Here is a 52551-nt window from a genome sequence, read left to right as displayed (position 1 = left end):
GACATGAAAACCGATGACCTGATCGGCCTGCTGGCCGCCGACACCACGCCGGTGCCGCGCCGCGTGGGCGAACGGCGCATGGCCCTGGCCCTGGGCAGCGGCGTGCTGCTGGCGCTGGCCTGGGTGGTGGTCCATCATGGCCTGCGGAGCGACCTGGCCCAGGTGGCCCTCACGGTGCCTTTTGTGCTCAAGCTGGCCATGCCGCTGGCGGTGGCCGCGCTGGGGGCGGTGGCGGTGTTCCGGCTGGCCCATCCCGGGTTGCGGCTGGGCTTGCTGCGCTGGGGGCTGGCGGCGCCCGTGCTGCTGCTGTGGCTGTGGGCGGCGCTGGTGTGGTGGCAGGCCGAGCCCGTCCAGCGCGCGCCGATGTTGTGGGGCGATACCTGGCGTGTGTGCTCGGTCAACGTGGCCTTGACGTCCTTGCCGGTCGCGGTGGCGGTGTTCTGGTTCCTGCGCGGGCTGGCGCCCACCCGGCCGGTGTGGGCGGGGGCGGCGGCGGGCTGGCTGGCGGGTGGCGTGGGTGCCGCCGCCTATGCCCTGCACTGCCCGGAGTCGGACGCGCCTTTCCTGGCCGTCTGGTACGTCTTGGGCATGCTGGTGCCCACGGCGCTGGGGGCGCTGGCCGGGCGCCGCCTGCTGCGGTGGTGAAGGCCGCGCAGCGGGTGGTGATGATCCACCCGCAGGCCCCGCCCAAGCCGGCCCATGGCGCGCCCTGCAACGGCTGTGGCCTGTGTTGCCTCAGCGAGCCCTGCCCGCTGGGCGTGGTCTTGTCGGGCCGGCGCCGGGGCGCCTGCGAGGTCTTGCGCTGGAGCGAGGCCGACGCGGCCTACCGATGTGGCGCCCTGACCGAACCCCAGGCCGTGCTGCGCCCCGGCTGGCGCTGGGCCGCGCCGCTGCTGCGCCGGCTGGCCCCGCGCTGGATCGCGGCCGGCGTGGGTTGTGACGCCCATCTGGAAACCACGCCCTACGTTTGAACCGGCGCGCCGCGCCGCAGCAGCGCGTAGCCGGCGCCGGCCACCCCCAGCAGCAAGGCCGGGAACCCCAGCGTGGGCGACCACTGCAGCGCCGCGCTGCCCAGGGCCGGCGCCAGCACGCCGCCCAGGGTGTAGGACATCACCAGCACGGCCGTGCTGTTGACCAGGGTGATGCCACTTTCGCGCGAGCCGATGTCGATCATCACCAGGGTGTAGAGGCAGCCGCCGGCGCCGCCCCAGACAAAGGCCACCGGCGCGGCCAGCCACGGCGTGCCGGCCACGAAGGGAATGACCAGGGTGGCCAGCAGCGTGAGCCCGGCGCACACCCGCATGAGCCGGCGCCGGCTCTGGGCTGCGTTGCCCCAGCGTTGGCGCGGGTGGCGGCCCATGCGGTCGGCCAGTTCGCCGGCCGGCAGCATCATCAGCGCACTGCCCAGGCCGCTGGCCGACACCAGCAGCGCGGCCGCGGTGGCGCCCAGGCCCAGGGCCAGACCGTAGAGCGGCAGCATGGCGGTCAGGCCACTTTCAAAAAAGCCGCCGATGAAACCGATGCCCATCACCATCGGGTGGGCCAGCAGGGCGTGCCAGACGCCGCCCAGGCCCACGCGGGCGTCGGCCGCGTCGGTGGCGGGGGGCAGCGCAGGGATCAGCAGGCTCCAGCCCAGGCCCAAGGCCATGAAGCCCATGGCCCACCACAGCGCGGCTTCGCTCTGCGCGCCCACCCAGGCCAGCAGGGCCGGTCCAATGACGAAGGTGGTGCCGACCATGGTCTCGAACAGGCCGACGTTGCGTCCGCGCTGGCGCGCGCTGGAGAACTCGGCCACGATGGCCTCGGCCAGCACCCAGCGCAACCCGCCGGCCATGCCCGCCACCAGGTAGAGCACGAACCACAGGCCGGCGTTCGGGCTCAGCAGGAAGCCGGTGGAGGTCAGCACCGGGATCAGGGCTGACAGCCACAGCGTGGGCCGGCGCCCCAGCCGGCGGGTCAGCGCCGAGGCCATGGGGGTCATGAGGAAGATGCCCAGCCAGCTGGTGGCTGCGAACAGCCCGGCGGTGGCGGTGGCCATGCCGCCGTCTTTCAGGCGCAGCAGCAGCAGGGGCGACAGCATGAACACGCCGACCAGCTCGCAGAAGGTGGCGCCAAAAATCGCCACCAGGCCCCGCCCCGCGTGGGCCGGTGGGGGGCCGGCGTGGTGGTGGGTGGGCAGCGGGTGTTCGCTCACGCGCGCGCCTCCAGCAGTGCCCGCGCCACCTCGGCGAAGCCCTGGCCACGCTCGCCCGCCGCCACATAACGGGGCAGGTGCTGCAGTTGCGGAACGAAGCGCGCGATGTTGGCCACGCCCACGCTGTGGGGGAAATGGGCGAACATCAGCTGGTCGTTGGTTGAATCGCCCACGTAGGCCCAGCGGTCCAGCTCGTCGTCCAGCCCGCGCCCGGTGGTCTCGCGCAGGATCCAGCGCGCGCCTTCGAGCTTGTTGTGCCCGCCCAGCCAGCCGTTGACGTGGATGCTGCTCACCGTGGCGTTCAGGCCCTCGGCGCGCATCAGGGCCACCACCTGCTGGATGGCCACTTCGGGCAGGTGGGTGAATTCGCTGTGGTCGATGGCGATGTCGGTCTCGCGGCCGGGGCTGTCGGTGGCGCGGTGGGCGCCGGGCACCTCGTGTTCGATGCGGGCCAGCACCCGCTGCAGGCGGGCGAAGTGGGCCTCGCGTGTGACGGTGTCCTGTTGGTACAGGCGTCCCCCACCCGGCAGCAGCGCGACCGCGCCGTTCTCGGCCACGATGGCGTTCACCGGCCAGGGCACCGCGCCCTGCACGAAGGGCAGGCTCCAGCCCACCGGCCGGCCGGTGATGGCATAGACCGCGAGGCCGGCGCGCCGCAGATCGGCCAGGGCCTGGAGGGCCGCCGGCTCGATGGCGCCGTCGCGGGTCAGCGTGTCGTCGATGTCGGTGAACACACCGCGGATGTGGGCGCGTTCGGCGGCGGGCCAGTCGGTCAGGGCAAACATGGGGCGCCAGCATAGCCGAGGCGATTTTGCAATTTGTCACAAAGTGATTTTTTCACTATGCTGCGGTCTCTTTCATCAACTGGAGGGTTGGACCATGAACAAGCAAGCCATCGCGTGGCTGAAGGCGGCCGTGGTGTATTTCGTGATCGGGGTCAGCCTGGGCATCTACATGGGCGCATCGCACGACCACACGCTCAAACCGGTGCACGCCCACATCAACCTGCTGGGCTGGGCGTCCATGGCCCTGATCGGCTTTTATGTGCTGCACTTCGGCGACCGGCTCAATGCCCGGCTCGAGCGCATCCAGTTCTGGCTGCACCAGGTGGGCGCGGTGATCCTGCTGATCACCCTCACGCTGGTGATGCTGGGCAACACCGCCATCGAGCCGGTCCTGGGCATCACGTCCATCGTGGTCGGGGTCTCGGTCCTGCTGTTCGCCGTCAACGTCTGGCGCAGTCTGCGCTAAAATCCGGCCTCCTCCGAGGAGCGTTGCAGCGCGGCCGATCTGGCGCCGTGTGAGGCTCGGGGTTCAGATTCGCAACGACGCTCATCCACTTCCTGTGTGGTGAGCGCTTTTCTCTCCCCCGGCAAGTGGTTCTCAAACTCGTTTTGGAGCACACCACATGAACGCACGCATCCACCCCGTCAACACCGACTGTGTCATCACCGACATCGGTCTGGCCGACTGGGGCCGCAAGGAAATCCGCATCGCCGAAACCGAGATGCCCGGCCTGATGGCCATCCGCGAGGAGTTCGCTGCCAAGCAGCCCCTCAAGGGCGCGCGCATCACCGGTTCGCTGCACATGACCATCCAGACGGCGGTGCTGATCGAGACCCTGCAAGCCCTGGGCGCACAGGTTCGCTGGGCTTCCTGCAACATCTTCTCGACCCAGGACCACGCCGCCGCCGCCATCGCCGCCGCCGGCACGCCGGTGTTCGCCGTCAAGGGCGAAACCCTGGTCGATTACTGGGACTACACGCACCGCATCTTCGACTTCGGCGCCAAGGGCACCGAGGGCGAAGGCCCGAACATGATCCTGGACGACGGCGGCGACGCCACGCTGCTGATGCACCTGGGCAAGCTGGCCGAGAAGGACCTGTCCGTGCTGGCCAACCCCGGCAGCGAGGAAGAGACCATCCTGTTCGCTGCCATCAAGGCCAAGCTGGCCCAGGACAGCACCTGGTACAGCCGCAAGAGTGCGCAGATCATCGGCGTGACCGAAGAGACCACCACCGGCGTGCACCGCCTGAAGGAAATGTCGGCCAAGGGCACGCTGATGTTTCGCGCCATCAACGTCAACGACTCGGTCACCAAGAGCAAGTTCGACAACCTCTACGGCTGCCGCGAGTCGCTGGTGGACGGCATCAAGCGCGCCACCGACGTCATGATCGCCGGCAAGGTGGCCGTGGTGGCGGGTTATGGCGACGTGGGCAAGGGCTCGGCCCAGGCCCTGCGCGCCCTGAGTGCCCAGGTGTGGGTGACCGAGATCGACCCCATCAACGCCCTGCAGGCGGCAATGGAGGGCTACAAGGTCGTGACCATGGAATGGGCCGCCGACAAGGCCGACATCTTCGTCACCACCACCGGCAACCGTGATGTCATCACCTTCGAGCACATGGCTGCCATGAAGGACCAGGCCATCGTCTGCAACATCGGCCATTTCGACAACGAGATCCAGGTCGCCAAGCTCGAAGAGAAATGCCAGTGGGAAGAGGTCAAGCCCCAGGTCGACCACGTGATCTTCCCGGACGGCAAGCGCATCATCCTGCTGGCCAAGGGCCGCCTGGTGAACCTGGGCTGCGGCACCGGCCACCCCAGCTTCGTGATGTCGTCGAGCTTCGCCAACCAGACCATCGCCCAGATCGAGCTGTTCTGCCACCCCGAAGGCTACGACGTGGGCAAGGTCTACGTGCTGCCCAAGCACCTGGACGAAAAGGTCGCGCGCCTGCACCTGAAGAAGGTCGGCGCCATGCTGACCGAGCTGAGCGACGAGCAGGCCGCGTACATTGGCGTGCCCAAGCAGGGCCCGTACAAGCCGGACACGTATCGGTATTGACACACCCCCCGCGCCGCCTTTGGCGTCACCCCCCAGGGAGCGGCGCTGGCGGACCGGCGGAGCCGGATCCGCGGCGCCCTGGGGTCTGCCTGTGGCACTCCACCATGCGTGCTGATCAACTCCTCGTCGAACGTGGCCTGGCCGCTTCGCGCTCGCAGGCCCAGCGGCTGATCGCCACGGGCGTGCGCTGGCGCCTGGGCGCGGGCGACTGGAAAACCGTGGCCAAGAACGGCGACGAGTTGCGCGAGACGGTGGAGCTGCAGCTGGTGGACAACGCCGAGTCGCGTTATGTCTCGCGCGGCGGCCTCAAGCTTGAAGGCGCCTTGCGCGCCGCCGCGCTCGACGTGCAGGGCTGGACCTGCCTGGACGTGGGCCAGTCCACCGGTGGCTTCACCGACTGCCTGCTGCAGCAAGGTGCGGCCCAGGTCACCGGTGTGGACGTGGGCCACGGCCAGCTGCACCCGTCGCTGCGGGCCGATGCCCGCGTGCGCTGCATCGAAAAGTGCAACGCACGCGAGCTGTCGCCCACGGTCGTGGGCGAGGGCTTCGACCTGGTGGTGGGCGACCTGTCCTTCATCTCGCTGACCCTGGTCCTGCCTGCGCTGGTGCCGTTGCTGCGCCCGGGTGGTGTGTTGCTGATGCTGGTCAAGCCACAGTTCGAATTGCAGCCGCAGCAGATCGGCAAGGGCGGCATCGTGCGCGATGTGGCGCTGTACGCGCTGGTCGAGCAACGCCTGCGCGAGGCCTGCGCCGCGCTGCACTTGCGGCTGCGCGGCTGGTACGACAGCCCCATCGCCGGTGGCGACGGCAACCGCGAATTTTTTGTCTTTGCAGAAAAATACAAGGAGGCTTGAATGGCCCTGCCCATCAGTCTTGAATTCTTTCCCCCCAAAACGCCCGAGGGCGCCGAGAAGCTGCGCGGCGTGCGCCAGCAGCTCTACGCGCTCAAGCCCGAGTTCTGCTCGGTCACCTACGGTGCCGGTGGCTCCACCCAGGACGGCACCTTCAACACGGTGCGCGACATCCTGGCCGAAGGCGTGGATGCGGCCTCTCACTTTTCGTGCATAGGCGCCACCCGCGACACCGTGCGCACGCAGCTGGCACAACTCAAGGCCATGGGCGTCCAGCGCATTGTCGCCCTGCGCGGCGACTTGCCCAGCGGCTACGGCCTGGGTGGCGAGTTCCACTACGCCAGCGATCTGGTGGCCTTCATGCGCACCGAAACGGGCGACGACTTCCACATCGAGGTGGCGGCCTACCCGGAAGTGCACCCCCAGGCCAAGTCGCCCGAGGCCGATCTGCTGGCCTTGGTGGCCAAGGCCCGCGCCGGCGCCGATTCGGCCATCACCCAGTATTTCTACAACAGCGATGCCTACTTCCGTTTCGTGGACGAAGCGCGCCGCCTGGGCGTGGACATCCCGGTTGTGCCCGGCATCATGCCCATCACCAGCTCCACGCAGCTGATGCGGTTTTCCGACGCCTGCGGCGCCGAGATCCCGCGCTGGATACGGTTGCGGCTGCAGGCCTTCGGCGACGACACGGCGTCCATCAAGGCCTTTGGCCTGGACGTGGTGAGCGAGCTGTGCGACCAGCTGCGCCGAGGCGGCGTGCCGGCCATCCACTTCTACACCATGAACCAGAGCGCCGCCACGCTGGAGATCGCGCGCCGGCTGGCGCTGGTGTAAGCGGAGCCCGCCATGTGGACGCGCATGTCACTCGCCCTGCTGCTGGCCCTGGTGGCATTGCAGCCGGCGGCTGGCGCGGAGCGGGCGCCGGACGCGGCGCGTGACATGCCCCTGCCGATGTGGCAGGACGGGCTGGACCGACTGGTGGGCGTGCCGGCCGCGCCCCTGGTGCTGGAGCAGGGGCAGGCCTCCTGGTACGCCAACCGTTTCCATGGGCGGCTGACCGCCAGCGGCGAGCGCTACGACAAGAACGCGCTGACGGCGGCGCACAAGACCCTGCCTTTCGGCACCGAGGTGCTGGTGCGCAGCCTGCAGACCGGGCGCGAGGTGCTGGTGCGCATCATCGACCGCGGCCCGCACCTCAAGAGCCGCATCATCGACCTCAGCCACGCGGCGGCCGAGGCCCTGGGCATACGGCAGCACGGTGTCTCGGAAGTGCAACTGATCGAGCCCTGAACCGCGTGCGCGTTTGATCCAGATCAAGCCCGTGCCGCGGCGGCCGGACGGCCTTGATCTGGGTCAAATGGCGGCCGCCGGGCGCGGCCTGTAATGGTGACCGGGGATCTTCCCGACATCGCTACCAACAGGGTACGGACACCATCATGAACAAGATGCTTATCGCTGCGGCCGCCTGTGCCGCCACCGTTTCGGGCGCCGCCATGGCGCAGGACTTCAAGGCCGGCGACTTGCTGGTGCGCGCACGCGCCGTGCACCTCAACAGCGCCAACACCGACAGCACCGGCCTGGGCCTGACGGTCAACAACAAGACCTTGCCCGAGGTCGACTTCACCTACTTCTTCAACAAGAACGTCGCGGCCGAGCTGATCCTCACCGTGCCGCAGAAGCACACCGTCTACTCCAACGGCGCAGCCATCGGCACGCTCAAGCACCTGCCGCCCACGCTGACCGTGCAGTACCACTTCGACGCCACCGGTTTCAAGCCCTACGTGGGCGCCGGCCTGAACTACACCCGCTTCAGCTCGGTCAACGTGCTGGGCGGCGCGGCCGATGTCAAGCGCAACAGCTTCGGCTTCGCCCTGCAGGCCGGCGTGGACATTCCCGTGGCCAAGGACATGTACCTGAACATCGATGTCAAGAAGGTCTATATCAAGACCGACGTGAGCGCTGGCGGCGTCAAAGCGGGGACTTTCAAGGTTGACCCCGTGCTGTTCGGCGTGGGCCTGGGCTGGAAGTTCTGAGAGCCTTCCCGCCTGCCCTGCAAAAGGCCGACCCGTCCGCGGGTCGGCCTTTTGTTTTTCAGCCGCCGTGTTCGACGGTCCAGCCTGCGCCCACTTTGCCCTTGAGGTGCGACAGCACCAGCGGCAGGGCCTCGCGCAGCTGGGCGGCGAGCGTGAAGGGCGGGTTGATGATGTGCATGCCGCTGGCCCGCATCTGGGTGGCCGGGCGGGCGCCCGTTTTCACCGGGGTGCCGTCGGGTGTGTGGCCCACCGCCAGCTCGGCCTGCACCCAGGCGCGCTGGTGCTGGGTGCTCAGGGTCTTGAGCTTTTTGGCCATGGCGTGGGCCTCGGGCCGCGCGATCACCGGGTACCAGATGGCGTAGGTGCCGGTGGGGAAGCGCTTGAGCGCGTCCAGCACGCAGGCCACCACCTCGTCGTAGTCGGTCTTGAGCTCGTAGCTGGGGTCCATCAGCACCAGGCCGCGGCGGCTGGGCGGGGGCAGCAGCGATTTCAGGCTCTCGAAGCTGTTCTTGCGCAAGACCTCGACCTGTTTGCCGGCGCCCAGGCCTTCGACGTTGCGGGTCAGCAGCCGACCGTCGGTCGGATGGACCTCGAAGAGCTTGAGCTTGTCCTGCGGGCGCAGCAGCGCGTGGGCGATCCAGGGCGAGCCCGGGTAGTGCTTGAAGGCGCCACCGTCGTTGAAGCGGCCCACCATCTCCAGGTAGTCGCGCAGGGTTTCGGGCAGCTGCGCCGGATCGGTGCCGGCCAGGGCCGCGCGCAGCTTGAGCACACCGCCCGAGGCCTCGCCCGAGGTTTGGGCCTGGTCCTGGTCGAGCCGGTACAGGCCGGCGCCGGCGTGGGTGTCCACCACGGTCAGCGCGGTGTCCTTCTGGGCCAGGTACTTCAGCGTGGCGACCAGCACCATGTGTTTGAGCACATCGGCGTGGTTGCCGGCGTGGAAGGCGTGTCGGTAACTGAACATGGGGGGGATGGTAACCGCCTGCCCCGCGCCGTGGGACATGGGCTGTGGCCGGAGCCGATTTGCAACTGGCCTGCCAATTTCATATAATGGCGGGCTTCGCAGCGATTTTTGGGCCCCGCGGCGAAGTTCTGTGCACGGTGCGAGCCGTGCGCGCACTCCCACCTAAGAGGTTTCCTTCAGAGAAACACCGACCGTGGAAAAGGGCCTGCCAAACCAAAACTCTGTCATCCCATGAAAACGTTCAGCGCCAAACCCGCTGACGTGGTGCACGAGTGGTTTGTGATTGACGCCACCGATAAGGTGCTCGGTCGGGTCGCCAGCGAAGTGGCCCTCCGTCTGCGCGGCAAACACAAAGCCATTTACACGCCCCACGTCGATACCGGTGATTTCATCGTCATCGTCAACGCCGCCAAGATCAAAGTCACGGGCACCAAGTCCCTGGACAAGATTTACTACCGCCACTCGGGCTTCCCCGGCGGCATCTACGGCACCAACTTCCGCGACATGCAGGCCAAGCACCCCGGCCGCGCGCTGGAAAAGGCCGTCAAGGGCATGCTGCCCAAGGGCCCGCTGGGCTACGCCATGATCAAGAAACTCAAGGTGTACGGTGGTGCTGAGCATCCCCACACCGCCCAGCAGCCCAAGCCGCTGGAAATCTAAAGGAGCCTTGAGATGATTGGTGAATGGAACAATGGCACCGGCCGTCGCAAATCCAGCGTCGCCCGCGTGTTTCTGAAAAAAGGCTCCGGCAAGATCACGGTCAACGGCAAGGACATCGAATCGTTCTTCGGCCGCCAGACCTCGATCATGATCGCCAAGCAGCCGCTGCTGCTGACCAACCACGCCGAGACCTTCGACGTGATGGTCAACGTGCACGGTGGCGGCGAATCCGGCCAGGCCGGTGCGGTGCGTCATGGCATCACCCGCGCCCTGATCGACTACGACGCAACGCTCAAGCCGTCGCTGTCGCAAGCCGGCTTCGTGACCCGCGACGCCCGCGAAGTGGAACGTAAAAAGGTCGGTCTGCGTTCCGCACGCCGCGCCAAGCAGTTCAGCAAGCGCTGATCCTGTTCGCGTCCCACGCGAAACCGCCCGCAAGCAGCCGCTTCGGGCGGTTTTTGCTTTTCTGGCCGTGTGTGGCCAGTCTGACGGACAATCGGCGTCCCTATGCGCTTTCGCCTGCTCCGACGACGACTCACCATCAGTGCCCCACGCATGGCCGTGCGCAGCGCCTTGCCCTGGCCGCTGCGCTGGCTGGCGGGCGCGGTGGTGCTGGGTTTTTCGGCCGCGCTGGCGCTGTGGGCCTTCGAGTTCGGCAAAGACATTGCCGGTCTCGACCAGGGCTCGCGCGAACAGCTGCAGAGCCTGCGCGTCGAGCACCAGCGGCTCACGGCCGAGCTGGCGGCGCTCAAATCGGTGGCACACACCGCCGACAGCCTGCTGGTCGCCGAGCGCGCCACCCAGGAGCAGCTCAAGGAGCAGCTCAAGCTGCTCGAGGTCGACAACCGCCAGCTGCGGGGCGACCTGGCCTTCTTCGAGCAGTTGATCCCCGCCGGCGATGACGTGGGCGTGGCGGTCCGTGGCCTGCGCGCCCAGCGCCTCACCGAGACCCAGCTGGAATGGCAGCTGCTGCTCATGCAGGCCCAGCGCAACCCGCCCGAGGTCAAGGGTGAGCTGGAGGTCACCGTCGCCGGCAGTCTGGCGGGGCGCCCCTGGAGTGCCAATGTGCCTGTGCAGGCGGTGGTGTTGCGCCAGCACCTGCGGCTGGAAGGCCGGCTCGACGTGCCGCCGCAGGCCGTGCTAAAAACCGTGTCGGTCCGGCTGCTGCAGGGCGGGGTGGTCAAGGCCACCCACACCCAGCGCCTGTGAGACCCCATCCGCCACCCCAGGAGCCCCATCCATGTTCGGCAAGAAAAAACAACCGCCTATCAAAAGCCTGATCGCCCACGGCACCGAGATCCACGGCGACGTGCGGTTTGCCGATGGCATGCGGGTGGACGGGGCCGTGCATGGCCACCTGCTGGCCCACTCGGAGGCGCCGACCCTGCTGGTGATCAGCGAGGCGGCCAAGGTGGTGGGCGAGGTGCGGGCCGGCCATGTGATCATCAACGGCGAGGTGCACGGGCCGGTCTGTGCCACCGAACTGCTGGAGCTGCAGCCCAAGGCCCGCATCCAGGGCGACGTCAGCTACCGGGCCCTGGAGATGCACCAGGGCGCCACCATCGCCGGCCAGCTGCTGCCCCTGGGCGAGGGGGCGCTGGACAAACCCACACTGAAGCTGGCGGCAATTGGCGGCTGAACCCATTCCCGAGCGATTTGGTTTACCATTCCCGACAGTTTCACTTTCCCGCCAAGGACACCCATGAGCGCAGTTGCCGACAACATCCAGACCGACATGCCCGCGCCGCTGATCTTCACCGACAGCGCCGCCGCCAAGGTGGCCGATCTGGTGGCCGAAGAGGGCAATCCCGAGCTGAAACTCCGCGTCTTCGTGCAAGGTGGTGGTTGCTCGGGCTTCCAGTACGGCTTCACCTTTGACGAAGTCGTCAACGAGGACGACACCACCATGACCAAGAACGGTGTCACCCTGCTGATCGATGCCATGAGCTACCAGTACCTGACCGGTGCGGAGATCGACTACAAGGAAGACCTTGAAGGCGCGCAGTTCGTGATCAAGAACCCCAACGCCTCGACCACCTGCGGTTGTGGCTCCAGCTTCAGCGTCTGAACGCACTCACGCTGGGTAGATCGCACCCAGCAGGCGGGGGCCCAGCGCACCCGTGACCTCGGGCAGGTTGCCCGGTGCCCCTTTGAGCAATTGCCAGGCCAGCCAGGCGAAGGCCGTGGCCTCCACCTGATCCACCGGCCAGCCCAGTGCGGCGGTGCTGGCGCAGCTAGTCTGGGGCAGGCCGTTCTGGATGCCCGCCATCAACACCCGATTGAAGGCCCCGCCGCCGCACACCAGCACCCGGCTGGGCGCGTGTGGCCGCAGCGCGTCGGTCACGCTGTGCACCGTCAGTTGCGCCAGCGTGGCCTGCACGTCCTGCGGCGCGAGGCCGGGGTGGGCCGCCAGGCGGGTGTCCAGCCAGGCGGCGTGGAACAGATCGCGCCCGGTGCTCTTGATGCCCTGCCGGGCGAAATAGGGCTCGGCCAGCAGGTCGCCCAACAAGGCGTCCGACGCTTGTCCGCCCGCGCCCCAGTCGCCGCCGCTGTCATAGGCCTGGCCGGTGTGCTGGTGGCACCAATGATCGAGCAGCACATTGCCCGGGCCGGTGTCGAAGCCGGTGACGCGGCCGTCGGCGTGCAGCAGGCTCACGTTGGCGATGCCGCCGATGTTGACCACCGCCACCGTCTGCCCGGGCTGCGCGAACAGCGCACGGTGAAAGGCCGGCACCAGGGGCGCGCCCTGGCCACCTGCGGCCACGTCGCGGCTGCGGAAGTCGGCGACCACGCAGATGCCGGTGCGTTCGGCCAGCAGGGCGGGCTGGTTGAGCTGCACGCTGTAGCCACAGGGGCCGCCGGCGGGCGGGGTGGGCAGGTGGCGCACGGTCTGGCCATGGGCGCCGATGGCGTGTACGGCCTGCCGGCCAACGCCCGAAGACCGCAGCAGTGCTTCAACGACCTCGGCATAGAGCAATGCCAGGTGCTGGCCGGCCACGGCGGCGCGGTGCAGTTCGTTGGGGCCGGACCGGTTGAGCGCCAGCAGTTCGGCGCGCAAGGCCGCTGGCATGGCGCGGCTGCTGGCGCAGACCACGCGCGGCGCGCTGCCCGAGAAATCGGCCAGCACGCCGTCCACCCCGTCCAGCGAGGTGCCCGACATCAGGCCGATGTGGTAGGCGGGCATGCCGGGCGACGCCGGAGGGCTTACTGGGCGCTGGCCTGGGTCAGGGTGGCGGCCGAATCGAGTTGGCCGCGCATGGACTGGGCCAGGCGTTCAAAGGCTGGGCGGGACGCCAGCGACACGGGTATGGTCTCGCCGTTGCGCGCGATGGTCAGCGGATCGATGTGCTGGCCCTTGTCGCGGAACTCGAAATGCAGGTGCGGGCCGGTGGAGGCGCCGGTGGAGCCGACGGCCCCGATGAACTCGCCCTGCTCGACCTTCTGGCCCTTGCGCACGTCGATGCGGCTCAGGTGGGCGTAGGCCGTGGTCTGGTTGTTGCGGTGCTGGACGATGATGAAGTTGCCGTAGCCGTTCTGCCAGCCGGCGAACTGCACCACGCCGTCGCCGACCACCCGCACGGCGGTGCCGGTGGGAGCGGCGAAGTCCACGCCCAGGTGGGCGCGCTGGCCGCCGTGGATGGGATGGAAACGCATGCCGTAGCCGCTGCTCACGCGCGAGAACTCCAGTGGCGAGCTCAGGTAAGTGCGCCGCTGGCTCTGGCCGTCGAAGCCGTAGTAGCCGCCCTTCTGGCCGGGCTCCTGAAACCACAGGGTCTGCAGGCGCTTGCCGTCGTTGACGAATTCGGCGCTCAGGATGCGGCCGCTGCGCATGACCTCGCCATCGGCTTCCAGCGTTTCGTAGACGATGCTGAAGCGGTCGCCCTTGCGCAGGTCGCGGCGGAAATCGATGTCGGACGAAAAGATGTCGGCAAGCTGCGTGGCCACTGCGTCGGGCAGACGTACCGCATCGGTGGCGGCGAACAGCGAGCTTTCCACGGTGCCGCTGGCGAGCTGGGCCGAGGCCTTCAGCTCGGCTTCCTCGATCCGGGCGGCAAATCCGTCGCCCTGGCGCTCCAGCACCAGGCGCTGGAAGCTGCGGGCATCGGGCTTGCCGAGCCAGCGCGCGCTCAGGCGGACGATCTCGTTGCGGTCGGTGGTCTCCACCGACACCAGCTTGCCTGGGCGGCCGCTGAAGAGTTCGCGGGCGCGCGGGTCGCTGCGCAGAAAGGCGGCCGCGGCGCTGTCGTTCACGCCCAGTCGTTGCAACAGGCTCTGGGCGTTGTCGTCGCGCCGGGTCACGTCGCTGCGGAAAAGGACAAAAGGCACGCTGGCGTCGCCGCCGCCTTGGGGCGCGCGCAGAGCGGGTTCCACGGCTTCAAGGACGGAGCGCACCGGCAGATCGGCTGCGTCAGGGGCCAGGGGGGCCACGCCAAAGGCGGTGACACCCGTGCCCAGCAGCAGCGCGCCAATGGTGCCCATCACCCGCTTGGGGTGGCGGCGCAGCGCTTCGGCGGCGGTGTGCAGGAAATCAAGATTCAAAACAGGGGTCCTGGTGTGCGGGACAGCCGGGGCGGTCGGGTCATGCCGGGTTGGACAAGTCAGTGCCAACTAAAATCGCGGCCACAAACCGAAAAGTATAGCCCGTTCACCTTCATTTGCGATCCGTAATACCCCCATGAACGACTCCCTGGCCCGCCCTGATTCTGATAAAAATGCCAGCGCCCAGGCGGCCTGGCCGGTGACCGATCGCGTGCGCGAGGCCCTGGCCGTCAGTTTGCGCGGCTGCGACGAGCTGATCCCCGAGGCCGACTGGCTCAAAAAGCTGGCCAAGTCCGAGGCCACCGGCGTGCCGCTGCGCATCAAGCTGGGCCTGGACCCGACCGCGCCCGACATCCACATCGGCCACACGGTGGTGCTCAACAAGATGCGCCAGCTGCAGAACCTGGGCCACCAGGTGATCTTCCTCATCGGCGACTTCACCAGCCTGATCGGCGACCCGTCCGGGCGCAACAGCACCCGCCCACCGCTGACGCCGGAGCAGATCAAGGCCAACGCCGAAACCTATTACAAACAGGCCAGCCTGGTGCTGGACCCCGAGAAGACCGAGATCCGCTACAACAGCGAGTGGAGCCTGCCGCTGGGCAGCATGGGCATGATCCAGCTGGCCGCCAAGTACACGGTGGCGCGCATGATGGAGCGCAACGACTTCCACCAGCGCTTCAGCGCCGGCACACCCATCAGCGTGCACGAGTTTCTCTACCCGCTGATGCAGGGCTACGACTCCGTGGCCTTGAAGAGCGACCTGGAGCTGGGGGGCACCGACCAGAAGTTCAACCTGCTCATGGGCCGCCACCTGCAGGCCGAATACGGGCAGGAGCCGCAGTGCATCCTGACCATGCCGCTGCTGGAAGGCCTGGACGGCGTGGACAAGATGTCCAAGTCCAAGAACAACTACATCGGCATCACCGAGGACGCCAACACCATGTTCGCCAAGGTGCTGAGCATTTCGGACACGCTGATGTGGCGCTGGTACACCCTGTTGTCCTTCAAGTCACTGGCCGAGATCGAGGCGCTGCAGCGCGAGATCGCCGGCGGGCGCAACCCCAAGGACGCCAAGGTGGCGCTGGCGAAGGAAATCACCACCCGCTTCCACAACGCGGCGGCGGCCGATGCGGCCGAGCAGGATTTCATCAACCGCAGCAAGGGCGGTGTGCCGGACGACATCCCCGAGGTGTCGCTGTCGGGCGCTCCCATGGGCATCGCCTCGCTGCTGAAGTCGGCCGGGCTGGCCCCATCGACCAGCGAGGCCAACCGCCTGATCGACGGCGGCGGCGTGCGGGTGGACTCCAGCGTGGTCAGCGACAAGGGGCTCAAGCTGGACGCCGGCACCTACGTGGTGCAGGTGGGCAAGCGCAAGTTCGCCAAGGTCACGCTGGGCTGACGTCCAGGTAGCGCTCGACCAGCCCGACCCAGTAGGCGGCCCCCACCGGCAGCAGCGTGTCGTTGAAGTCGTAGTGCGGGTTGTGCACGCTGCACCCGCCCTCCGAGTCCGTACCGTTGCCGATGAACAGGTAGCAGCCCGGCACGCGCTCCAGCATGAAGGCGAAGTCCTCGCTGGCCATGATGGGCGGCCCCATCCGCACCCGCTCGGGATCGCTGAACAATTTCCGCGCCACGCCGTGGGCAAAGCGGGTTTCGGCCGGTGTGTTCACCAGCACCGGGTAGCCGCGCCGGTAGTCCACCTCGGCCGTCAGGCCGAAGCTCTCGGCCTGGGCGCGGGCCAGTTCATGGATGCGCCGCTCCACCGTGTCGCGCGTCTGGCGGTCCAGCGTGCGCACGGTCAGTTGCAGCTCCGCCGAATCGGGGATCACGTTGGAGGCGCTGCCCGAGCGCAGCACGCCCACCGAGATCACCGCCGCCTGCAGCGGGTCCACGTTGCGCGCCACCACCGTCTGCAGCGCCATGACCAGGCTGGCGGCGGCCACGGTCGGGTCGGCGGCCAGCTGGGGCATGGCGCCGTGGCCGCCACGCCCCTGCAGCGTGATGTGCACCGTGTCGCCCGAGGCCATCTGGGCGCCCTCGCGGAATACCAGTTGGCCCGCCGGCAGCCCCGGCATGTTGTGCATTGCGAAGACGGCGTCGCAGGGATAGCGTTCGAACAGGCCGTCGGCCATCATGCGCGAGGCGCCGTTGAGCCCTTCCTCGGCCGGCTGGAAGATCAGGTTGAGCGTGCCGTCGAAACGCGCGTGCTTCGCGAGGTATTCGGCCGCGAACAGCAGCATGGTGGTGTGGCCGTCGTGGCCGCAGGCGTGCATCACGCCGGGGCGGGTGCTCTTGTGGGGGCGTTCGGCCAGCTCGGTCAGGGCCAGGGCGTCCATTTCGGCCCGGATGCCCAGCCGGCGCGGGTCGTCGCCTCGCCGCAGCTGCCCGACCAGGCCGGTGCCGCCGATGCCGCGCTCGACCTCGTAGCCCCAGCGCAGCAGACGCTCGGCGACCAGGTCGCTGGTCAGGTACTCCTCGAAGCCCATCTCGGGCTGGCGGTGGATCTCGCGGCGGATGCCGCTGTAGGTGGGGGCGTGGGTCTGGGCCCAGCGCTGCACGGCGATCGATGCTTCCATGGGCTTACTGGGGCTGCAGGTTCACGCGCTTGGCCAGGGCCTGGAAGCGCAACGCCTCGGCGTCGAACTGGCGGGCCGAGGTCTCCAGCGTCTGCGGCTTGGCCGGCCGCGAGCCGGTGCCCGCCAGGGCCTGCTGGATCTCGGACTGGTTCAGCACCGTGGCCAGGGCCTGGTGCAGGCAGGCGAGCGTGGCGGCGGGCGTTTCCTTGCGCACCATGAGACCGGCCCAGGTGCTGTATTCAAAGCCCTTGAGCAGCTTGCCTTCACCGAAGGCCGGGACATCGGGCGCCAGGGCGTCCCGCTGAGGCGCGACCCAGCCCATGATCTTCAGCCGACCCTGCTCGGCCATGCCGCGGTACATGGTGCCCCAGGGCAGCATGACGAAATCCAGGACGCCACCGCCCAGGTCCTGCAGCAGCGGGGCGCCGCCCTTGTAGGGCACGTGCGTCAGAGGCGCGCGGGTCTGCTCGGCCAGGTCCTCGCCGGCGAAGTGGTAGAGCGAGCCGTAGCCGACACTGCCGTAGGTCAGCGGCTTGTTGCCCGGTGTGCGGGCCAGTGCGATCAGTTCGTCGACGTTCTGTGCCGGCAGGTCGCGGCGGGCCAGCAGCACCAGGGGGTTGTAGGTCACGGGGTTCAGCACGCGGAACTGGTCGTGCCGCAGCTTGATGGCGGCGTTGGCCAGCGGCGCGAGGATGACCTCGTTGGGCGAGCCGAGGAAAACCGTGTGGCCGTCGGCGGGGGCCGACAGCACCTTGTTGGCGGCGATGGAGCCGCTGGCGCCGGACAGGTTCTCGACCAGCACCGGCTGGTTGAGCTGGCGCGACAGCGCCGGGTGGAGGGTGCGCGCGATCACGTCCGACAGGCCGCCGGCCGGGTAGGGCACGACCAGGGTGACGGGCTTGGACACGCAGGCGTCGCTTGCATGCGCCTGGATGGCGCAGAAGGCGGCGAGTGCCAGCGACGCGATGGATCTGAGGCTGGATGGTTGTGGCATCGGGGAACTCCTTGGATGGGACGGCGGCGCCGATGGTAGGCTTGGAGTCCGAGGACGGACAATGTCTGATTCAGCCATTCGATGTGCCATTCCAGACAGGTGTGACGATGGTGATGTTCGATCTGTGCTTGCCCGAGGACGGGCTTCCGGGCGCCCTGTGGAGTGCCGTTGACGTGTTGCGCGAACTCAACGCACTGGACCGCGTGCGCAGGCCGCGCCACGCCGAGGCCGTGGTGGGCTGGCGCCTGCTGGACGGCGCGGGCCGGCTGTCCCGGCAGCACGCGGCGACCTGCGCCAGTGACGCGGAGCGGCGGTTCGCGCGCCTGCGCCGGGCTTCGGTGCGCGTGCTGCTGTTGCCGCCGCTGCGGATGGTGTCCATCCACCAGTTGAACCGGGTGGCGCAGCGGGAGGCGGTCCTGGTGGAGCGGCTGCGACAGGGTCATGCCGAGGGCGTGCTGGTGGGGGCTTGCGGCACGGGGCAGTGGCTGCTGGCGCAGGCCGGCTTGCTGTCGCGGGCCCCCTTGCCGTGGCTGTACCGCTCAGGGTTTGCCGAGCGCTTTCCCGGGGTGGGGGTCGAAACGGAAGAGGCGATGGCGGCTTCGCACCGGGTGGTGGCCGTTGCGACCCCATCCCTGCTGCATGCCCTGGTGCTCCGACTCGCGGCCATGGCGGGGCTGGCCGACCTGGCGCAGGCTGCGGCCGAAAAGATGCTGCTCAACCCTGAGCGCCAGGCGCTCTCGGCGGCCATGACGGCGCAGGAGGTGATGGGGCAATCGCGCGACGTGCCCCTGTTCCGCGCCCAATCCTGGATCGCCGCCAACGCGAGCCGGCCCTTCGTGCTCGCGCAGGCCGCGCAGGCCGCCGCGGTCAGTGAACGCACCCTGACCCGGTTGTTCCGCCAGCACCTGGGTGTGACGCCGGGCCAGCACATCCAGGACTTGCGGGTGCAACGCGCCCGCATGTGGCTGGAAGGGACCTGGCGCTCGGTGGACGAGATCGCGCACGACTGCGGCTATGGCGACACCAGCGCGTTCTGCCGCATGTTCGCGCGCGCCACCGGCCTGAGCCCGCAACGCTACCGCGAGCAGCACACCTTTCGCGGGCCTCGGGCCCGCTGGCGGCTGGGCGACGCCGGAGGCTAGCGCGCCCCGGCCTTCTCCAGCATCGCCGCCATGGTGGTGTAGCCACGGGTCTTGGCCAGCACCAGCGGTGTCTGCCCATGCCGGTCCGCCAGCTGCAGGTTGGCCTTGGCGTCGATCAGGGCCTTCAGGGTGGCCTGGTGGCGAGCGCCGCCATCGCCGAGCACGATGGCCTCGATCACCGCGGTCCAGTTCAGGTTGTTCACGTGGTCCAGCGGCGCGCCGGCCGCGATCAGCTGCCTGACCACGCCGTCGTGTCCCAGGTGGGCCGCGGCGATCAGGGCCGTGCCGTCGTAGCGGCTGGTGACCTGTTTCGCGCTGGCGCCCAGCGACAGCAGCACCCGCAGCGTGTCCTCGTCGTCGGCCACCGAGGCGATGGTGACGGTGTCGTAGCGGTCGCGCTCCAGCAGGTTGAGGTCGGCGCCCGCCGCCGCCAGCAGGCGGATGGCCTCGCGCTGGCGCGCGAAGGTGGCCACGTGCAGCGGCGTGCGGCCATAGGGGTCGCGGGCGTTGAGGTCGGCCTTGCCGGCGATGAGCTGTTTGATGGCGCCGAGATCGCCCTTGTGCGCCGCCGCGTGCAAGCCCTGGTAGGCCGCCGCCTCGGCGGCGCTGGGCGCCACCTGGGCCTGGGCCGGCAGCGCGGCGCTCAACACGAGCGCGGTGGCGACCAGCAGCGCTTTCACTTCAGCAGATCCGCAACCTTGGCGATGCCGGCCACGGCGCACTGCTCGTCCAGGTGGCCGCCGGGCGCGCCACCCACGCCCACGGCGCCGATGACTTCGTTGCCCACGCGCACCGGCACGCCGCCGCCCAGGATCAGGAAGCCGGGGATGTCCACCAGGGTCTGGGCGCCTGGGTTCTTCTGCACGTTTTCCAGCATGGCGCTGGTGTTGGCCCGGGCCGAGGCCGAGGTGAAGGCCTTGCCCTGTGCGGCACCCACGGTGTGTGGGCCGGCGTTGTCGGCGCGCTGCAGGGCGCGCAGGGTGCCGGCGCGGTCCACCACGGCGGCGCTCACGTTGTAGTTGTTGGCGGCGCATGCGGCCACGGTGGCGGCGGCGATCTGGTTGGCCAGCTCCAGCGACATGTTCTTTTCGACGCGCACGGCCTGGGCGCTGGCGGCGGTGGCGATCAGGCTCAGGGCGAGGGCGGATGCTTGGGCGAAGGCTTTCATGGGTTCTCCTGGTGGGGGTTGGCGGTGCGTTTCACCGTGGGAGAACTGTAAAAATTCGCGGTTCCCGCGGCCATTCGGGCGGCTACGCGTGGCGCTCCGTAGAACTACGGAGTGCTGTTTTCGACCAGGGCGGCGTAGCGTCGGATCAGCTGCGCCAGCGACTCCGCCTCGAGCTTGGCGAACAGGTTGGCGCGGTGGGTTTCCACCGTGCGTGGCGACAGGGTCAGCGCGCGGCCGATCTCCTTGTTGGTCAGGCCCTCGATGATCAGGCCCAGCACCTCGCGCTCGCGCTCGGAGAGCTGGGCGTAGCGCTCGCGCGCGGCGCGGTCGGCCTGGTGGCGCTGGCGTGACTTCACGTGCTGGCGCACCGCGTTCTGCAGGGCCTCGATCAGCAGTTCGTCGTTGACCGGTTTCTCCAGGAATTCGGCCGCGCCGGCCTTGAAGGCGCGCCGGCACATCTCCACCGTGCCGTGGCCGGTGAGCATGATGATGGGCTGGTCCACGCCCTGCGCCCGCAGCGTGTCGAGCACGCTCAGGCCGCTGATGCCGGGCATGCGCACGTCCAGCACGATGGCGCCTATGCCCTGGCGGTCGAACTGCTCGACAAAGGCCAGCGGGTCGGCCCAGGTCAGCACCCGCAGACCCACGGTGCCGATCAGCAGCGCCAGGCTGCCGCGCACGGCTTCGTCGTCGTCGATCAGGTGGATCAGGGGTGACAGGGTGGGGCTCATGGCGTGGGCGGCTTGGCCAGCGGCAACAACAAGGTGAACTCGGCGCCCCGGGGCGCGACATTGGCCGCGCTCAGGCTGCCGCCAAGGCCGGCGGCCAAGGTTTCGCACAGGCTCAGGCCCAGTCCCAGGCCTTCGGGGCGGGTGCTGAAGAAGGGCTGGAACAGGCGCGGCAACACCTCGGGGGCGATGCCCGGCCCGCTGTCGCGGACCCGCAGAACGCCCTGGCCACCGTCGGTGCCCAGGTGCAGCCAAACGCGGCGTTCCCCCTGTGGCACCTGCTCCAGCGCGTGCAGGGCGTTCATCAGCAGGTTGTGCACGATCTGCTCCAGCGCCACCGGATCGGCCAGCACCTGGGGGGCGTCGCCGGCCTCGGTGGTGGCCAGCACCTGGCGGCGCGCCAGCTCGGGCTCCAGCAGGTGCAGGGCACTGCGCACGGCGTGCTCCAGCGAGGTGGGCAACACGGCGCCCGGCGCGTTGGGCCGTTCGACCACCCGCCGCATGCGTCCCACCACCTCGGTGGCACGGCGGGCCTGCTGGACCGCCTGGTCCATGGCCTGTTGCGCCAGCGTCAGGTCGGGCGGGTCTTCGTGCAGCAGCCGGCCGGCGGCCTGGGTGTTGGCCAGCACGGCGGTCAGCGGCTGATTGAGTTCGTGGGCCACCCCGGCGGCGAGTTCACCCAGGGTGTTCAGGCGCGCCACCTGACCCAGGCGCAGCAGTTCCTCGGCGCGCCGGCGTTCGGTGGTCTGGTGTTGCCAGGCCAGCCAGGCCCACACGGCGCCCGCCATCAGGGCGGCCCAGCCCGCCATGGCCAGCCAGGGCAGTTCGTCCCAGCCGACCTGGCGCTGCGCGACCACGTTGAAGGGCTGGCTGCCGCTGGCCAGGGCTTTCTCGAAACCAAAACGCCAGCCGCCCGTGCCGGGGTGCCCGGGCTGGACCACATAGGTCTGCCCGGCGTGTTGCAGCGTCACCCGCACCGGGCTGTGCGCTGGTTTCATGGGCCACTCTTCCCAGGGCACGGTCTGCTGGAGGTCGATCTGCAGCGCGTAGGCGGCGCTGCCGGCGGCGATGACCAGCTCGTAGCGGGCCTGCGGGAGGTCCAGGCCGGTGAGCGCGGCGCGCTTGAGCCGCCGCGATTCGGCCTCGGCCCGCTGCAGGTCGGCGCGTGGCCAGATCTCGCCTGGGCTGCGGCGCTGGGCCTTGAGGATCTGGGGGTAGACCGAGGGCAGGCGCTGTTCGGGCCGCTCGGCGTCGCTGGCCGGTTGCAGCAGGGCCAGGGTGGCCAGCACGGCGTCGTGTTGCACCACCCGCTGGCTCAGCAGGCGGTGCACGATGCGGGCGTCGGTCTCGAAGGCCTCGCGCTGCTGGGTCAGCTCCGACCGGGCCAGCGCCCACGCGCCCAGCGCGGCGCACAGGGCCCCGATCAACCAGGGCGCCAGGGCAGGAGGGCGGGGCTTTCGCATGCCGCCATTGTGCCCGGTGGGACAATACGGCCATGTCCTGGACCCTGCTGCACAAGCTCACGCCGCGCCACCTGCTGATGGCCTCGGTGGCGGTGGCCCTGGTCACCATCACGCTCAAGACCCTGGCCTGGTACGTCACCGACTCGGTGGGCCTGCTTTCGGATGCGATGGAGTCCCTGGTCAATTTGGCCAGTGCCGTCTTCGGGCTGGTGATGGTGACCATCGCCGCCCGCCCGGCCGACGACGACCACCCCTATGGCCACCACAAGGCGGAGTATTTTTCGTCCGGCTTCGAAGGCATCCTCATCATCGCCGCGGCTCTCGGCATCGTCTGGACCGCCGCGCTGCGCCTGGTCGATCCCCAGCCGCTGGCGCAGGTGGGCTGGGGCCTGGCGCTGTCGGTGGCCAGTTCGGCCCTGAACGGCCTGATGGCCTGGGCGATGTTCGGCGCCGCTCGCGCCCACCGTTCCATCGCGCTGGAGGCCGATGCCAAGCACCTGGTCACCGACGTCTGGACCTCGGCCGGCGTGGTGGTGGGCATCGCGATGGTGCAGCTCACCGGCTGGTTGTGGCTGGACGCGGTGGTCGCCATCGGCGTGGCGCTCAACATCCTCAAGGAGGGCGTGCACCTGATCTGGCGCTCGTCGCAGGGCCTGATGGACGAGGCGGTGGAGCCCGAGGTGCTGGAGGCCATCCACCAGACGCTGGCGGGCTTCGCCGATGCGCGCGGCGACGCCCACGCCATCATCCGCTTCGACCACCTGAACACCCGCAAGGCCGGGCAGCGCCGCTTCGTCGACCTGCACATGCACATGCCCGCGGCCTGGTCGCTGGGCCGCGCAGCCGCCGTGCGGGCCAGCGTGGAGCAGGCCCTGATGAGCGCCGTGCCCGGCCTGCGCGCCACCATACAGCTGCTGCCCACCGACGTGGAAGCCCACTTTGACGACGAAAAGGACCTGATTTGATTGCCGTGTTGCAGCGGGTCAGCGAAGCCCGCGTGGTGGTCGACGGTGCCACCGTCGGCGAGATCGGTCCTGGCCTGCTGGTGCTGGTGTGCGCCGAGCCCGCCGACACGGAGGCCGTGGCCGACAAGCTGCTGGCCAAGATCCTGAAGCTGCGCATCTTCAGCGACGAGGCCGGCAAGATGAACAAGAGCGTGGTGGACGTGGGCGGCGGGCTGCTGCTGGTGAGCCAGTTCACCCTGGCCGCCGACACCACCGGCGGCAACCGCCCCAGCTTCACCGCCGCCGCGCCGCCCGCGCTGGGCGAGCGCCTGTACGACCATGTGGTGGCCCAGGCGCGGTTGGCTCACCCCGTGGTGCAGACGGGCCGTTTCGCGGCCGACATGAAGGTGCACCTGGTCAACGACGGGCCCATCACCATCCCCTTGCGCATGAGCGCCTGAGCGGCGACTTATCGGGCGTAGGGATCGGGCTGTCCCAGCCCGGCCAGGATTTCGGTCTCGCGCGCTTCCATCTCGTTGGCGTCGGCTTCGCTGGTTTCGTGGTCCCAGCCCTGGGCGTGCAGGGTGCCGTGCACCAGCAGGTGGGCGTAGTGTTCGGCCAGGGGCTTGCCCAGCTCGGCGGCCTCGCGCGCGATCACCGGCGCGCACAGCACCAGGTCGGCCATCACCACGGGCTCCTGGGCGTAGTCGAAGGTCAGCACGTTGGTGGGGTAGTCCTTCTGGCGGTAGTCGCGGTTGAGCGCCTGGCCTTCCTCGGCATCGACGATGCGCACGGTGATCTCGGCGTCGGCATCGAGGGCGTGGCGTATCCAGCGCGCCACCCGGTGGCGGGGCAGGGCGGCGCGGTGCTGCGCCGCCTCGGGGAAACGGGCGAATTGCAGCGAAAGGGCGAGTCCGGGCAGTTTCATGGTGTCAGAGCCTGTTCATGATCTCAGGCGCTGCGGCGTTTGCGGGCGGGCAGCGCCTCGGCGTGGGCGTCGACCGAGGTCTGCCGGGCCTCGTAGGCATCAACGATGCGGGCCACCAGCGGGTGGCGCACCACGTCGGCGCTGGTCAGGCGGTTGATGGCGATGCCCTGCACCCGCTTGAGCACCCGTTCGGCGTCGATCAGGCCGCTGAGCTGGGTGCGCGGCAGGTCGATCTGGCTGACGTCGCCCGTCACCACCGCCTTGGCGCCAAAGCCGATGCGGGTGAGGAACATCTTCATCTGCTCGACCGTGGTGTTCTGCGCCTCGTCGAGGATGACAAAGGCGTGGTTGAGCGTGCGCCCGCGCATGAAGGCCAGCGGCGCGATCTCGATCTGCTGGCGCTCGAAGGCCTTCTGCACCTTGTCGTAGCCCATCAGGTCGTAGAGCGCGTCGTAGAGCGGACGCAGGTAGGGGTCGACCTTCTGCGTCAGGTCGCCGGGCAGGAAGCCCAGACGCTCGCCGGCCTCCACCGCCGGGCGCGTGAGCACGATGCGCTGCACCGCGCTGCGCTCCAGCGCGTCCACCGCGCAGGCCACGGCCAGGTACGTCTTGCCGGTGCCCGCCGGGCCGATGCCGAAGGTGATGTCGTGGGTGGCCATGTTCTCCAGGTAGCGCGCCTGGTTGGGCGTGCGCCCGCGCACCTCGCCGCGCCGGGTCTGCATGGCCAGGGCCTCGTCGCCCGGCTCGGGCAGCGCGGTGTCGCCGCTGAGCATGAGCTGCACCTGTTCGGCCGGAATCGGCCGGCGCGCCATCTCGTACAGCGCCTGCAGGGCTTCCAGCGCCTGGGTCGCCTTGGCCTTGGGGCCTTCGATGCGGAATTGCTCGAAGCGGTGGGCGATCTTCACCTGGCAGGCCGCCTCGATGGTGCGGATGTGGGCGTCCATCGGCCCACACAGGTGGCCCATGCGGGTGTTGTCGGGCGGCGAGAAGGTGTGTCTGAGAATCAAACCGATAATCCGGTGAAGGTTGGCCCGATGGACGGGGCAAGAGGAATTCCCCAATGATAGGCAAGTTGACCGGCACCCTGCTGGAGAAGAACCCGCCGCAGCTCCTGATCGACTGCCATGGCGTCGGCTACGAGGTGGACGTGCCCATGAGCACCTTCTACAACCTGCCCGGCGTGGGCGAAAAAGTGGCCCTGCTGACCCACTTTGTGGTGCGCGAGGACGCGCAGATCCTCTACGGCTTCGGCACCGCGCCCGAGCGCGAGGCCTTTCGCCAGCTGATCAAGATCAGCGGCGTGGGCCCGCGCACCGCCCTGAGCGTGCTCAGTGGCATGGGCGTGAGCGACCTGGCCCAGGCCATCACCGCCCAGGAGGCGGGCCGCCTCGTCAAGGTGCCCGGCATCGGCAAGAAAACCGCCGAACGCCTGCTGCTCGAACTCAAGGGCAAGCTCGGTGCCGACATCGGCGTGCCCAGCGGCGGCGTGGTGCGCGGTGAATCCCACGGCGACATCCTGCAGGCCCTGGTGGCCCTGGGCTACAGCGACAAGGAAGCGGCCCTGGCGCTCAAGGCGCTGCCCGAGGATGTGGGGGTGAGCGACGGCATCAAGCTGGCGTTGAAATCGCTCGCAAAATAAGCCATGGCCATCCAGACCGACGACTTCGCCCCCGCGCCCCGCGTGGTGTCCGCCGCGCCCATCTCGCCCAAGGAAGAGGCGATCGAGCGTGCCCTGCGGCCCAAGCTGCTGGACGAGTACGTGGGCCAGCAGAAGGTGCGCGAGCAGCTCGAAATCTTCATCGGCGCGGCCAAGAAGCGCGCCGAGGCGCTGGACCACGTGTTGCTGTTCGGCCCGCCCGGCCTGGGCAAGACCACGCTGAGCCACATCATCGCGCAGGAGCTGGGCGTGAACCTGCGTCAGACCAGCGGGCCGGTTCTGGAAAAGCCCAAGGACCTGGCGGCGCTGCTGACCAACCTCGAGCCCAACGACGTCCTGTTCATCGACGAGATCCACCGCCTCTCGCCCGTGGTGGAGGAAATCCTCTACCCGGCCCTGGAGGACTACCAGATCGACATCATGATCGGCGAGGGCCCGGCCGCGCGCAGCATCAAGCTGGACCTGCAGCCCTTCACCCTGGTCGGCGCCACCACCCGCGCCGGCATGCTGACCAACCCGCTGCGTGACCGCTTCGGCATCGTTGCCCGGCTGGAGTTCTACACCCCCGAGGAGCTGGCACGCATCGTCAAGCGCAGCGCCGGCCTGTTGGGCGCGCCGATGGACGACGCCGGCGGCTTCGAGATCGCGCGCCGCTCGCGTGGCACGCCGCGCATCGCCAACCGCTTGCTGCGCCGCGTGCGCGACTACGCCGACGTCAAGGGCACGGGCCGCATCACCAACGACATCGCCCAGCGCGCGCTGGCCATGCTCGACGTCGACCCGCAGGGCTTCGACCTCATGGACCGCAAGCTGCTGGAGGCCGTGGTGCACCGCTTCGACGGCGGGCCGGTGGGCCTGGACAACATCGCGGCCAGCATCGGTGAGGAGCGCGACACCATCGAGGACGTGATCGAGCCCTACCTGATCCAGCAGGGTTTCCTGCAGCGCACGCCGCGCGGGCGCATCGCCACCCTGGCCGCCTACCGCCACCTGGGTGTGGCGCCACCGGCCGCCGAGGGCGCGCTGTTCAACGACGGCCTCTGAACGCCGGGTGGCCGTCCCCGGCGGCGTGCCAGAATTTCGCATGCCCACCGCCACCGTGTCCGAGTCGCCGACCACCGCGCTCTACCGCGCGGCGCTGGGGCCGCTCAACACCGACCACCACCTGCGGGCCTTCGCCGATTTCGACGACACCGGGGTCGCCGGTCCGCGTTGGAACGGGGCCGCCGCCCTGTTGACGCTGAACTGGCTGGTCTACCGCCGTTTGTGGCGCCTGGCGGGCGCCTACGTGCTGGTGCTGGTGGGCGCCTGCGCGCTGCTGTGGGCCCTGGGCTGGGGCCGCTGGCCGCCGGGGGTGTGGGCCGGCTTGTTGGGCACGGTGGTGGTGCTGGCCTCCGTCGTGCCGGGGCTGTGGGCCGAGGCCTGGTTGCACGGCCAGGTGCGCCAGGCCATGATCGCCGCGGTGCGCGACGCCCCTTCGTTGCCGGACGCTTGCGAGGCCTTGCGGCGGCGGGCGCCATCGATGGCGCGTTTTGGCGCCCTGGCCTTGCTCAACTTCTTGCTGGGCGCAGCGGCGTTCAGTCTTCACGCGGGCTGGCCGACCGGTCCCCAGGGCGCCGCACCACCCAGCGCCGTGGCGGCCGCGTCCACGCCGGCCATGTCCGAACCGGCGCCTGCGGTGCTGCCAGTGAAGCTGGCCGAGTCGAGCGCACCCAACCCGCCACCAACTGCCGCCGTGGTGCCGCCGCCGGTGCGCGCACCGGAGCGCATGGCCGTGTCCGCCCCTCAGCCTTTATCCGTGCCTGCGCCCGCAGAGGCGGTGCAGGTGCCGCCAGCGCCAGGCGCCTACGCCGTCAACGTCGGGTTGTTTGCCGACGCCGGCAACGCCGAGCGCCTGCACGCGCGCCTGAACGCGGCCGGCCTGCCGGCCTACCTGCAGACGCTGGAAACCGCGCAGGGCACGCGCACCCGGGTGCGGGTGGGGCCCATGGCCAGCCGAGCCCAGGCGGACCGCATGGCCGAGCGCATCCGGTCCATGGGACTGGAGGCCCGCGTGTTCAAGGCGGATTGACGGTCGTCAGGTCAGCGCGCCGCGCGCATCCACGCGGATCAGGCGCTCCACCGTGCCGTGTTGCAGGCCGCCGCGCACGCCCACCAGCCAGTCGTGCAGGTTGACCGTCGGGTCGCAGTGGCCGGGGATCAGCCAGACCGTGTCGTCCAGCGCGGGCAGCGTGCCACCCGGCGTCGCGGCGCGCAGCACGCCGTGTTCGTCGCCGCCATTGCCGAACACGAGGCCTGGTGGCGACCACACCGTGGGCAGCCCACTCTCGATCGCATGGGTCTTGTGGCCGGCATCGCAGATGGCGCGGTCGGCGCTGCGGCTCATGACCTGCGATTTGACGAAGAGGGCATGTTCGAAGGGCGTCTGGCCCGGCGGGAGTTGGTTGGCCGCGTAGTCGGCGTCCATGAACAGGTAGGAGCCGGCCTGCAGTTCGCCCCAGAGACCGCTGGCCGCCTCCAGTTCGAAGGTGCCGGTGCCGGCCCCTGTGACCAGCAGCGGACCGAAGCCTTGCGCCAGCAGCGCGTCCCGTGTGCGCCGAACGGCGTCACAGGCCAGCGCCAGGGCGGCCTCGCGCTCGGCCGGGGCGCGCCGGTGCTGCGCGCCCCCGTGGTAGGCCTGCAGGCCGGCCAGATGCAGGGCCGGGTGACGGGCGATGTCGCGTGCCAGCGCCACCGCGGCGTCACCGGGGGGCAGGCCGCAGCGCGCCTGGCCGACGTCGATCTCGATGAACACGTCGATGCTGCCGGCGGGTGCGCCGGCCAGTGCCTGCGCCAGCCCCGACACGCCCTCGGCGCTGTCCACCGCGATGGCGAGCCGGCCGCCGGCCTGGGCCAGGCGCTGGGCCAGCGCGGCCACCCGCGCCAGCTTGGGCCGCGCGGTCACCTCGTTGCTGATGTAGATGTTGTCCACCCCGCCGGCCGCCAGGGCTTCGGCCTCGGCGGTCTTCTGCACACACACGCCCACCGCGCCGTGGGCCATCTGCAGCCGGGCGAGTTCGGCGCTCTTGTGCATCTTCGCGTGGGGCCGCAGGCGCAGGCCACGCTCGCGCGCGAAACCGGCCAAACGCGCCAGGTTGCGCTCCATGGCGTCAAGGTCCAGCACCAGGGCGGGGGTGTCGATGGCGGCGATGCGGTCGCCGGGCCGGGCGAGCGGGTTCATGTGGTGGATTCGTCCAGCGGCGCGTTGGCGTCGGTCAACAGGTGGCCGCTGTCGGCCCAGCCCACCAGGGTCAGGCCCTCGGGGGTCCACAGCAGGCGGTTGATGGCGGCGTTGTCCAGCGCCCAGGTGCGTGGCGCCTGGATGTCCTGGCCGGTGGCCAGGCGGTACAACACGTCGAGCACGCCGCCGTGGGCCACCATCACCACCTGCTCGCCGGGGTGGCGGGCGGCCAGTTCGTTCACGGTGCGGGCGATGCGCTCGCGCAGCGTGAGCAGGTTTTCGCCGCCCGTGGGGGCGAACTCCGGCACGCGCTTGCGCCAGGCCAGGGCCTGTTCGGGCCAGCCGGTCTCGATCTCGGCCCAGGTCTTGCCCTCGAAATCGCCAAAGTGCCGCTCGCGCAGGCCGGCGTGCGTGGACACCGTGTGGCCCAGTGCCTCCGCGATCGCCTGCGCGGTCTGGTGGGCACGGCTCAGGTCACTGCTGTAGACGGCGGCGATGGGCTCGTCGCGCAGCGCCTCGGCGGCGCGCCGGGCCTGCCACCGGCCACGTTCGTTGAGCGGCACGTCGATGTGGCCCTGGATGCGGGTGTCGCGGTTCCAGGCGGTTTCGCCGTGGCGCAGGGCAAGGATGCGGGTCAGTTGCACGGAGCTTGAGGAATGGGCGCCAGGGCGCGGTACCGAATTCAACCACAGCGCATGTGACCGTTGTGGGGGGTGGCGAGGGTAAAAATGGGTTTGTGGTCCCATGATTCCTCCCTAGAATCAAAAGTCAACAACCATGGAGCCAGGCGTTCGCATGAATACCGTACAACAAGATGTCGACGAGCGGACCAAGCTCACGAGTTCCAACAAATTCGAGATGCTGTTGTTCCGCCTCGGTGGCGACGCCAGCGGCGAGCGCTCCGAGCTGTTCGGCATCAACGTCTTCAAGATCCGCGAGATCGTGGCCATGCCGCCGGTCACGGCCATGGCGGGCGCGCCCCAGCATGTGATGGGCGTGGTCAACCTGCGCGGCCAGATCATCCCGGTGATCGACCTGCCGGCGGTGACCGGCTGCATCCCCAAGACCGGCCACAACATCATGCTGGTGACCGAGTACGCGCGCAGCACGCAGGCCTTTGCCGTCGAGGGCGTGGAGGAGATCGTGCGCCTGGACTGGAAGCAGGTGCTCAGCGCCGAGAACAGCGCCGCCGGCGGCATGGTCACCAGCATCGCGCGGCTGGATGACGACGTGAACGGCCAGCGCCTGGTGCAGGTGCTGGACGTCGAGTCCATCCTGCGCATGGTCATGCCCACCCACGACGGCGAGATGACGCCCGACAACGTCGGGCCGCAGGTGAAGCTCAAGCCCGGCACCATGATCGTGGCAGCCGACGATTCCTTCGTGGCGCGGGCCATGATCGAGCAGGGCCTGCAGGCCATGAACCTGCCCTACGTGATGTGCAAGACCGGGCAGGAGGCCTGGGAAAAGCTGCAATCCATCAACGCCGAATGTGTGGCCCAGGGCCGCGACATCCACGACAAGGTGGCCCTGGTGCTGACCGACCTGGAGATGCCCGAGATGGACGGTTTCACGCTCACCCGCATGATCAAGCAGGACCCCAAGATGCGGGCCCTGCCGGTGGTGATCCATTCCTCGCTGTCGGGCGCCACCAACGAGGACCACGTGCGCACCGTGGGGGCGGACGCCTACGTGCCCAAGTTCGTGGCCGAGGACCTGGCCGGCACCCTGCGCCGGGTGCTGGGAGAGTATGGGCAGACGGTCTGAGCGCGGATCCGGCAAACCAGGAAGTCCCCATGCTTGGTGAGAAGGACTGGCAGGCGTTCGACGTGTCGGGGTTCATGCGCCTGGGGCAGGTGTTGGATGCCGAGCAGGTCGAGGCCCTGAAGCAGCGCGCGGACGACCTGGCGCTGGGGGCCGTGCGCAACCCGGCGGTGCAGCTGCAGCGCGACACCGGCGGTGTCTACGAGGAGTTGCCCCAGGCGCAGGCGCAAGACGATGGCGCGACGCTGCGCTACCGCAAGGTCCAGGGCCTGGAGGCCGACGAGCTGTTCCGGCCGCTGGTCCAGCATCCCCTGTTCCGCGAGGTGTGCGCGCGCCTGTACGGGCCCCATGCGGGGGTGTCTTTGTTCCGCGCCATGATCATGAACAAGCCTGCCGAACAGGGGACGGTGCTGCCCTGGCACCAGGATGGCGGTGATGTCTGGGCGCTGGACCGGGACCCGCTGGTGACGATCTGGGTGGCGCTGGACCCGGCCACGGTCGCCAACGGCTGCGTGGAAGTGATCCCGGGCAGCCACCGGCTGGGCCTGCTGCGGACCTATGGCAGCACGGTGTTGCCGGACGATGTGGCGCGGCATTGCCCGGAGTCCCAGGCCTTGCCGCTGGAAGTCGAGCCCGGGCACGCGCTGCTGTTGCACAACTGGTTGATCCACCGCTCCGGGGTCAACCCGTCGACCACGTCGCGCCGCGCCTTCACCGCCTGCTACATGGATGCGCGCACCCAGAGCACATTGACCGGCGATGGTTTCCCCCTCGTCTTCGGCCAGGCGCCGCCGGTCCATCCCCATCTGCGCCAGTTGCGCGACGACTGCGCCATCCTGCGCGCCTCCATCGCGGAGGCCACGGCCTATGCCCAGGGCCTGGAGGCGCAGCTGCGGCGGTCGGATGGGTGGCTGGCGCCGCTGCGCTGGCTGTCGCGCCGCCTGGGGCGGGGCTAGGGCCTGTTCACCCCTTTCCCTTCGGGTTGCGGCCACAAAGGCCATGCGCCGCGTTGCGAAGCCTTGCCGGGGAGATGCCCCGGTGGCGTTTCGCGCCTCGCGCATGGCCTTTTTGACTCGCAACGCATCTTGGGAAAATAGTGTGAACAGGCCCTAGAAGCCCAGCCAACGCCGGATGCGGCCGCCCGTTTCGAGGCTGTGCGCGTAGGCGCTGGCCTGCTCCGCCGTGTTGCGCCAATGGGCCAGCTGGCGGGCCATGTCGCGGGTGATCCAGCCGTTGGCCTCGTCGCCCCGGGTCCTGAGCATCAGGGCCCGTGCCAGGTCCTGCAGCACACGCCCACCGTCCGCGGGTGGGGTGACCGGGCCATCGCCGATGTGGGCCAGGAAACGCGCCAGCCGTTGTTCACGCTCCTGCGCCAGTGTGCGCCACCGCGCTTGCTGCTGGCGCAGCCGGGCCCGGAGGGTGTCTGCCTGCGCCAGCAGGCCGGCGACCCGGTCCGCCAACTGGGGCGCCGTGCCAATGTCCAGGGGCAGCAGGTGCTCCGTCAGGTCGGCGTGCAACAGGGCGCCTTGCAGTTTGGCCAGGGTGTAGGGCCCGGTGGGCAGACCCAGGCAGGGCACGGCCCCGGACAGTCCAAACACCAGCGGGTGGTAGCGGGTGCTGACCACGGCATCCATCTGCCGGGTGAACCAGGCGGTTTCGGCCGCGGGCATGACGTCGAAGACCTCCATGCTGGCACCATGCTGCATGCGGGCCAGCAGATGTTCACCGAACATCCGGTCGCCGTTGTCGTGGCCGCCACGCATGTGCCGCTCGTGCGAAATGAAGGCGAACCGCGCGCGGTGCCGGCTCACCACCGCGTCCAGTTGCGCGGCCAGGGCATCGACCAGGACGGTGTCCGTGCCGGCGCTGAGGGGGTGCATGGTGAGCCCAATGCGCGGGCCCGGCGATGGGTGGTCCACCCATGCCCTGGCGGCCGCCGGGCCTGGGGCGCCGGGGAGGAACATCGCGTCGTCGAATTGGTAGTCCAACTGGCTGGGCGGCAGGCCCCAGTCGATGGCCAACGCGACGGAGAAGGCCTCCCGCAGGCCGACCCAGCAGGCGCCTGCCAGCAGCTCGTGGACCAGCGGTGCGTCCGCATCGTCGATGGCGGGGCCGAGGGTCTGGCCCCAGATGAGCACGGGGATCTGGTGGGCGCGGGCCATGCGGACCAGTGCGAGCCGTTCCAGCACCAGGTGGGGCCAGCTGCTGCTCAGGTTGCCGCCGCCCGAGATGAGCAGCAGGTCGGACCCTTGAACCGCGCGCAGGGCGGGGGGCAGGGTGCCGACCTCGCCGGCCATGGCTTGCCCAACCCAGCCATCCATGCGGTCGAGTTCCTGCGCCCGGTGCGCCGGGGTGCCCAGGAAACCGAGGCCTGCCACCGCCGGGACGCCATAGATGCGGGTGCTGTAAGACGGATCGCCGGAGACCAGGGTCACGCCTGCGCCGGGCAGCAGGCGGTCGAGCAGGTCCAGGTTGGCCTGGAGCATGGCTTCGTCACCGACGTGGTAGGTGCCGTGGCCTCCGATGTCTCCAACAACAAGGATCTGGCGAGGAGGCAACATGAGGGCCCACGAGAGGTGAAGGGTGTCGCGAGAGGGCGTCCGTCCCGAGGACCCACCGGCATGTCCCGCGTCGGCGAGAATGGGCCTGGTTCAGACCGTGAGCACGTTCTGAGCCGCTTCGCGGGCTTTCCGTGCGCCCGTTGATCCATCCCACCGCTTGAACATGTCCGAACGCCGCCAGTTTGCAACTTTTTTTACAATCGTAGCGCGAAATTACGTGGCGTACGCTCGGACCTTGTGCCAATCGGTGGCCCAGTGCCATCCCGAGGCTCGCATCGTGGTGGGCATCAGCGACGAGATCGACGACGCCACGCGCCAGGCCCTGGGGGCGTGGGAGGTGGTGGGGCTGGAGCAGCTGGACATTCCCGACCTGGCGTCCTTCACCTACCGCTATGGCGTCATGGAGCTGTCCACCGCCATCAAGCCCTTCCTGTTCCGCTGGATTTTTCGACACACCGATGCCGAGCAGGTGGTGTACCTGGACCCCGACATCCTGATGCTGGCCCCCATGACACGGGTCTTCGAATGTCTGGACGCGGGTTCGACGGCGGTGCTGACGCCACACCTGACCGCCCGCATCGACGATGGTGGCCAGCCCGACGAGGAAACGATGTTGCGGGTGGGCGCGTACAACCTCGGTTTCATCGGCCTGTCGCGCGGCGCACTGGGCAATGGGCTGATCCCATGGTGGTGCGATCGCCTGGAGCGGCGCGCCGTCGTCGATCTGGAAAACGGCCTCTTCACCGACCAGAAGTGGGTGGATCTGGTGCCTGGTCTTTTTCCGGGTGTCCACATCCTGCGCGACCCCGAGTTCAACGTCGCGTACTGGAACCTGCCGGCGCGGCGAGTCCAGCAGGTGCAAGGGCGCTGGATGGTCGATGACCGGCCGCTGTGTTTCTTCCATTTCAGTGGTGTCGACCCGGACAACACCTTGGTGTTCTCCAAGCACCAGAACCGCTACTCCCCGATCAACCTGGGCGAGGTCGCCCCCCTGTGGCGCCTGTATGTCGAGCGGCTGCAGGCGAACGGCCATGCGGCGTGGTCGGCCTGTCCTTATGCCCATGGCTTCTGCCGCGACGGGGTGCCCATCCACCCGGCCATGAGGCACTATTTCCGGCGCTTCCTGGACGATGCCGGCGATCAGCGCCAGATCGACCCCTTCGACGCCTATGGGGACGCCTATTTCAATGCCATCGAGCCGCGGCTGCGGGGCAACCGTGCCGTGACCCGTTTCATGTACGGCCTGTACCTGCACCAGCCGGAGCTGCAACGCCACTTCGACCTCACGCACGACAGCGCCCAGCGCGCCTACGTCCACTGGTTTGTCGAGTCCGGTGCCAGCCTCTACGGCGTGGACGAGCGGTGGGTGGCGGCCAGCCGCCCGGTCGACCAGGTGCGCGGCCAGCCGGGCCTGATGCTCAGGCACCCCGGACGCTGGGTGTCGCTGCAACTGCATCGCCTGTACGCCCGTCATCCCGGTCTGGGGCAGCAGGTGACCCGGTGGTTGCCGCCCCGCGTGCTCGCGGTCCTCAAGGGGGCGGCTTTCCACACCACCCCGTCGTCCGAGGGTCCGCGTGGAGGCGGGGAGGGGGCGGCCGGGCAGGGTCATGGCATCACGGTCGTCGGCTACGCCAGGGGCGCGTTCGGCGTTGCCGAAATTGCACGGGCCTGCGTGGCGGCGGTGAGCAGCCAGGGCTATCCGGTGGATGTCATGGCGGTCCAGGCGGGGGCGGCCTACCAGGAGAACGACCAGACCGCGCTGCCCGTGGTGGCGGCTCCGGGCGCCCACCCTTTCCAGCTGTATTGCGTCAACGCCGACCAGATGCCGGTCGTTCAGAACCTGCTGGGCCCCACGAACACCGAGGGGCGCTACCGCATCGGATGCTGGTTCTGGGAGCTGCCCCATTTCCCCGTGGCCTGGCGGGCGGCCTTCGAGCTGGTGCATGAACTGTGGGCGCCCTCGCGCTTCGTGCAGGATGCCCTGTCCCGCGTGTCGCCACGGCCCGTTGTCCACATGCCGGTGGCGATCGAGTTTGCCGTCGAGGGGGTGTATGCGCGGTCCAGCTTTGGCCTGCCGGCGCAGCCTTTCCTGTTCCTGTTCAGCTACGACTTCCACTCCTACACCGCGAGAAAGAACCCGCAGGCCGTGCTGGCGTCCTTTCAGCGGGCCTTCCCGCCGCCGGCGTCCGGCGTGGGCCTGGTCATCAAGACCATGTACGGCGACCAGTACCCCGAGGAGCTCGCCGCGCTCAAGGCCGGTATCGCCAGCGATCCGCGCATCCACCTGCTCGACGAAGCCATGTCACGGGACGCGGCCTACGGCCTGATCCAGGTCTGTGACTGCTACGTGAGCCTGCACCGGTCGGAAGGTTTTGGCCTGGGCATGGCGGAGGCGATGTACCTGGGCAAACCGGTGATCGCCACCGGCTACTCGGGGAACATGGATTTCATGGACGCCGCCAGTGCCTGCCTGGTGCGCTACGAGCTGACGGCGGTGCCCGAGGGCGCCTATCCGCATTGGGAGGGGCAGGTCTGGGCAGAGCCCGACCTGGAGCACGCGGTGGAGCTGATGCGCGAGATCTTCTCCAACCCCGCCCGGCGGGACAGCGTCAGCCGGCAGGCGATGGCCGCGATCCGCCAGAGCCATTCGCGTGAGCGCGTCGGCGGCATGATGATCGAGCGCCTGAACGCCCTGGCGGCACAGGCCTGAAGACCGTGTGAACACGCGCCCAGCGCGGCTCAGCGCGGGATGTCGATGTTGACCTGGCGCACCCCCGCCGGTGGCGTGGGGAAGTCGCGCATCGCGCCTTGCACCATGGCGTTCCACAGCGCCGGGCTGTCGTTCCAGCGGCCGTCGTGGCGGGCCCGCGTCTCATAAACCACCCGGCCGCTGGCCGCGTCGCGCAGCACCACCGCGATCTCGCGGAAGTAATAGGGGTGCTCCAGGTTCAGCAGGGGGAAGCCCAGCGCGATGCCGCCGTGCCGCCCACCGAAGCCGATGCCGCCCGAGATGCGCCACTGCGCGCGGTCCCAGGGGTCGGGGTCCCAGGGCGCGCGGGGCAGGCGCTGGCCGCCCGCCTTCACCTGCACCAGCCAGCGCACCGATGCCTGTCCCACGGGCAATTGCATGCCCCAGCCGACCAGCGCGTCACGCACCGCCAGCTCCAGCCCGTCCTGGCCCGGGCTGGGCGCGGCCGACTGCTGGGAAGGCAGGCGCTCGAAGGCGAAGCGGTCGCCGCGCTGGGGCGCACCTGCTGGCCATTGCGGGAAGCTCTGCACCTCGTTGTCCACCCGCATCACGCTGGCGCAGCCGCCCAGCAGCGCGGCGGTGGCGAGCAGCATAGTGCTGAGCCGGCGGCGCATGGCGTCAGGCCTCTTGCACCAGCGGGATGACCGCGCGCTCGGGCAGGCCGGGAGCGCTGGGCAGGGGCTCGTCGTCGAAGGCCTTGTCGCCATCCTCGTCGGGCACGCCGGTGGCGTGCAGGCCGGCGAAGTCGTGCAGGCCGCGGTCCATGAGGTGGCTGGGCACCACGTTCTGCAGCGCGGTGAACATGTTCTCCACCCGGCCGGGATATTTCTTCTCCCACTCGCGCAGCATGTTGCCCACCTGCTTGCGCTGCAGGTTTTCCTGGCTGCCGCACAGGGTGCAGGGGATGATGGGGAAGTCGCGCACCTCGGCCCAGCGGGACAGGTCGCGCTCGGCGACGTAGGCCATGGGTCGGATCACCATGTGTTCGCCGTTGTCGCTCACCAGCTTGGGCGGCATGCCCTTGAGCTTGGCGCCGAAGAACATGTTGAGCAGCAGGGTCTGCAGCATGTCGTCGCGGTGGTGGCCCAGGGCGATCTTGGTCGCGCCCAGCTCGCCCGCCACGCGGTAGAGGATGCCGCGGCGCAGCCGGCTGCACAGGCTGCACATGGTCTTGCCCTCGGGGATCACCTTCTTGACGATGGAGTAGGTGTCCTGGTTCTCGATGTGGAAGGGCACGCCCACTTTCGCCAGGTACTCGGGCAGCACGTGGTCGGGGAACCCGGGCTGCTTCTGGTCGAGGTTGACCGCGATCAGGTCGAAGTGGATGGGCGCGCGCGCCTGCAGCTTGAGCAGGATGTCCAGCATGGCGTAGCTGTCCTTGCCGCCCGAGACGCAGACCATGACCTTGTCGCCGTCCTCGATCATGTTGTAGTCGACGATGGCGCGTCCGACCTCGCGGCACAGGCGTTTTTCGAGCTTGTGGTCCTCACGCTCGATCTTCAGGGTGTTCTTGGGCGCGCTGTCGGCGGCCACGTGGGTGTCTTCGATCCAGGTCTCGGTGTTCATGGGTTCCTCACCACTGGCCACTTTCCATGCGGATGGCCACTTCACAGTCTTCAAAAATTTCCAGCTTGGCGATGCGCACCCGCACGCCGAGCACGCCGGGCAGGCGCATCAGGCGGTGGGCCAGCTTGCCGATCAGGCTTTCCAGCAGGTTCACGTGCTCGGCGGTGCACTCGTCGATGATGATCTGGCGCACCTTGCGGTAGTCGAGCACGTGGCCGATGTCGTCGTCGTGGGGCAGCAGCGGCTGCGTGCCCTGGTTCAGCTCGGCGTCCACCTGGATCGGCTGCGGGCCGGTCTTCTCATGGTCCAGGATGCCGAGGTTGGCGTCAAAGCGCAAGCCGGTCAAGGTGAGGATTTGTTGGCCGGTGCGGGGCGCGTCGCTCGTGGTCATGGTCGGGGTGCCTCGTCGGGCTTGATGCGCCAGACCTCCACCCCCACCGCTTCGGTGTCGGGGTAGACGTCGGGCTTGCAGGTGGACAGGCGCAGGGCGCGCACGCCGGGGTGGGCCAGCAGCCGCGTGGCGAGGTCGTCGCACAGGGTTTCCTGCAGCTCCACGTGGCCCTGGGCGATGCGCGCGGCCACCACGTCGCGCACGTAGTCGTAGTCCACCACCTCGTGCAGGCGGTCCTGGGTCGGCGTGGAGCGCTCGAAGGGCACGTAGAGATCCACGTCTATCCACAGGCGCTGCGGCACGCCTTTTTCAAAGTCGTGCGCGCCGATGTGGGCCAGCACCTCCAGCTTGCGCAGGAAGAGCTTGCGGCAGCGCAGCTGCAGCTCGGCCAGGGTGGGTGTGTGTGGGGTCATGGGGTGCTGGGGGCGGCCATCAGCTCGTCCACCACAAACATCACGTCGCGCTCCAGCGGCACCAGGTGCTGGCCGTTGTCCACACTGACCGTGCTGCCGGTGATGGAGGGGGTTTGAGCCAGAAACAGGCAGGTGCGGGCCACGTCGGCCGGGTCGATGGGGCGGCGCAGCAGGTTGACGCGGCTGGCGCGGTCGAAGTTGTCCTGCGCCTGCGGTCCGCTCAGGAACATCAGGCCGGGCGCCACGCCACAGACGCGCACGTGCGGCGCCAGGGCCTGGGCCTGCAGGGCCACGGCGCGCTCCAGCGCCAGCTTGCTGATGGAGTAGGAGAAGTAATCCGGGTTGAGGTTGAACACCTTCTGGTCCAGGATGTGGATCACGCTGGCGTCCTCGGGCGCGGCCTGGGCGGCCATCTGGCGGGCCAGGTCGCGCGCCAGCGAGAGCGGCGCGATCAAGTTCACCTCCAGCTGCGAACGCGCCAGCGCCGGCTCGAAACCCAGCCCGGTGTCGGGCTCGAACAGCGAGGCGTTGTTGACCAGGCAATGCAGGGGGCCGGCGCCGTCGGTGATCTCCTGGACCAGCCGCCCGCGCTGGGCCTCGTCGGCCAGATCGGCCTGCACCGTGTGCACCAGCAGGCCCTGGCCGCGCAGCCGGGCCTGCAGCGTGTGCGCGGCCTCGCCCGAACGGGCGTGGTGGCACCACACTTCCCAGCCCGCCTGCGCGAACTGGGTGCAGATCAGCGCCCCCAGCCGGAGCGCGCCGCCCGTGACCAATACCCGTTTGTTCATGACATGTCTTGCTTGGGCGCCGCCGGCGCCAGGGCGTGATTGTCGCGGTTTCCGCGGCGGGCCATGCCGCGAGGGGGGCAAGACCCGCGGGCCGCGCCGCATAATCCGCGCCATGCCGCCCGCCACCGAAGCCCCCAGCCACCCGTCGCCCCTGAGCGCCGCCCTGCACCGTGCACTCGACGCGGCCGGCGGCTGGCTGCCCTTCGACCGCTTCATGGCGCTGGCGCTGTATGCCCCCGAGGGGGGCTATTACGCGGGCAGCCTGCCCAAATTCGGCGCCATGCCCGGGTCGGGCAGCGATTTTGTCACCGCGCCCGAGCTGTCGCCGCTGTTCGGCCGCGCGCTCGCGGTGCAGGTGGCGCAGGCGCTGCTGGCCACCGGCACCACCGACATCTGGGAATTTGGCGCCGGCACCGGTGCCCTGGCGCGGCAGGTGCTGGATGCGCTGGCGGCCGACGAACGGCACGACCGCGTGCGCTACCACATCGTCGAGCTTTCGGGCAGCCTGCGCGAGCGCCAGCAGGGAACGCTGGCGGGCCATGCCGGCCGCGTGGTCTGGGAAAGCGCCTGGCCAGACCGGATCGAAGGGGTGGTGCTGGGCAACGAGGTGCTGGACGCCATGCCGGTGCAGTTGCTGCACCGGGTGCGCGGGGCGTGGCACGAGCGTGGCGTGGTGGCCGATGGCGACGCCTGGGCCTGGGCCGACCGGCCCACCCCACTGCGCCCGCCGGTGGAACCCGAGGGTCCGCAGGACTACCTGACCGAGGTCCACCCGCAGGCCGAGGCCTTCGTCAAAAGCCTGTCCGAGCACCTGGTGCGCGGCGCGGCCTTCTTCATCGACTATGGTTTTCCGGAGAGTGAGTACTACCATCCGCAGCGCCACATGGGCACGCTGATGTGCCACCAGGGACACCGCGCGGACGGCAACCCGCTGGTCGAGGTGGGCGCCAAGGACATCACCGCCCACGTCAACTTCACCGGCATCGCCCTGGCCGCGCAGGACGCCGGCCAGCAGGTGCTGGGCTACGCCAGCCAGGCGCGCTTCCTCATCAACTGCGGGCTGGTGGACCTGGCGGCGGCGGCCTCTGTGACCGAGCGCGCACAGGCCATGAAGCTGCTGCACGAGCACGAGATGGGTGAGCTGTTCAAGGTGCTGGCCTTCGCGCCCGAGGCCAGCGCCGCCGGCTGGGAGCCGCTGGGTTTTGCCCAGGGCGACCGGGTGCACACGCTCTGATCGCTCGCCTTGATCCGCTGGCTCATCGTCATCTTTCTCGCGCTGCTGCTGGTCCAAGGCCTGTCGGCCTGGCTGGAGCGTGTGGGCCTGGGCCGCTTGCCGGGCGACTTCAGGTTCCGCCTGTTCGGGCGTGAGATTTTTCTGCCCATCGGCAGCACGGTGCTGCTGAGCCTGGTGGCCGCGCTGATCGCGAAAGTCGTCTGATCGGCTTGAAATCGGCCCGGGCGGACCGCAGTTGGTGGCCTTCCCGATTGGAGCCCCGCGTGAGTTCAAGCCAGCACATCGTCTGCCCCCACTGCCACACCACCAACCGCGTGAGCCCTGCGCAGCGGGACCAGGCGCCCGATTGCGGCAAATGCCACCAGCCCCTGTTCTCCGGGAAGCCGCTGGCGCTGGACGAGGCCGGTTTTGCCCGCCACGTGGCGCGCAGCGACGTGCCCATCCTGGTCGACTTCTGGGCGCCCTGGTGTGGTCCCTGCCGCACGATGGCGCCGCAGTTCGAGGCCGCGGCCCGACAGCTGGAGCCGGACTTCCGCCTGGTCAAGGTCAACACCGAAGAAGCGCAGCAGCTTGCCGCGCGGCTGCAGATCCGCAGCATCCCCACCCTGGCCCTGTTCCGGGGCGGCCGTGAAGTGGCGCGCCAGCCCGGCGCCCTGGGCGTGGCCGACATCGTGCGCTGGGCACGTGGCCACGCCTGAACCCCAGGCGCGTCAGGCGTTTTTCAGGCGGCGCAGCCAGCGCTCGCCCCACAGGTTGACCAGCAGGCCCGCCATCAGCAGCGCACCACCCGCGAAATGCACCGGCAGCAGTTGCTCGTCGAACAGCAGCCAGCCGGTGCTCAGGCCCACGACCGGCACCAGCAGCGAAAACGGCGCCACCTGGTTGGCCGGATGGCGCGCCAGCAGCCAGGTCCACAGGCCGTAGCCCAGCAGCGTGGCGGCCCAGGCCAGGTAGGCCACGGCGCCGAAGGACGCCCAGCCAAAGCCCTGCAGCGCCGCGGCGATGGCCTGCGGCCCTTCCAGCCACAGCGACAGCAGCAGGAAGGGGATCGGCGGCACCAGGCCGGCCCAGACCACAAAGGCGAACTGGTTCATGGGCCCGTGGCGGGCCACGAAGCGTGACACCACGTTGCCGCTGGCCCAGGCGAAGGCGGCCGCCACCGTGAGCAGGAAGCCCAGCAGGGGCATGGCCTGGCCGTGGGCGCTGCCGATCATCGCCAGGCCCACGCCCGCCAGCGCCAGCCCGGCGAGCTGGCTGGGCTTCCAGCGTTCGTTGAGGCACAACGCCGACAGCACCAATGTGAAGAAGGACTGCGCCTGCAGGACCAGCGAGGCCAGGCCCGTGGGCATGCCCACCGAAATGGCGCTGAACAGCAGCGCGAACTGGCCGACCGAAATGGTCAGGCCGTAGACCAGGTAGAGGCGCAGCGGCAGCTTGGGAGGGCGCACGAAGAGCAGGGCCGGGAACACCGCCAGCAGGAAGCGCAGGGCGCCCAGCAGCAGCGGCGGCACGCCCACCAGGCCGACCTTGATGACGGCGAAGTTCAGCCCCCACACCACGATGATGAGCAAGGCCAGGGCCAGGTGTCTGGGCGGCAAGGGCATGGGGGCTCTCAGGCCAGGGAGGCCAGGTGGGCGGTGACGGCCGCCAGCCTCGCGTCCTCGATGGCCGAAGCGATGGCCGGGCCGGGGTTCCTGGCGCCGGCCGGCAGGCGGGCCGCCGCCTCGCTGGCGATGTCGCTGGTGCGCACGGCCAGGGCGGCCTGCAGCGCGCCGCGCAGGCGCGTGGCCTGGGGGTAGGCCTGTTCGTCCAGGCCGAGGCGGCCCCGGGCGTCGCATTCGCAGGCCAGCAGCACCTCGTCGAAGCGCTCGGGCCGGCGCAGCGCGTCGCAACGCTCCAGCAGGCGCAGCACGGCGGCGGCGCCCAAATCGCCGCTGCGGTGGAGGTTGCCGTGCTCGCGTGCCACCACCTCGGCCAGTTCCTTGCAGTCGCGGGGCACGCGCAGGCGCTCGCAGACGGCGCGCAGCAGGGTCACGCTGCGCTGTTCGTGGCCGATGTGGCGGGGCAGCACGTCGACCGGGGTCGTGCCCTTGCCGAGGTCGTGGCACAGGCAGGCGAAACGCACCGCCAGCGGTGCGCCCAGCCGCGCGCACATGTCCATCACCAGGCCCATGTGCACGCCGGTGTCGACCTCGGGGTGGTAGTCGGCGCGCTGGGGCACACCCCACAGGCGGTCCAGCTCGGGCAGCAGCACGCGCAGGGCGCCACAGCCACGCAGCACCTCCAGCATGCGGCTGGGGCGCTGCTCCATCAGGCCGCGGGCCAGCTCCTGCCACACGCGTTCGGGCACCAAGTGGTCGACCTCGCCGTCGGCGACCATGTGGCGCATCAGCGCCTGGGTGTCGGGCGCCACGTTGAAGCCGGGGAAACGCGCCGCGAAACGCGCGAGCCGCAGGATGCGCACCGGGTCTTCGGCGAAGGCGCCGGTCACGTGCCTGAGCACCCGGTCGCGCAGGTCGGCCCGGCCGCCATGGGGGTCGATGACCCGGGCGGTGTCGAAACCGCCGTCGGCGTCCAGGTCCTCGCTGGCCACGGCCATGGCGTTGATGCTGAGGTCGCGCCGGGCCAGGTCCTGCGCCAGCGTCACGTCGGGCCGGGCCTGGAACTCGAAGCCGTGGTAGCCGCGCGCCGTCTTGCGCTCGGTGCGGGCCAGGGCGTATTCCTCGCGCGTCCGCGGGTGCAGAAAGACCGGGAAATCGCGGCCCACCGGCAGGTAGCCCTGGGCGGCAAGGGCCTCGGGCGTGGCGCCCACCACCACCCAGTCGCGGTCGCTGTGCGACACATGGGGGTGGGCGTCGTCCGAAGCCAGCAGGGCATCGCGCACGGCGCCGCCCACGAGATAGGTTTGCATGCCGCCGAGTGTAGGAGAGCCGTCAGCCGGCCGGGCCGCCGTGGGCGCGCTCGACCTGGGCCACGCGCAGCTCGTAGTGGGCGTACCAGCTGCTGCGGCCGCGCTCCTGGGCCACACGGTGTTCGGCGTGTCGGCGCCAGGCGGCGATGGCCTCCAGGTCGCGCCAGTACGAGACGGTGATGCCGAAGCCGCCACCGTCGCGCGCGCTCTCCACGCCCAGGAAGCCGGGCTGCCCGGAGGCCAGTTCGACCATGCGCTCGGCCATGTCGCCGTAGCCGGCCTCGCCCGGGGTGCGCTGCGACGAGAAGATGACCGCGTAGTAAGGCGGCTCGGGCAGGGTGGCGAAGTCGCTCCTGGGTCAGCGCCGCAGGCGGTAGGGTTCCTCGAAGTCGAGGAAATCGCGTTCGGCCAGGGCGCCGTCCGTCCAGGCGGCCACGCCGGGCAGGGCGGCCACGCGGTCGACATAGGCGCGCACGGTGTCGGACACCGGCAGGCCGTAGGTGCGCAGGCGCATGCAGACCGGGGCGAAGTAGGCGTCGGCGATGCCGAAGGCGCCAAACAGCAGGGGGCCGCCGTGTTGCTGCAGCAGGCCGCTCCACATGGCTTCGATCCGGGCGACGTCGGCGCGCAGGGCGGGCTTGTCGCGCCAGGCCAGCGCGCCCACCTCGGGCAGGGTGGCCTCGATGTTCATGGGGCAGGTGCTGCGCAGGGCACCGAAGCCTGAGTGCATCTCTGCGCAGACGCTGCGGGCGCGGGCGCGGGCTTTCACGTCGGCGGGCCAGAGGGCTTTTTCAGGGAAGCGCTCGGCCAGGTACTCGGCGATGGCCAGGGTGTCCCAGATCACCAGGTCGCCGTCCACCAGCACCGGCACCTTGCCGACCGGGTTCAGGCCCTGCAGGGCACGTTTGAAGTCGGAGCCGGCGTCAAAGGAGTCGAAGCGGACCATCACCTCCTCGAAGGCGATGCCGGCCTGGCGCATCAGCACCCAGGGGCGCATGGACCAGGACGAGTAGTTCTTGTTGCCGATGTAGAGCTTGAGCATGGGGGCCTCCGTGTTGCAGCGGTCCATGTTAGCGGGCACAGCGCCCCGGATTGATGCGCGATGGCCGCGCGATTGATGCGCCGCCCTTGGCCCCAGCGCGTGGGGCACCGGTTGTGGGGCGCGGCGTCACCGCGCGCGCCGGTGTCCGCGGTAGGCGTCCAGCACGCCGTGTGGGCCGCGCGGGCCCAGGTAGGTGGGCGCCACGGCATGCACCGAGGCCGGCGTGATGCCCAGCGTGTCCAGGCCAGGCAACGTGCCGCTGGCGACGTTGTCGACCCGCATCGAGTCGACGTTGTCCCGGCTCATCAGCGGTTCGCCGGGGGCCAGCTCCATCAGAGCGGCCTGCAGACGGCCCAGGGAAGGTGGCAGCGGGATGACGGGCCGTGGCCGGCTGCCATGGTGCCCCGCCAGGCGCACCAGATCGGCCAGGCTCAGCACCTCGGGGCCGGCGCACTCGATGGTCTGGCCGGCCGTCTCGGGATGTTGCAGGCAGAACAACAGCGCGCGCGCCACGTCGTCCACCCACACCGGCTGGAAGCGGGCGTGGGCTCCCGCCAGCGGCAACACCGGCAGCCGCGCCTGCAGCCGGGCGAACAGGTTGAGGAAATGGTCGTGGGCGCCAAAGATCACGCTGGGGCGCAGCACCGTCAGTTCCAGCGCCGCGGCACGCAACACCGCTTCGCCCGCGGCCTTGCTGCGCTGGTACATCGACGGGCCTTGGGGCTCGGCCCCGAGGGCGCTGACATGCACCAGCCGGCGCACGCCCTGTGCCTGACAGGCCTGCGCCAGCTGGCGCGGCAGGGCCACGTGGGCCCTTTCGAACCGGGCTTCGCTGCCATGCAGCACGGCCACCAGGTTGACGACGGCGTCGTGGCCCGGCAGCAGGCGTTCCAGCGTGCCCGGGCGGTGCACATCGGCCGGCAGCACCAGCAGGCCGGGCAGGTGCTGCACGTGGCGGGCGTGGGCCAGGCGTCGGGTGGGCACGGTGGTCTGCCAGCCGGCGCGCGCCAGGTGTTCGCACAACACGCTGCCCACGAACCCGGTGCCACCCAGCACCAGCACGCGGCGGGGCGCTGGAGGGACGATGAGCGCTGGTGTGGGGCGGCCCGGCGCGCCGCTCACGGCAGGTCCCGGTTGACGGTCTGCGCGGTGGCGGCGCGTGGCCCCACCCAGCCCAGCCGGGCCTTGAGCGATTGGGCCTGGCCACTGAGCAGCGCCGCGTAGCTGGTGGTGTTGGAGAGCACCTTCTTCACGTAGTCGCGCGTTTCGTCGAAGGGGATGGTCTCGGCCCAGGCGGCGGCTTCCAGCAGCGGGCCATTGCGCCAGGTGCGCGGACGGCCGGGGCCGGCGTTGTAGGCCGCGGCCGCCATGGGCATGGAGCCCTCGAAGTCGTCGAGCGCCAGCTTCAGGTAGGCGGTGCCGATGGTGATGTTGGTGTCGTGGTCGCTGATCTGGTGCGGCTGGAAGTTGTCCAGTCCGATCTTGCGCGCGGTCCATTTGGCGGTGGCCGGCATCACCTGCATCAGGCCCGAGGCGCCCACGTGGGAACGGGCGTCCATCACGAAGCGGCTTTCCTGGCGGATCAGGCCGTAGACGTAGGCGGGGTCGATGCCGATGTCGCGGCTGCGGCGCAGCACCGCCTCGCGGAAGGGCGTGGGGTAGCGCTGGCTGAAGTCGATGGCGGCCCGGGTGCGCTCGCTGGTGTTGATGCACCGGTCCCACACGGCACGGTCACAGGCCAGCTGGGCCGCGGCCAGCAGCTCGCGCTCGGGCATGCCGCCGGGGCTGTGCAGGTTGGTGCTGTAGTTCCACTCGCGCACGCCTTCGGCGCGCAGGCCGATGCGGATGGCGTGCAGCGCGCGCGACAGGCCAGGGTGGCTCAGCGCGGCGGCTTTTTCATCGGCGGTCAAGGGCGGCGGCGCGGGTGGCACCGCGATCTTCTGGCCCAGCTCCTCCAGCGCGAGCTGTTCATAGAAGCCGGTGCTGCCAGCGATGCGTTCGAACAGCGGGCGGGCCAGCGCCTGGGCCTCGGGGCTGCCTTGCGCCTGTTGCGCGCGGGCCATCCAGTAGGTCCAGCCCGGGTCGCGTTGCTGTGCCTCGGTCATGGCGGCGATGGTCTCGCGCACCACGCCCCATTGCCCCGCGCGCAGCGCGGCGCGCACCTTCCAGGCCCGCTGCTCGTCGCTCAGGTGTTCGTCGCGCGCCCGGGCGTAGAGGTCCAGCGCGTTGTCGGCCAGCTTTTGCGCGCTGCGCTTGCCGAGCACCCCCCAGACCCAGCCGCGCTCCTCGTCGTTGAGCTGGACCCGCCAGCGGGCCTTCTGCAGTTCATCCTGTGCCGCCTCCATGTCGGTGGCGGCCAGCCGCACCAGCGCCAGCGTGACGAACTCCTTGGTGCGCGGGCGGATGGCGGTGAGCTTGTCGTCGAGGTAGCGGGCCGGGCTGTTGTAGATGTCGTTGACCGTGGCCACCCAGTCGGGGTTGAGCAGGCCCACGGCCTGCGTGGCCACCCGCTGGTTGCCGTTCTCCATGCCCTGGCGGGCGCGCTGCCAGGCCGCCAGGGCGGGCAGTCGCTCGGCCTTGATGAGGGTGCGGGCGGCGGTGGCGCAGCCCTCGTCGGCGGCCTTCTGGGCCATCCAGCGTTCACGCACCTGCGGGGCGACGTCGGCCTGCCCGCCCAGGTGCTGGGCCAACAGGGCGTAGCACTGCACCTCGCGGTCGTCGTTCATGCGGTAGAGCGGCAACTCGGTGGTGAAGGTGGCCCAGTCGCCGCGCCGCCCCAGCAGCAACAGCCAGTCGTTGCGCAGCCGGTCCTCGTAGTAGCTGCCGCGGGTGTTGTCGAGGAAGGACCGCAGTTCGTCGTTGCCGGCCCACTCCAGCCGCAGCTTCATGTCCCAGTAGGCCGCCAGCGGCGCCAGCGGGTGGCGGTTGAGTTGGGGCAGCTTTTGCGCCAGGGCCCGGGCATCGCCCCGGCGGAAGGCCTCGCGCAGTTCCAGCATCAGGTTGTCGCCTGCCGTCAGGGGCTCGGATTGCGCATGCGCCACACCGGCCGGGCCGGCGGCCATCAAAATGCACAACAATCCTTGTTGCAAGCTTTTCATCCACATAAGGTGATTATGGATAACAACGCGGCGCCAGAACCGTTTTCCCCTGGCGAATCCCAGGCTTCCAGGGCGGCGCAAAAAGCCGCCTGGCGCCAGCAGCTGATCGACCAGCGCCAGCGCATGGACGACCGCATCTGGCGCTCCGAGCAGCTGCAGCGCGTGATGCGTGTGTGGCTGATCTCGCGGCCCGACGCCGTGATCGGCGCCTACTGGCCCATCAAGGGCGAGTTCGATCCGCTGCCGGCGCTGTTCCGCTGGCAGGAGGCCGGCCGCGAGGAGGACGCCAAAGGCGCGGCCCGGCACCGCCGCATCGGCCTGCCGGTGGTCAACAAGGTCGACAAGACCCTGACCTTCTACACCTGGTACCCGGGTTGCCCGATGGAGGAGGATGCCTACGGCATCCCCAAGCCCAAGGACACCGAGATCATCCAGCCCACGCTGCTGTTCGTGCCCTGCGTGGGTTACGCGCCCGGCGGCTACCGCCTGGGCTATGGCGGTGGTTTCTACGACCGCACCCTGGCCGCGCTGCGGCCCAAGCCGTTCACGGTCGGTCTGGGCTTCACCGACGGCTTCCTGCCCGACCTCGAGCCCGAGCCACACGACGTGCCGCTGGATGCGATATTGAACGACAACGGCGTGGTCTGGCCGCTGACCTGAAGACTGAGGCCCCCACGCTCCACCGCTGCGCGGGTCGCTGCCCCCCGTGGGGGCTGATGTGTCTTGGGGCGGCCCGGCGGCACATCGGGCTTGTTCCGACAGGATGGGGACTCAAGATCAATCCGAATTCACAAGCGTTTCCGGGTCGGCCACGTCGCCGATGGCATGGCGGGTGGCCTCGGCCTGGCGCTTGAGCCAGTCGCAGAAGGCCTTGACCTCGGGCCGCTGCGCGCTGCGCGGGGCCACCATCAGCCAGTAGGCCAGGGGTGAATCGAGCCGGGTCTGGGGCAGCGGCTCCACCAGGTCGCCGTTGGCCAGGTGCTCGGCCACCAGCGGCAAACGCGCCAGCGCCACGCCCTGGCCGGTCAGCGCGGCCTGCACGATCTGGTTGGCGTAGTTGAAATAGAGCCAGCGCTTGGGGGCGAACTTGGTCGCCTTGCGGCCGGGGGTGCCTGCCTGCAGTTGCTGGTCCAGCCAGCGCTGCCAGGTCAGCCATTCCAGGTGGCGGCTGCGGTGGGCGTCGCCGGCCTCGATGAGTGTGAAGCGGGCCAGGTCTTCCACCCGGGCGATGCCGTTCTGCTTGAGCAGCCAGGGGCTCACCACGAGCGTGAGCTGTTCGCCGAACATGCGCCAGGCGCCGGCCGGCACGTTCTGGGGCACCGAGTAGCGCAGCGCCAGGTCGATGTCGGCCGTGCCCAGGTCCACCGACGCGTCGGTGGCGTCGATGCGGATGTCGATGTCGGGGTGTTCGGTCTGGAAGGCTTCCAGCCGCGGGATCAACCACATCGACGCGAACGAGGCCCAGGTGGTGATGGCCACACTCTTGCGTCCAATGCGCTGGCGGATGTGGCGCACGGCGGCATCGATCTGCTCCAGCGACTGGGTGGTGGCGCGCAGCAGCTGTGCGCCGGCGCCGGTGATTTCCACCGCCCGCGTGTGGCGCAGGAACAGCGCGGTGCCGACCTCGTCTTCCAGCGCCTGTATCTGCCGGCTGACCGCGCTCTGGGTGAGCGAGAGTTCCTCGGCGGCGGCGCGGAAGTTCAGGTGCCGCGCCACCGCCTCGAAGGCGCGCAGGTGGCCCACGGCGATGGGGCGGGTGCGGGGGTGGCTGCTGGTGAGCTGCATGGCGGGGTGGCGGACATTGATGTGAAAAGCGAATCAATAGCTTATCCCCATTTCATTGGACTGGCGTGGCGTGGCGCGAGATCATTCATTCCCGAAATGCGATTACAGGAGTCCGTCATGTCACACCCCACCTCTCTCTCCATGGCCGCCGTTGGCCCGGCATGCACCGGGCTGTGGAGCCTGGCGCCGGGCCGCACCGTGGCCATGCGCCCGCGCGAGGCCGGCACCTTGAAGGTGGTGTGTGGCCGCGTGTGGGCCACCACCGACGCGCCGCTGGACGCCAGCGCGCGCCGTTTCGGGGACCATGTGCTGGCGGCCGGTGAGTCGCTCGCCGTGGCGCCGGGTGAACGCCTGGTGATCGAGGCCTGGGGCGACACGCCCGTGCGTTTTGACTGGGTGCTCCCGACCACGTGCGTGGCGGCAGTGCCCTCGCGCTGGCAGTCCGAGGTGGCCGCCCCGGGCCGTGAGCTGGGGCGGGCGCTGGCGGGCACAGCGGCGGCGCTGGGCCGCCTGGCATGGGGCCTGGCCGCCTATGGCACCTACCTGTCGGGTTTCCTGGTGGCGGGGCGGGGCCGGGTCCTGTCGCGCTTCGAGTCCAACCCGCCCTGAGCGGCGGCCGCGCGCGCGCGGCTTGGCTTGGGCGCGCGGGCGGCCAGCGCCGCCTGCAGCGCCAGCCGCGCCCAGGGCAGCATGAGTTCCGGCGACTCCATGGCCTCGGCCGGCACCGTGTGGTAATTCAGGGCCACCGGCCGGCCCTTGGCTTCGTACACGAAGGCACTGGCGCCGGCGGCCAGCCAGGCGGGCTGGGTCTCGGCGTTGGTCTTGAGGTAGAGCGTGTCCCAGGCGATGATGCCCACGTTCAGCCCATCCACCGACAGGCCCCAGCCGCCGAACATGCGCCGCGCCCGGCACGGTCCGAGGCCCGACAGCAGTTCGCAGCAGTACAGGGCGAATTCGTCGGGGGCTGAGGCCATGGCGCGACCATAACCCATGGGGTGCGGCCAGGTCAGAACCGCGAGGCCGTCACCAGGTGGTTGGAGTTGGCGAGCTTCTGCGCCACCTCGCGGCCCAGCACGTACATCAGCTTGGTGTGCAGGTCCGGGCGCTCCAGCTTGATCTTGTCGAGCACGCCATGGGTCAGCACAAACAGGCGGGTGTCGGTGCCGGCACTGACATCGGCCGAGGCGTGTTTGCCGGTCAGGTAGCTGATCTCGCCCACCAGGCCGCCGGGTGTGACGGTGTTGAGTACCGTGTCGCCCCAGGTGGCGTCCAGCCGCCCCTCGATCACGAAGCCCACCTCGTCCACCACGCCGCCCTTGTGCAGCACGTATTCGCCCTCCTGCAGCTGGCTCCAGCGGCCCAGTTTGAGCACCCGCTTGAATTCGCCCGGCGACAGCAGCGCGAACACGTGCTCGTACAGCCAGCCGGTATCGCCCGGGAAATGGCTGGCCTGTTTTTCGCGCCACAGCATGTAGAGCTGGTAGGTGTTGATGACGATGATCAGCGCCGACATGCCGAATTGCACCCACAGGGGGCTGCCCGGGCGGATGTTGTAGTAGACGACCAGGTCGCCCAGCATGGCGATGATGGTGATGATGCGCAGCCACTTGATGTCGCGCATGGCGTAGGACAGTGCATTGATGCTGAAGGTGACAAAGGCCAGCAAGTCGAAGAAGCCCAATCCGTGTGCCATGTGTTCTCGCTTTCCAAAGCCGTTGTGGACGGGTGCCCGGTGCAAGCGCTCAGGTGGCGGGATGGCCCAGCCGCTCGCGCAGGTCGCGCCACAGCGGCGGCACGGCCAGCACGGCCAGCACCGCAGCCAGCGGCAACACCGCCCCGTAGCCCATGGACTTGAAAGCCCAGGCGCCCACCAGACCACCAGCAAAAAACAGGCCCAATATGGTGGCCAGCACCCGCAGGCGGTCGCGGTTGGCCCGCACCGGTTCGCCGCCCTGCGCATGGCTGCGGTTCCAGTAGAGCAGGCGGCCCAGCTCGATGCCCAGATCGGTGATCACGCCCGTCATGTGGGTGGTGCGTATTTCGGCTTGCGAAATCTTGGTCACGATGGCGTTCTGCAGCCCCATGATGAAGCACAGCAGCAGCACCGTGGTGGGCATGAAGACCTCGATCAGTTGGTTGAGGTGGGCGCCCAGCAAGCCGAAACAGAGCAGCAGCGCCGCCTCCAGCAGCAGGGAGAGCGCGTATTCGCCCTGCAGGTCGCGCCGGCGTGCCCAGTTGATGAGGATGGCGGTGGCGGCGGCCCCCGCGACGAAGGCCAGCAAGGCGCCCATGCCGGCCAGGACCAGCAGCCCCTGGCCCAGCACCAGGTCATCGGCGATGGACGACACCACGCCCGTCATGTGCGAGGTGTAGCGTTGCACGGCCAGAAAGCCCCCGGCATTGATGGCGCCAGCCATGAAGGCCAGCAAGGCGCCCAGTTGCCGATTGCGCTGGCGCGAGCGCTGACGGGCGGCCAGTTCTTGCAGGGTTTGCAGGGGCATGGCCGGATTGTCGCCCAAGGGGCGGAAGACCACCTCCTGGTTTCAGAGCGGGGCCACGTTCTCGGGGCGTGGCGGGGGCACGGGCTGCAGGTTCCCCGTGCGAGGCCGCAGCCGGAGCACGAACACCGTGGCGGCCAGGCCGACCAGCACGCCCGCGGCGACGTCCAGCGGGACATGCACGCCCACCGCGATGCGGCTCCAGGCCACCAGGGCGGCCAGCACCAGGGCGGCCCATCCGGCGCCCGCATGCGGGGCACGCCGCCACGCCAGGGCACCAAAGGCGACCGCGACGCTGGCGTGGGTGCTGGGAAAAGAGGGGCTGCTGCCGTGCGCGATCCACTGCTGGCCCAGGCCCAGCACAAACGGGCGTGGCATGTGCCAGCCGTATTGCAGCAGGCGCGCACCCAGCCAGGCCAGGGCCATGCCCACCACCAGGTCCCAGGCCAGGCGCGACCACTTTTTCTGCGGCAGCACCAGGCCGCCCAGGGCCAGCGCGACCAGCAGCGCCGGCAGTTGCAGGGAGGCGAAACGGGCCAGTCCCAGCAGCCATGCGGGGGCGGTGGGGGACAGGTTGACGGCGTGGAAAAGGGCCAGGTTCAGTTCACTCATGCGCTCGGCTCCAAAGGGACAGCCGAGCTTGCGGGTGGACTGTTAAAACTTCATTAAAACGGTCTCAGAACGTGTTGACGATCTACAAGGGGTCGCGTTGGAACGCAATCGGGATGAGTTGCTCGCCCACGCCACGCCGCATGGGCTCATCATGCCCATGCAAGGGGATGGGTGGGCCAATCGCCCGATTGCGTTCCAACCCGCAGGGCAAGTGCCTTTTCGGGCGGTCTGCGGCG

General features: G+C 69.5%; 61 protein-coding genes and 1 riboswitch (1 of these 62 only partly in view). Of the genes, 29 read left to right on the top strand and 32 right to left on the bottom strand.

Annotated features, from left to right (window positions below; translation table 11 throughout):
- The 3 genes in view from AAHB17_RS06290 to AAHB17_RS06280 are tightly spaced (at most 20 nt apart) and all read left to right on the top strand, a layout consistent with a single transcriptional unit that may run on beyond the window.
- On the top strand, window positions 1–7 hold the end of the coding sequence (locus tag AAHB17_RS06290; RefSeq protein WP_342129649.1) for a sigma-70 family RNA polymerase sigma factor. Its footprint begins 569 nt before the window's first position; only the last 7 of its 576 coding nucleotides appear in the window; the start codon falls outside the window, past its left edge; the stop codon is at window positions 5–7.
- Window positions 4–645 (top strand): DUF1109 domain-containing protein, encoded by a 642-nt coding sequence (locus AAHB17_RS06285; protein ID WP_342129648.1) that lies wholly within the window; start codon window positions 4–6, stop codon window positions 643–645. Before AAHB17_RS06290 ends, AAHB17_RS06285 begins: the two co-directional genes overlap by 4 nt.
- A 20-nt stretch (window positions 646–665) precedes the next feature.
- Complete coding sequence (locus AAHB17_RS06280) at window positions 666–971, top strand: hypothetical protein (protein ID WP_342129747.1); 306 nt, start codon at window positions 666–668, stop codon at window positions 969–971.
- Here the strand turns inward: AAHB17_RS06280 and AAHB17_RS06275 are convergent.
- Window positions 962–2194 carry an MFS transporter gene (locus AAHB17_RS06275; RefSeq protein WP_342129647.1) on the bottom strand — a complete coding sequence of 411 codons (1233 nt, stop codon included), beginning with the start codon at window positions 2192–2194 and terminating at the stop codon, window positions 962–964. The genes AAHB17_RS06280 and AAHB17_RS06275 overlap by 10 nt on opposite strands.
- Window positions 2191–2979: an HAD-IIB family hydrolase gene (locus tag AAHB17_RS06270; RefSeq protein ID WP_342129646.1), complete on the bottom strand. Its 789-nt coding sequence runs from the start codon at window positions 2977–2979 to the stop codon at window positions 2191–2193. The genes AAHB17_RS06275 and AAHB17_RS06270 overlap by 4 nt, the downstream gene beginning before the upstream one ends.
- Before the next feature lie 94 nt (window positions 2980–3073).
- Between AAHB17_RS06270 and AAHB17_RS06265 the strand changes: the two genes are divergently transcribed.
- The 6 genes from AAHB17_RS06265 to AAHB17_RS06240 all read left to right on the top strand — a co-directional run bounded on the left by AAHB17_RS06265 (window position 3074) and on the right by AAHB17_RS06240 (window position 7920).
- Window positions 3074–3445, top strand: coding sequence for a hypothetical protein (locus AAHB17_RS06265; RefSeq protein ID WP_342129645.1), 372 nt, complete (start codon window positions 3074–3076; stop codon window positions 3443–3445).
- Window positions 3446–3454: 9 nt separating this feature from the next.
- Window positions 3455–3535, top strand: a riboswitch (S-adenosyl-L-homocysteine riboswitch).
- Window positions 3536–3602: 67 nt separating this feature from the next.
- Window positions 3603–5036, top strand: a complete 1434-nt coding sequence (gene ahcY, locus AAHB17_RS06260) for an adenosylhomocysteinase (protein ID WP_342129644.1) — start codon at window positions 3603–3605, stop codon at window positions 5034–5036.
- Between the two features lie 104 nt (window positions 5037–5140).
- Window positions 5141–5890: a TlyA family RNA methyltransferase gene (locus AAHB17_RS06255; protein WP_342129643.1), complete on the top strand. Its 750-nt coding sequence runs from the start codon at window positions 5141–5143 to the stop codon at window positions 5888–5890.
- Window positions 5891–6721: a methylenetetrahydrofolate reductase [NAD(P)H] gene (gene metF / locus AAHB17_RS06250; protein WP_342129642.1), complete on the top strand. Its 831-nt coding sequence runs from the start codon at window positions 5891–5893 to the stop codon at window positions 6719–6721. It abuts the gene before it with no gap.
- A gap of 12 nt (window positions 6722–6733) precedes the next feature.
- On the top strand, window positions 6734–7177 hold the full coding sequence (locus AAHB17_RS06245) for a septal ring lytic transglycosylase RlpA family protein (protein WP_342129641.1): 444 nt from the start codon (window positions 6734–6736) through the stop codon (window positions 7175–7177).
- A 146-nt stretch (window positions 7178–7323) separates the two neighbouring features.
- Window positions 7324–7920 (top strand): OmpW/AlkL family protein, encoded by a 597-nt coding sequence (locus tag AAHB17_RS06240; RefSeq protein WP_342129640.1) that lies wholly within the window; start codon window positions 7324–7326, stop codon window positions 7918–7920.
- A gap of 58 nt (window positions 7921–7978) precedes the next feature.
- Here AAHB17_RS06240 and AAHB17_RS06235 read toward each other — a convergent pair whose 3' ends face one another.
- Window positions 7979–8881, bottom strand: coding sequence for a 23S rRNA (adenine(2030)-N(6))-methyltransferase RlmJ (locus AAHB17_RS06235; RefSeq protein ID WP_342129639.1), 903 nt, complete (start codon window positions 8879–8881; stop codon window positions 7979–7981).
- A 231-nt stretch (window positions 8882–9112) separates the two neighbouring features.
- Here AAHB17_RS06235 and rplM point away from each other — a divergent pair, with 231 nt between their 5' ends.
- The 5 genes from rplM to erpA all read left to right on the top strand — a co-directional run bounded on the left by rplM (window position 9113) and on the right by erpA (window position 11609).
- Window positions 9113–9541 carry a 50S ribosomal protein L13 gene (gene rplM, locus AAHB17_RS06230; RefSeq protein WP_342129638.1) on the top strand — a complete coding sequence of 143 codons (429 nt, stop codon included), beginning with the start codon at window positions 9113–9115 and terminating at the stop codon, window positions 9539–9541.
- Window positions 9542–9553: 12 nt separating this feature from the next.
- Entirely contained in the window at window positions 9554–9946 is a 393-nt protein-coding gene (gene rpsI / locus AAHB17_RS06225; RefSeq protein WP_342129637.1) for a 30S ribosomal protein S9, read from the top strand.
- Window positions 9947–10096: 150 nt separating this feature from the next.
- Entirely contained in the window at window positions 10097–10750 is a 654-nt protein-coding gene (locus tag AAHB17_RS06220; RefSeq protein ID WP_342129636.1) for a DUF6776 family protein, read from the top strand.
- A 31-nt stretch (window positions 10751–10781) separates the two neighbouring features.
- Complete coding sequence (locus AAHB17_RS06215) at window positions 10782–11180, top strand: bactofilin family protein (RefSeq protein ID WP_342129635.1); 399 nt, start codon at window positions 10782–10784, stop codon at window positions 11178–11180.
- 63 nt (window positions 11181–11243) lie between these two features.
- Window positions 11244–11609, top strand: coding sequence for an iron-sulfur cluster insertion protein ErpA (gene erpA, locus AAHB17_RS06210; protein WP_342129634.1), 366 nt, complete (start codon window positions 11244–11246; stop codon window positions 11607–11609).
- Between the two features lie 6 nt (window positions 11610–11615).
- Here the strand turns inward: erpA and AAHB17_RS06205 are convergent, their stop codons facing one another.
- Both AAHB17_RS06205 and AAHB17_RS06200 read right to left on the bottom strand, forming a co-directional pair.
- Window positions 11616–12725, bottom strand: coding sequence for an anhydro-N-acetylmuramic acid kinase (locus tag AAHB17_RS06205; protein ID WP_342129633.1), 1110 nt, complete (start codon window positions 12723–12725; stop codon window positions 11616–11618).
- A 20-nt stretch (window positions 12726–12745) separates the two neighbouring features.
- Window positions 12746–14020: a M23 family metallopeptidase gene (locus AAHB17_RS06200; RefSeq protein ID WP_342129746.1), complete on the bottom strand. Its 1275-nt coding sequence runs from the start codon at window positions 14018–14020 to the stop codon at window positions 12746–12748.
- Between the two features lie 196 nt (window positions 14021–14216).
- On the opposite strand from AAHB17_RS06200, the gene tyrS reads away from it, so the two are divergent.
- A complete protein-coding gene (gene tyrS, locus AAHB17_RS06195) occupies window positions 14217–15482 on the top strand; it encodes a tyrosine--tRNA ligase (RefSeq protein WP_342129632.1) in 1266 nt (421 codons plus the stop codon).
- Here the strand turns inward: tyrS and AAHB17_RS06190 are convergent.
- On the bottom strand, window positions 15469–16659 hold the full coding sequence (locus tag AAHB17_RS06190; protein WP_342129630.1) for a M20 aminoacylase family protein: 1191 nt from the start codon (window positions 16657–16659) through the stop codon (window positions 15469–15471). The genes tyrS and AAHB17_RS06190 overlap by 14 nt on opposite strands.
- Before the next feature lie 4 nt (window positions 16660–16663).
- On the bottom strand, window positions 16664–17653 hold the full coding sequence (locus tag AAHB17_RS06185) for a tripartite tricarboxylate transporter substrate binding protein (RefSeq protein ID WP_342129629.1): 990 nt from the start codon (window positions 17651–17653) through the stop codon (window positions 16664–16666).
- A gap of 107 nt (window positions 17654–17760) precedes the next feature.
- Here AAHB17_RS06185 and AAHB17_RS06180 point away from each other — a divergent pair, with 107 nt between their 5' ends.
- Window positions 17761–18795: a GlxA family transcriptional regulator gene (locus AAHB17_RS06180; protein WP_342129628.1), complete on the top strand. Its 1035-nt coding sequence runs from the start codon at window positions 17761–17763 to the stop codon at window positions 18793–18795.
- Here the strand turns inward: AAHB17_RS06180 and AAHB17_RS06175 are convergent.
- The 4 genes from AAHB17_RS06175 to AAHB17_RS06160 all read right to left on the bottom strand — a co-directional run bounded on the left by AAHB17_RS06175 (window position 18792) and on the right by AAHB17_RS06160 (window position 22154).
- Window positions 18792–19475, bottom strand: a complete 684-nt coding sequence (locus AAHB17_RS06175; RefSeq protein ID WP_342129627.1) for an ankyrin repeat domain-containing protein — start codon at window positions 19473–19475, stop codon at window positions 18792–18794. The two genes, AAHB17_RS06180 and AAHB17_RS06175, sit on opposite strands and share 4 nt — an antisense overlap.
- Entirely contained in the window at window positions 19472–19963 is a 492-nt protein-coding gene (locus AAHB17_RS06170) for a GlcG/HbpS family heme-binding protein (protein ID WP_342129625.1), read from the bottom strand. Before AAHB17_RS06170 ends, AAHB17_RS06175 begins: the two co-directional genes overlap by 4 nt.
- A gap of 104 nt (window positions 19964–20067) precedes the next feature.
- Window positions 20068–20694 carry a response regulator transcription factor gene (locus tag AAHB17_RS06165; protein ID WP_342129624.1) on the bottom strand — a complete coding sequence of 209 codons (627 nt, stop codon included), beginning with the start codon at window positions 20692–20694 and terminating at the stop codon, window positions 20068–20070.
- Window positions 20691–22154 (bottom strand): sensor histidine kinase, encoded by a 1464-nt coding sequence (locus tag AAHB17_RS06160; protein ID WP_342129623.1) that lies wholly within the window; start codon window positions 22152–22154, stop codon window positions 20691–20693. The genes AAHB17_RS06165 and AAHB17_RS06160 overlap by 4 nt, the downstream gene beginning before the upstream one ends.
- Before the next feature lie 32 nt (window positions 22155–22186).
- Here AAHB17_RS06160 and AAHB17_RS06155 point away from each other — a divergent pair, with 32 nt between their 5' ends.
- Together AAHB17_RS06155 and dtd are read left to right on the top strand one after the other, a co-directional pair.
- Window positions 22187–23119, top strand: coding sequence for a cation diffusion facilitator family transporter (locus tag AAHB17_RS06155; RefSeq protein WP_342129622.1), 933 nt, complete (start codon window positions 22187–22189; stop codon window positions 23117–23119).
- On the top strand, window positions 23116–23559 hold the full coding sequence (gene dtd, locus AAHB17_RS06150; RefSeq protein ID WP_342129621.1) for a D-aminoacyl-tRNA deacylase: 444 nt from the start codon (window positions 23116–23118) through the stop codon (window positions 23557–23559). The genes AAHB17_RS06155 and dtd overlap by 4 nt, the downstream gene beginning before the upstream one ends.
- An 8-nt stretch (window positions 23560–23567) precedes the next feature.
- Here dtd and ybeY read toward each other — a convergent pair whose 3' ends face one another.
- Together ybeY and AAHB17_RS06140 are read right to left on the bottom strand one after the other, a co-directional pair.
- Window positions 23568–24026, bottom strand: coding sequence for an rRNA maturation RNase YbeY (gene ybeY / locus AAHB17_RS06145; RefSeq protein ID WP_342129619.1), 459 nt, complete (start codon window positions 24024–24026; stop codon window positions 23568–23570).
- A gap of 23 nt (window positions 24027–24049) precedes the next feature.
- Entirely contained in the window at window positions 24050–25033 is a 984-nt protein-coding gene (locus tag AAHB17_RS06140; protein WP_342129618.1) for a PhoH family protein, read from the bottom strand.
- 53 nt (window positions 25034–25086) lie between these two features.
- Between AAHB17_RS06140 and ruvA the strand changes: the two genes are divergently transcribed.
- Genes ruvA through AAHB17_RS06125 form a run of 3 tightly spaced genes read left to right on the top strand, consistent with a single transcriptional unit; the run spans window position 25087 to window position 27754 of the window.
- Window positions 25087–25665 (top strand): Holliday junction branch migration protein RuvA, encoded by a 579-nt coding sequence (ruvA, locus tag AAHB17_RS06135; RefSeq protein WP_342129617.1) that lies wholly within the window; start codon window positions 25087–25089, stop codon window positions 25663–25665.
- A gap of 3 nt (window positions 25666–25668) precedes the next feature.
- Complete coding sequence (gene ruvB / locus AAHB17_RS06130; protein WP_342129616.1) at window positions 25669–26727, top strand: Holliday junction branch migration DNA helicase RuvB; 1059 nt, start codon at window positions 25669–25671, stop codon at window positions 26725–26727.
- Window positions 26728–26767: 40 nt separating this feature from the next.
- A complete protein-coding gene (locus AAHB17_RS06125) occupies window positions 26768–27754 on the top strand; it encodes an SPOR domain-containing protein (protein ID WP_342129615.1) in 987 nt (328 codons plus the stop codon).
- A gap of 6 nt (window positions 27755–27760) precedes the next feature.
- Here the strand turns inward: AAHB17_RS06125 and AAHB17_RS06120 are convergent, their stop codons facing one another.
- Both AAHB17_RS06120 and AAHB17_RS06115 read right to left on the bottom strand, forming a co-directional pair.
- On the bottom strand, window positions 27761–28903 hold the full coding sequence (locus AAHB17_RS06120; protein ID WP_342129614.1) for a DSD1 family PLP-dependent enzyme: 1143 nt from the start codon (window positions 28901–28903) through the stop codon (window positions 27761–27763).
- Complete coding sequence (locus AAHB17_RS06115) at window positions 28900–29547, bottom strand: histidine phosphatase family protein (RefSeq protein ID WP_342129613.1); 648 nt, start codon at window positions 29545–29547, stop codon at window positions 28900–28902. The genes AAHB17_RS06120 and AAHB17_RS06115 overlap by 4 nt, the downstream gene beginning before the upstream one ends.
- Window positions 29548–29698: 151 nt before the next feature.
- Here AAHB17_RS06115 and AAHB17_RS06110 point away from each other — a divergent pair, with 151 nt between their 5' ends.
- Both AAHB17_RS06110 and AAHB17_RS06105 read left to right on the top strand, forming a co-directional pair.
- Window positions 29699–30670 carry a chemotaxis protein gene (locus AAHB17_RS06110; RefSeq protein ID WP_342129612.1) on the top strand — a complete coding sequence of 324 codons (972 nt, stop codon included), beginning with the start codon at window positions 29699–29701 and terminating at the stop codon, window positions 30668–30670.
- 29 nt (window positions 30671–30699) lie between these two features.
- On the top strand, window positions 30700–31623 hold the full coding sequence (locus tag AAHB17_RS06105) for a phytanoyl-CoA dioxygenase family protein (protein ID WP_342129611.1): 924 nt from the start codon (window positions 30700–30702) through the stop codon (window positions 31621–31623).
- A 153-nt stretch (window positions 31624–31776) separates the two neighbouring features.
- On the opposite strand, the gene AAHB17_RS06100 is transcribed toward AAHB17_RS06105, so the two are convergent.
- Window positions 31777–33228, bottom strand: a complete 1452-nt coding sequence (locus tag AAHB17_RS06100) for a polysaccharide pyruvyl transferase family protein (protein ID WP_342129610.1) — start codon at window positions 33226–33228, stop codon at window positions 31777–31779.
- Window positions 33229–33463: 235 nt separating this feature from the next.
- Between AAHB17_RS06100 and AAHB17_RS06095 the strand changes: the two genes are divergently transcribed.
- The gene (locus AAHB17_RS06095; protein WP_342129609.1) at window positions 33464–35938 is read left to right on the top strand and encodes a glycosyltransferase; all 2475 of its coding nucleotides are present in this window, start codon (window positions 33464–33466) and stop codon (window positions 35936–35938) included.
- Between the two features lie 29 nt (window positions 35939–35967).
- Here AAHB17_RS06095 and AAHB17_RS06090 read toward each other — a convergent pair whose 3' ends face one another.
- The 5 genes from AAHB17_RS06090 to AAHB17_RS06070 are packed head-to-tail and all read right to left on the bottom strand — an operon-like array spanning window position 35968 to window position 39135.
- Window positions 35968–36591 carry a DUF4136 domain-containing protein gene (locus AAHB17_RS06090; protein WP_342129608.1) on the bottom strand — a complete coding sequence of 208 codons (624 nt, stop codon included), beginning with the start codon at window positions 36589–36591 and terminating at the stop codon, window positions 35968–35970.
- A 4-nt stretch (window positions 36592–36595) separates the two neighbouring features.
- Window positions 36596–37543: a tRNA 2-thiocytidine(32) synthetase TtcA gene (ttcA, locus tag AAHB17_RS06085; RefSeq protein ID WP_342129607.1), complete on the bottom strand. Its 948-nt coding sequence runs from the start codon at window positions 37541–37543 to the stop codon at window positions 36596–36598.
- Window positions 37544–37550: 7 nt separating this feature from the next.
- On the bottom strand, window positions 37551–37934 hold the full coding sequence (locus AAHB17_RS06080; RefSeq protein WP_342129606.1) for a dihydroneopterin aldolase: 384 nt from the start codon (window positions 37932–37934) through the stop codon (window positions 37551–37553).
- Entirely contained in the window at window positions 37931–38347 is a 417-nt protein-coding gene (locus AAHB17_RS06075; protein WP_342129605.1) for a dihydroneopterin aldolase, read from the bottom strand. The genes AAHB17_RS06080 and AAHB17_RS06075 overlap by 4 nt, the downstream gene beginning before the upstream one ends.
- The gene (locus AAHB17_RS06070) at window positions 38344–39135 is read right to left on the bottom strand and encodes an SDR family oxidoreductase (protein ID WP_342129604.1); all 792 of its coding nucleotides are present in this window, start codon (window positions 39133–39135) and stop codon (window positions 38344–38346) included. The genes AAHB17_RS06075 and AAHB17_RS06070 overlap by 4 nt, the downstream gene beginning before the upstream one ends.
- Before the next feature lie 112 nt (window positions 39136–39247).
- Here AAHB17_RS06070 and AAHB17_RS06065 point away from each other — a divergent pair, with 112 nt between their 5' ends.
- From AAHB17_RS06065 to trxC, 3 genes are read left to right on the top strand one after another with little or no spacing between them, the layout of a single operon-like run.
- Window positions 39248–40369 carry a class I SAM-dependent methyltransferase gene (locus AAHB17_RS06065; RefSeq protein WP_342129603.1) on the top strand — a complete coding sequence of 374 codons (1122 nt, stop codon included), beginning with the start codon at window positions 39248–39250 and terminating at the stop codon, window positions 40367–40369.
- Between the two features lie 9 nt (window positions 40370–40378).
- Window positions 40379–40573 carry a DUF2905 domain-containing protein gene (locus AAHB17_RS06060; RefSeq protein WP_342129602.1) on the top strand — a complete coding sequence of 65 codons (195 nt, stop codon included), beginning with the start codon at window positions 40379–40381 and terminating at the stop codon, window positions 40571–40573.
- Between the two features lie 59 nt (window positions 40574–40632).
- Window positions 40633–41067: a thioredoxin TrxC gene (trxC, locus tag AAHB17_RS06055; protein WP_342129601.1), complete on the top strand. Its 435-nt coding sequence runs from the start codon at window positions 40633–40635 to the stop codon at window positions 41065–41067.
- Between the two features lie 12 nt (window positions 41068–41079).
- Here the strand turns inward: trxC and AAHB17_RS06050 are convergent, their stop codons facing one another.
- The 6 genes from AAHB17_RS06050 to AAHB17_RS06025 form a co-directional block, all read right to left on the bottom strand.
- Window positions 41080–41967, bottom strand: coding sequence for an EamA family transporter (locus AAHB17_RS06050; protein ID WP_446719563.1), 888 nt, complete (start codon window positions 41965–41967; stop codon window positions 41080–41082).
- Window positions 41968–41981: 14 nt separating this feature from the next.
- Window positions 41982–43280 (bottom strand): multifunctional CCA addition/repair protein, encoded by a 1299-nt coding sequence (locus AAHB17_RS06045; protein WP_342129599.1) that lies wholly within the window; start codon window positions 43278–43280, stop codon window positions 41982–41984.
- Between the two features lie 22 nt (window positions 43281–43302).
- Window positions 43303–43617 carry an antibiotic biosynthesis monooxygenase family protein gene (locus AAHB17_RS06040; protein ID WP_342129745.1) on the bottom strand — a complete coding sequence of 105 codons (315 nt, stop codon included), beginning with the start codon at window positions 43615–43617 and terminating at the stop codon, window positions 43303–43305.
- A 21-nt stretch (window positions 43618–43638) separates the two neighbouring features.
- Window positions 43639–44322, bottom strand: a complete 684-nt coding sequence (locus tag AAHB17_RS06035; protein WP_342129598.1) for a glutathione S-transferase family protein — start codon at window positions 44320–44322, stop codon at window positions 43639–43641.
- Between the two features lie 126 nt (window positions 44323–44448).
- A complete protein-coding gene (locus AAHB17_RS06030; RefSeq protein ID WP_342129597.1) occupies window positions 44449–45444 on the bottom strand; it encodes a complex I NDUFA9 subunit family protein in 996 nt (331 codons plus the stop codon).
- Entirely contained in the window at window positions 45441–47420 is a 1980-nt protein-coding gene (locus AAHB17_RS06025) for a lytic transglycosylase domain-containing protein (protein WP_342129744.1), read from the bottom strand. The genes AAHB17_RS06030 and AAHB17_RS06025 overlap by 4 nt, the downstream gene beginning before the upstream one ends.
- A gap of 15 nt (window positions 47421–47435) precedes the next feature.
- Here AAHB17_RS06025 and AAHB17_RS06020 point away from each other — a divergent pair, with 15 nt between their 5' ends.
- Entirely contained in the window at window positions 47436–48080 is a 645-nt protein-coding gene (locus AAHB17_RS06020) for a 5-formyltetrahydrofolate cyclo-ligase (protein ID WP_342129596.1), read from the top strand.
- A gap of 117 nt (window positions 48081–48197) precedes the next feature.
- Here the strand turns inward: AAHB17_RS06020 and AAHB17_RS06015 are convergent, their stop codons facing one another.
- On the bottom strand, window positions 48198–49205 hold the full coding sequence (locus tag AAHB17_RS06015; RefSeq protein ID WP_342129595.1) for a LysR substrate-binding domain-containing protein: 1008 nt from the start codon (window positions 49203–49205) through the stop codon (window positions 48198–48200).
- A gap of 117 nt (window positions 49206–49322) precedes the next feature.
- On the opposite strand from AAHB17_RS06015, the gene AAHB17_RS06010 reads away from it, so the two are divergent.
- Window positions 49323–49814, top strand: a complete 492-nt coding sequence (locus AAHB17_RS06010) for a DUF2917 domain-containing protein (protein ID WP_342129594.1) — start codon at window positions 49323–49325, stop codon at window positions 49812–49814.
- Here the strand turns inward: AAHB17_RS06010 and AAHB17_RS06005 are convergent.
- Genes AAHB17_RS06005 through AAHB17_RS05990 form a run of 4 tightly spaced genes read right to left on the bottom strand, consistent with a single transcriptional unit; the run spans window position 49745 to window position 52315 of the window.
- Window positions 49745–50179, bottom strand: coding sequence for a TfoX/Sxy family protein (locus AAHB17_RS06005; RefSeq protein ID WP_342129593.1), 435 nt, complete (start codon window positions 50177–50179; stop codon window positions 49745–49747). The genes AAHB17_RS06010 and AAHB17_RS06005 overlap by 70 nt on opposite strands.
- 32 nt (window positions 50180–50211) lie before the next feature.
- Window positions 50212–50898, bottom strand: a complete 687-nt coding sequence (locus tag AAHB17_RS06000; protein WP_342129592.1) for a Crp/Fnr family transcriptional regulator — start codon at window positions 50896–50898, stop codon at window positions 50212–50214.
- A gap of 49 nt (window positions 50899–50947) precedes the next feature.
- Complete coding sequence (locus AAHB17_RS05995) at window positions 50948–51706, bottom strand: YoaK family protein (protein WP_342129591.1); 759 nt, start codon at window positions 51704–51706, stop codon at window positions 50948–50950.
- A 42-nt stretch (window positions 51707–51748) separates the two neighbouring features.
- On the bottom strand, window positions 51749–52315 hold the full coding sequence (locus AAHB17_RS05990) for a phosphatase PAP2 family protein (protein WP_342129590.1): 567 nt from the start codon (window positions 52313–52315) through the stop codon (window positions 51749–51751).
- Between the last annotated feature and the right edge of the window lie 236 nt (window positions 52316–52551).

The sequence above is a fragment of the Hydrogenophaga sp. OTU3427 genome (genome assembly GCF_038440225.1).
Classification (GTDB): Bacteria; Pseudomonadota; Gammaproteobacteria; order Burkholderiales; family Burkholderiaceae_C; genus Hydrogenophaga.
The sequence above is the reverse complement of the archived record's forward strand: the minus strand, read 5'-3'. Positions and strand labels throughout refer to the sequence as shown.

What these genes read in the sequence shown, in the direction of transcription:
- AAHB17_RS06285 (WP_342129648.1), top strand. Translation starts at nt 4, where the DNA reads ATGAAAACCGATGACCTGATCGGCCTGCTGGCCGCCGACACCACGCCG.
- AAHB17_RS06280 (WP_342129747.1), top strand. Translation starts at nt 666, where the DNA reads ATGATCCACCCGCAGGCCCCGCCCAAGCCGGCCCATGGCGCGCCCTGC.
- AAHB17_RS06270 (WP_342129646.1), bottom strand. Translation starts at nt 2,979, where the DNA reads ATGTTTGCCCTGACCGACTGGCCCGCCGCCGAACGCGCCCACATCCGC.
- AAHB17_RS06265 (WP_342129645.1), top strand. Translation starts at nt 3,074, where the DNA reads ATGAACAAGCAAGCCATCGCGTGGCTGAAGGCGGCCGTGGTGTATTTC.
- ahcY (WP_342129644.1), top strand. Translation starts at nt 3,603, where the DNA reads ATGAACGCACGCATCCACCCCGTCAACACCGACTGTGTCATCACCGAC.
- AAHB17_RS06255 (WP_342129643.1), top strand. Translation starts at nt 5,141, where the DNA reads ATGCGTGCTGATCAACTCCTCGTCGAACGTGGCCTGGCCGCTTCGCGC.
- metF (WP_342129642.1), top strand. Translation starts at nt 5,891, where the DNA reads ATGGCCCTGCCCATCAGTCTTGAATTCTTTCCCCCCAAAACGCCCGAG.
- AAHB17_RS06245 (WP_342129641.1), top strand. Translation starts at nt 6,734, where the DNA reads ATGTGGACGCGCATGTCACTCGCCCTGCTGCTGGCCCTGGTGGCATTG.
- AAHB17_RS06240 (WP_342129640.1), top strand. Translation starts at nt 7,324, where the DNA reads ATGAACAAGATGCTTATCGCTGCGGCCGCCTGTGCCGCCACCGTTTCG.
- AAHB17_RS06235 (WP_342129639.1), bottom strand. Translation starts at nt 8,881, where the DNA reads ATGTTCAGTTACCGACACGCCTTCCACGCCGGCAACCACGCCGATGTG.
- rplM (WP_342129638.1), top strand. Translation starts at nt 9,113, where the DNA reads ATGAAAACGTTCAGCGCCAAACCCGCTGACGTGGTGCACGAGTGGTTT.
- rpsI (WP_342129637.1), top strand. Translation starts at nt 9,554, where the DNA reads ATGATTGGTGAATGGAACAATGGCACCGGCCGTCGCAAATCCAGCGTC.
- AAHB17_RS06220 (WP_342129636.1), top strand. Translation starts at nt 10,097, where the DNA reads ATGGCCGTGCGCAGCGCCTTGCCCTGGCCGCTGCGCTGGCTGGCGGGC.
- AAHB17_RS06215 (WP_342129635.1), top strand. Translation starts at nt 10,782, where the DNA reads ATGTTCGGCAAGAAAAAACAACCGCCTATCAAAAGCCTGATCGCCCAC.
- erpA (WP_342129634.1), top strand. Translation starts at nt 11,244, where the DNA reads ATGAGCGCAGTTGCCGACAACATCCAGACCGACATGCCCGCGCCGCTG.
- AAHB17_RS06205 (WP_342129633.1), bottom strand. Translation starts at nt 12,725, where the DNA reads ATGCCCGCCTACCACATCGGCCTGATGTCGGGCACCTCGCTGGACGGG.
- AAHB17_RS06200 (WP_342129746.1), bottom strand. Translation starts at nt 14,020, where the DNA reads ATGGGCACCATTGGCGCGCTGCTGCTGGGCACGGGTGTCACCGCCTTT.
- tyrS (WP_342129632.1), top strand. Translation starts at nt 14,217, where the DNA reads ATGAACGACTCCCTGGCCCGCCCTGATTCTGATAAAAATGCCAGCGCC.
- AAHB17_RS06190 (WP_342129630.1), bottom strand. Translation starts at nt 16,659, where the DNA reads ATGGAAGCATCGATCGCCGTGCAGCGCTGGGCCCAGACCCACGCCCCC.
- AAHB17_RS06185 (WP_342129629.1), bottom strand. Translation starts at nt 17,653, where the DNA reads ATGCCACAACCATCCAGCCTCAGATCCATCGCGTCGCTGGCACTCGCC.
- AAHB17_RS06180 (WP_342129628.1), top strand. Translation starts at nt 17,761, where the DNA reads ATGGTGATGTTCGATCTGTGCTTGCCCGAGGACGGGCTTCCGGGCGCC.
- AAHB17_RS06170 (WP_342129625.1), bottom strand. Translation starts at nt 19,963, where the DNA reads ATGAAAGCCTTCGCCCAAGCATCCGCCCTCGCCCTGAGCCTGATCGCC.
- AAHB17_RS06165 (WP_342129624.1), bottom strand. Translation starts at nt 20,694, where the DNA reads ATGAGCCCCACCCTGTCACCCCTGATCCACCTGATCGACGACGACGAA.
- AAHB17_RS06160 (WP_342129623.1), bottom strand. Translation starts at nt 22,154, where the DNA reads ATGCGAAAGCCCCGCCCTCCTGCCCTGGCGCCCTGGTTGATCGGGGCC.
- AAHB17_RS06155 (WP_342129622.1), top strand. Translation starts at nt 22,187, where the DNA reads ATGTCCTGGACCCTGCTGCACAAGCTCACGCCGCGCCACCTGCTGATG.
- ybeY (WP_342129619.1), bottom strand. Translation starts at nt 24,026, where the DNA reads ATGAAACTGCCCGGACTCGCCCTTTCGCTGCAATTCGCCCGTTTCCCC.
- ruvA (WP_342129617.1), top strand. Translation starts at nt 25,087, where the DNA reads ATGATAGGCAAGTTGACCGGCACCCTGCTGGAGAAGAACCCGCCGCAG.
- ruvB (WP_342129616.1), top strand. Translation starts at nt 25,669, where the DNA reads ATGGCCATCCAGACCGACGACTTCGCCCCCGCGCCCCGCGTGGTGTCC.
- AAHB17_RS06125 (WP_342129615.1), top strand. Translation starts at nt 26,768, where the DNA reads ATGCCCACCGCCACCGTGTCCGAGTCGCCGACCACCGCGCTCTACCGC.
- AAHB17_RS06120 (WP_342129614.1), bottom strand. Translation starts at nt 28,903, where the DNA reads ATGAACCCGCTCGCCCGGCCCGGCGACCGCATCGCCGCCATCGACACC.
- AAHB17_RS06110 (WP_342129612.1), top strand. Translation starts at nt 29,699, where the DNA reads ATGAATACCGTACAACAAGATGTCGACGAGCGGACCAAGCTCACGAGT.
- AAHB17_RS06105 (WP_342129611.1), top strand. Translation starts at nt 30,700, where the DNA reads ATGCTTGGTGAGAAGGACTGGCAGGCGTTCGACGTGTCGGGGTTCATG.
- AAHB17_RS06100 (WP_342129610.1), bottom strand. Translation starts at nt 33,228, where the DNA reads ATGTTGCCTCCTCGCCAGATCCTTGTTGTTGGAGACATCGGAGGCCAC.
- AAHB17_RS06090 (WP_342129608.1), bottom strand. Translation starts at nt 36,591, where the DNA reads ATGCGCCGCCGGCTCAGCACTATGCTGCTCGCCACCGCCGCGCTGCTG.
- ttcA (WP_342129607.1), bottom strand. Translation starts at nt 37,543, where the DNA reads ATGAACACCGAGACCTGGATCGAAGACACCCACGTGGCCGCCGACAGC.
- AAHB17_RS06080 (WP_342129606.1), bottom strand. Translation starts at nt 37,934, where the DNA reads ATGACCACGAGCGACGCGCCCCGCACCGGCCAACAAATCCTCACCTTG.
- AAHB17_RS06075 (WP_342129605.1), bottom strand. Translation starts at nt 38,347, where the DNA reads ATGACCCCACACACACCCACCCTGGCCGAGCTGCAGCTGCGCTGCCGC.
- AAHB17_RS06070 (WP_342129604.1), bottom strand. Translation starts at nt 39,135, where the DNA reads ATGAACAAACGGGTATTGGTCACGGGCGGCGCGCTCCGGCTGGGGGCG.
- AAHB17_RS06065 (WP_342129603.1), top strand. Translation starts at nt 39,248, where the DNA reads ATGCCGCCCGCCACCGAAGCCCCCAGCCACCCGTCGCCCCTGAGCGCC.
- AAHB17_RS06045 (WP_342129599.1), bottom strand. Translation starts at nt 43,280, where the DNA reads ATGCAAACCTATCTCGTGGGCGGCGCCGTGCGCGATGCCCTGCTGGCT.
- AAHB17_RS06035 (WP_342129598.1), bottom strand. Translation starts at nt 44,322, where the DNA reads ATGCTCAAGCTCTACATCGGCAACAAGAACTACTCGTCCTGGTCCATG.
- AAHB17_RS06025 (WP_342129744.1), bottom strand. Translation starts at nt 47,420, where the DNA reads ATGAAAAGCTTGCAACAAGGATTGTTGTGCATTTTGATGGCCGCCGGC.
- AAHB17_RS06020 (WP_342129596.1), top strand. Translation starts at nt 47,436, where the DNA reads ATGGATAACAACGCGGCGCCAGAACCGTTTTCCCCTGGCGAATCCCAG.
- AAHB17_RS06015 (WP_342129595.1), bottom strand. Translation starts at nt 49,205, where the DNA reads ATGCAGCTCACCAGCAGCCACCCCCGCACCCGCCCCATCGCCGTGGGC.
- AAHB17_RS06010 (WP_342129594.1), top strand. Translation starts at nt 49,323, where the DNA reads ATGTCACACCCCACCTCTCTCTCCATGGCCGCCGTTGGCCCGGCATGC.
- AAHB17_RS06005 (WP_342129593.1), bottom strand. Translation starts at nt 50,179, where the DNA reads ATGGCCTCAGCCCCCGACGAATTCGCCCTGTACTGCTGCGAACTGCTG.
- AAHB17_RS06000 (WP_342129592.1), bottom strand. Translation starts at nt 50,898, where the DNA reads ATGGCACACGGATTGGGCTTCTTCGACTTGCTGGCCTTTGTCACCTTC.
- AAHB17_RS05995 (WP_342129591.1), bottom strand. Translation starts at nt 51,706, where the DNA reads ATGCCCCTGCAAACCCTGCAAGAACTGGCCGCCCGTCAGCGCTCGCGC.
- AAHB17_RS05990 (WP_342129590.1), bottom strand. Translation starts at nt 52,315, where the DNA reads ATGAGTGAACTGAACCTGGCCCTTTTCCACGCCGTCAACCTGTCCCCC.